The sequence below is a fragment of the Hafnia alvei genome, from assembly GCF_964063325.1.
GTDB lineage: Bacteria > Pseudomonadota > Gammaproteobacteria > Enterobacterales > Enterobacteriaceae > Hafnia > Hafnia alvei_B.
Genome location: NZ_OZ061315.1, coordinates 631,917 through 686,351, shown reverse-complemented (window position 1 = coordinate 686,351; position 54,435 = coordinate 631,917). Strand labels below are relative to the sequence as shown.

The following is a 54,435-nucleotide window of genomic DNA, read 5'->3' as shown; positions in this document are numbered from 1 at the left end:
TTCTTCAGCCACGCGCTCAACCAGCGCAAACTGGTTGGGTTCAACATGCTTGATGATCGCCTCACTCACGTCAGCATAGCTAAGGCAGTCTGCCACGTCATCGCTCAACGCTGCTTTGCGGTTATCCCACGCCAGCTCAACGTCGAATACAAGCTTCTGACGAATGGTTTGTTCCCAGTCATAAACACCGATTGTGGTGATGACGGTTAATTCTTCAATAAATACGATGTCCATCACGTGATTCTCTGTTTTTGCCTTTGGTTGGATACCACTTCTGTTTGAATGTGCGTATTATCCACAGATATGGTTGTTAAAACGACCCTTGCCCTTTATACCCTTTTATATCTTTTGATATATACCCTAAATCATTCGAGTTCAGAAAACGGCAAGCGAAGAGTATAGACATCGCAACGGTAACTTGAAGGGTGATGGGGACAAAACAACATAAGACGGAGCTGAGTTATGAGTGCGACTGCGTTAGGCATGATTATTCTCGCGTATCTGTGCGGCTCCATTTCCAGCGCAATTGTGGTCTGCCGTATTGCAGGCTTGCCCGATCCTCGTGAGAACGGCTCTGGAAATCCGGGAGCCACCAATGTGTTACGCATTGGCGGTAAAGCCGCAGCCGCAGCGGTACTGATTTTTGATGTGCTTAAAGGCATGTTGCCGGTTTGGCTCGCCTATAAGTTTGATGTTGCCCCGCTTTATCTCGGATTAACCGCTATTGCGGCCTGTTTAGGTCACATCTATCCGGTGTTCTTCCATTTTCGTGGCGGAAAAGGCGTGGCGACGGCATTCGGTGCCATCGCGCCAATTGGCTGGGATCTCACCGGCCTAATGACGGTGACATGGCTACTTACCGTTCTGCTGAGTGGATACTCCTCATTAGGCGCTATCGTCAGCGCACTGGTTGCTCCGTTTTACGTATGGTGGTTCAAGCCACAGTTTACGTTCCCAGTGGCGATGCTTTCCTGCTTAATTTTGATGCGCCATCACGACAATATCCAGCGTCTGTGGCGCGGGCAAGAAACCAAGATCTGGAAGAAGCTCAAGAACCGCAAAAAAACCGCTAACGCAGCAACTGAAGACATTCAGGAAGAAAAATCGAGCGACAAATAGCAAAATGGCGACCCAGAGGTCGCCATTTTTATGTTTATTTTTGGGATTACACCGCAGGCAATTCAGCCAAAGGCCAGCGCGGGCGAACCGAGACACTTAAATCCGCATTCACGCCGCTTTTCAAACGTACCAAGCCTGCATAAGCGATCATCGCACCGTTGTCGGTGCAAAACTCAGGGCGTGCATAAAAGACTTCGCCACCGCGTTTTTTCATCATCTCAGCCAAGCGAGCACGCAAAGTACGGTTAGCGCTCACGCCACCTGCCATAACCAAACGCTTGAAACCGGTTTGCTCTAAGGCGCGTTTGCACTTAATCGCCAACGTATCCACCACGGCGTCTTCGAATGCACGGGCAATATCGGCACGGGTTTGATCATCAGATTCGTTGTTACGAATCGTATTTGCCGCAAATGTTTTCAGTCCAGAGAAGCTGAAATCAAGTCCAGGACGATCGGTCATTGGGCGCGGGAAAACAAAGCGTCCTGCTTCACCCTGCTGTGCCATTTTCGACAACATCGGGCCGCCAGGATAGTCTAACCCTAGAAGTTTGGCTGTTTTATCAAACGCTTCACCCGCTGCATCGTCAATGGATTCGCCCAGTAATTCATACTGCCCCATACCGGTAACGCTAATCAGCTGGGTATGACCACCTGAAACTAACAGCGCAACGAAAGGAAACTCAGGCGGATTATCTTCCAGCATCGGTGCCAGCAAATGGCCTTCCATATGATGAACAGGAACCGCAGGCAAATCCCACGCAAAAGCAAGCGCACGCCCAACGGTTGCACCCACCAATAAAGCCCCAACAAGACCTGGACCTGCGGTATAGGCTACGCCATCGAGATCTTTTGCCATTAAATTAGCTTCTTTTAAGGCGGCCTGAATCAGGGGAATTGTTTTGCGCACATGGTCGCGAGATGCCAGTTCAGGGACAACGCCACCGTAATCAGCATGTAGTTTTATCTGGCTATACAACTGGTTAGCCAAAATACCTTGTTCATCGTCATAAATGGCGATACCGGTTTCATCACAGGATGTTTCGATGCCCAGAATGCGCATGGCGGCTCCAACAACTTTTCTCCAACAACTAAGGTGGCGCATAATAGCACAATTCAGCTATACTGTTCCGCTTTCGTGCTGTGGCAAATTAACCGACTAAAAACCACCTGCTATCCTTGGTGTAACAACTTGATAGTCAGAATCCTGTGGACATTAGCGCATCATTGCTTTACAAAGCGGTGCTGTTCGGATTAAAATTCCGCACCATTTTTGAACAGCTGACACTAGGTCAGCGAAAAGACCGATTTATATCGAGGTGAGAGGCACATGCCGGTAATTAAAGTACGTGAAAACGAGCCGTTCGACGTAGCTCTGCGTCGCTTCAAACGTTCATGCGAAAAAGCGGGCGTTTTAGCTGAAGTTCGTCGTCGTGAATTCTATGAAAAACCGACTACCGAACGTAAACGCGCAAAAGCGTCTGCAGTAAAACGTCACGCCAAGAAACTGGCTCGCGAAAACGCACGTCGCACCCGTCTGTACTAGTTTGTTCGGGGTGAAAGCCCCAACAAATGGTCCACAGACCATGTTGTTGTCTGTCGGAGTAGTGTTTTAAGTAGCTCTATTTTGATGTGCAGTAACATACGAAGGCCGTGCCTTCCGAAAGGAATGCGCGGCTTGTTCTCGTTTATAGGCTGAAAAATTGTCAACGCTGCTGGCGGTTTTTGCAGTCGCGCAAACAGACTAAATGTAAGGGCTTATGGCAGGACGAATCCCACGTGTATTCATAAATGACTTGCTAGCTCGGACCGATATTGTCGATCTGGTCGATGCGCGTGTGAAGTTAAAAAAGCAGGGCAAGAACTATCATGCCTGCTGTCCATTCCATAACGAAAAAACCCCTTCATTCACCGTGAACGCGGACAAACAGTTTTACCACTGCTTTGGCTGTGGTGCCCATGGTAACGCCATCGACTTCTTGATGAACTACGACAGACTTGAGTTTGTTGAAAGCGTTGAAGAGTTGGCAACTATGGCAGGTTTGGAAATTCCTTACGAAGCAGGAACCGGTCCAAGCCAGATTGAGCGTCACCAGCGTCAAAATTTATATCAGCTGATGAATAGCCTGAGCACTTTTTATCAGCAGGCTTTACGTCAACCAAGCAGCCAATCGGCGCAGCAATATTTAATGCAGCGCGGACTGAGCCAAGAAATCATCGACCACTTTGCTATCGGCTATGCACCGCCGGGCTGGGATAACGCGCTCAAACGCTTTGGACGCGATCTCGCAAGCCGCACAGCGCTTAATGATGCCGGAATGCTGGTTAATAATGACAATGGTCGAACGTACGACCGCTTCCGCGACCGCGTGATGTTCCCTATCCGCGATAGGCGTGGACGCGTTATTGCTTTCGGTGGCCGTATCTTGGGTGATGGTACGCCAAAATACTTAAACTCCCCCGAAACAGATATTTTCCATAAAGGCCGCCAGCTTTTCGGCCTGTATGAAGCACAGCAACGCCATCCAGAGTTGGCTAAATTGCTGGTGGTTGAAGGCTATATGGATGTGGTGGCACTCGCGCAGTTCGGCATTGATTATGCCGTTGCTTCGCTGGGAACCTCAACGACATCTGAGCACATTCAACTGATGTTCCGCACCACAGATACCGTGGTGTGCTGCTACGACGGCGATAACGCCGGACGTGAAGCCGCATGGCGAGCGCTGGAAACCGCGCTGCCGTTTTTATCCGATGGTCGGCAGTTGAAGTTTATGTTCCTGCCCGATGGTGAAGACCCGGATACGCTGGTGCGCAAAGAAGGCACCGCAGCATTTGAACAACGTATTGAGCAGGCCCAGCCGCTGTCAGCATTCTTATTTGATACGCTGATGCCGCAGGTCGATTTGAGTACTCCCGATGGGCGTACTAAGCTGAGTGCTCTGGCCTTGCCGCTGATTGGACAGATCCCAGGTGAAACCCTAAGGTTGTACCTACGGCAGTTTTTAGGTCAGAAGTTAGGCATTCTCGATGACAGTCAGCTTGATAAGCTGCTACCACGGCAGGCCGAGTCAGCAAATAGTTACCAGCAGCCTCAGCTAAAACGCACGACTATGCGTATACTTATAGGATTACTGGTACAAAATCCATCATTGGCGGCTGAAGTCCCTACGCTTGAAGGTTTAAGGGAACATCAACTGCCTGGATTGCCATTATTTATAGAATTGGTTGAAACCTGCCTAGCGCAGCCCGGGTTAACAACGGGTCAGTTGATTGAGCTATACCGTGATAATAAATATGCTCAACAGCTTGAAACCTTAGCAACTTGGAACCACATGGTTATTGAGGACATGGTTCACCAAACGTTCGTCGATACATTAGGCAGTCTGTATGACTCCATGCTCGAACAACGTCAGGAAGAACTCATCGCGTTGGATCGAACCCAAGGCTTAAACGCCGATCAACGACGAGAACTATGGGCACTCAACCAAGCATTGGCAAAAAAGAGTTAATCACCACAATTATCTATTTATTTTAATCGTACTACCCAGTGTGAATGAGGAATGGCAAACACTTCCCAAACCGACAGCGCATTGAGTTAGCGATTAAAAACTGAATTACGGCTTAAGTGCCGATGAAAAGCGGGGACAAGCCCCCGTATAATGCCGCAATACCGGGGAGCGGCGCGCAATGAAAAAAACCCGTGTCAGTTATTGTTGGCGGTTCTGCTGCCCAACACCGATTTAAACTCTGAAGTGTGGATACCGTCTTATGGAGCAAAACCCGCAGTCACAGCTAAAACTTCTTGTTACCAAGGGCAAGGAGCAAGGCTACCTGACCTATGCTGAGGTCAATGACCATCTGCCGGAAGATATCGTCGACTCCGACCAGATCGAAGACATCATCCAGATGATTAATGACATGGGTATTCAGGTGATGGAAGAAGCACCTGACGCCGATGATTTGATGCTGGCAGAAAACATTGCTGACGAAGATGCTGCCGAAGCCGCTGTGCAGGTATTATCAAGCGTAGAATCCGAGATCGGCCGCACGACTGACCCCGTCCGCATGTATATGCGTGAAATGGGTACCGTTGAACTTCTGACCCGTGAAGGCGAAATCGACATCGCTAAACGTATCGAAGACGGTATCAATCAGGTTCAGTGTTCTGTTGCCGAGTACCCGGAAGCAATTACCTACCTGCTTGAACAGTATGACCGTGTAGAGGCAGAAGAAGCTCGTCTGTCCGATATCATTACCGGTTTTGTCGACCCTAACGCAGAAGAAGATTTGGCGCCAACCGCGACCAACGTCGGTTCTGAACTCTCTTCAGAAGATCTGAATGACGACGATGAAGAAGAAGACGAAGACGACGACAGCGAAGATGACAACAGCATCGACCCTGAACTGGCGCGTCAGAAATTCTCTGAACTGCGTGAACAGTATGAAAAAACACGCGTAGCGATCAAAACTCATGGCCGCAGCCACGCGAAAGCAGCAGAAGAGATCCTGAATCTTTCTGAAGTTTTCAAACAGTTCCGTTTAGTGCCGAAGCAGTTTGACTATCTGGTCAACAACATGCGTCAGATGATGGATCGCGTTCGTACGCAAGAACGCCTGATCATGAAGCTGTGTGTTGAACAGAGCAAAATGCCGAAGAAAAACTTCATCACCCTATTCACCGGCAACGAAACCAACACTACTTGGTTCGAAGCAGCGCTGGCTATGGCTAAGCCATGGGGCGAGAAGCTGAAAGACGTACGTGAAGACGTTGAACGTAGCCTGCAAAAACTGCATCAGATCGAAGAAGAAACCGGTCTGACCATCGAGCAGGTTAAAGACATCAACCGTCGTATGTCTATCGGCGAAGCTAAAGCGCGCCGTGCGAAGAAAGAGATGGTTGAGGCGAACTTACGTCTGGTTATTTCTATCGCGAAGAAATACACCAACCGTGGCCTTCAGTTCCTGGATCTGATTCAGGAAGGTAACATCGGTTTGATGAAAGCGGTTGATAAGTTTGAATATCGCCGTGGTTACAAGTTCTCCACCTATGCAACATGGTGGATCCGTCAGGCGATTACCCGTTCTATCGCGGACCAGGCGCGTACCATCCGTATCCCGGTACATATGATTGAGACCATTAACAAACTCAACCGTATTTCCCGCCAGATGCTACAAGAGATGGGCCGTGAGCCGACGCCGGAAGAGCTGGCTGAACGCATGATGATGCCAGAAGACAAGATCCGCAAAGTGCTGAAAATTGCAAAAGAGCCGATCTCAATGGAAACCCCAATCGGTGATGATGAAGATTCACATCTGGGCGACTTCATTGAAGATACCACGCTTGAATTGCCGCTGGACTCTGCAACTTCCGAGAGCCTGCGTTCTGCAACGCGTGACGTCCTGTCTGGTCTGACCGCGCGTGAAGCTAAAGTCCTGCGTATGCGTTTCGGTATCGATATGAATACTGACCATACTCTGGAAGAAGTGGGTAAACAGTTCGACGTTACCCGTGAGCGTATTCGTCAGATCGAAGCGAAGGCACTGCGCAAACTGCGCCACCCAAGCCGTTCTGAAGTATTACGCAGCTTCTTGGACGATTAATTTCTTCCACATCGCGTTAAAAACAAAAACCCGCCTCGTGCGGGTTTTTTATTGCATCAACATCATCGTTTATCGACCAAGTGCATCATTGAGAACCCGATAGCTCGCCACCAGTTCATCAACGGTGATACGGCTCAGGCCACTCGGGTTTGGCAGCACCCAAATTTGGGTTTTCCCAATCATCTTCTCTTGGCGCCCCCACTCCACCTTTCGAATGCCAAATGCCTGCGTGTACGCCTGCTTACCAAGGATAGCGATAGATTGGGGCTGATAGCGCAAGATCTTTTGCTCAAGCGCGTCACCGCCTGCTCGCAGCTCTTCACGCGTAACTTCCGCAGCCGTGACGGTGGGACGAGAAACTAACGCAGTAATACCACAGCCGGTATCCAGCAGATGCCGCTCATCCTGTGGAGCCAGCTGGCGCTGGGTGAATCCAGCTAAATGAATGACTTTCCAGAAGCGATTTGTCGGATTAGCAAAATGGAATCCCTGATGCGCCGAACTTAATCCCGGGTTGATCCCACAAAAAATAACACGAAGGTCGGGAGCTATTATGTCCTGAAGCATCTGTCTTACATCCTATTCAATTTACGAATGGCTAAGATCTTACAGAAATTACAACGATCTAGCTATGCTCAAAAAAGCTGCAACCGCCACAAAGCTACTGGATCTCATGCCCGCTTTTACTCTATAATCCCCGCCACTCGGCCCCTTAGCTCAGTGGTTAGAGCAGGCGACTCATAATCGCTTGGTCGCTGGTTCAAGTCCAGCAGGGGCCACCAAATTTTAGCTTTAGATTCTGTCATTTAGGCCACTTCTTACGAGGTGGCTTTTTTGTTTCCAATACCTAATTGGCAGCAAAATGGCAGCACATTTTTTTCTATCTGCTCCATTTCTACTTACGTGCAAAAAAAAACCCACTCAACAGTGGGCAAAAAGAAGAATCAAATAGGGTTAAAAGGCTAAAACTGACTGACCATTTTTAGCTGGATGCGGCTCAACCATATTTATTAGTTGCGGTTTAGATATGAGCCTAACCACCGTTTCATGAGAAACAAATGTCAGGCTACAATTGATATTTGTGCACTGGTGATAGCGTTCTTTAGTTTCGCTAGTGACGGTAAAACTGCTTCGCGTATGTGCTGGACACCCGCATAGTGGACAATTCATCATGATAGCTCCCCCAAACAAACCCCAATTGTGAATAATTTTAAACCATAATCACAAAATGGGATATATCTATTCCATATCTAGATCATCAATCTTCACTTCCAGCTCTAGCGCCGTTGTGTACCCGCCACCGCTTAAAGAATGGGTGACCGTCGTTAGCAGCCAGTCCGCTGAGTCTATTTCCGCTTTGAATCCCTGAACCTTAACCGGCATTTCTGGGTATAACTCGGCACGGCCACGGGCCAACTGGATGGAAAATGTTGCCACCCCGCGCTGCAACTTTTGCCATGCTGCCTTTGCCGCTCTCTCAGCGTTCCCCTTATTGGCATAGGTGTGGCCCAACACCAACACATTGCCTTCGGTTCCCATCAAGTAATCCCCTTGCTTAGCCTCCGGCTCTTTAGGTTTAGCCTTACTTTTGGTTTTACGTTTACGCTTGACCGCTACCTGCTCTTTTTTCTTTGGCTCTCGCGTATTTAACCAGCTCGCAGTAACGCCGGTATAAGCCCCACGATCAGCCAATCCAAAGCGGTGCTGGTCACCATCACCGCGCACGATAGTGACTGCAGGGATAGGTTTGCCGCTGGCCGTTCTGCCCTGCCCTTGGCGAATAAACAGCAACTTGCCCCCTTTCACCGAGGCCACAGCACCTTCTTGCTTTGCCAACCGCGTTAAAAAGCTGCCGTCTGACTCGTTGGTTTGATCGACGTGGGGGATTTTTACCTTCTCCAGCGTGCTATCCAATGCCACGTCCAGCTTGTTGCGCTTGGCAATGGTCGTCACGATGTCGCCCAGCGTTTTGTCGTGGTACGAGGCCTCACGTTGGATGTTTAGGGTGTCCCGAAAATCAGCACTACGCGCACGCAAGGTAAGTTTGTCCGGCGCACCAGAATGCTCTATTTCATCGACCACAAACTGCCCTTTCGGGGTCAGTGCTTGACCTTTCCAACCTAGCGAGAGCGTCAGTACGACGCCACGACGCGGTAACGCTAACGCGCCGTCAGCGTCGTCTAATTCAATATCCAGTTGGTCCACTTCAAAGCCACGGTTATCCGTCAATGTGAGCGACATCAGGCGCTTTTCGATGTTGGCCGTAATGTCTTTGCCTTCCATCATCAGGCTGAACGCGGGGGCACTTTCCTGCCCCCTCACCCAATCCATCGCGATCATGGCAGCATCCCACTTAATGCACCGGTTGCACTGTCTTTCATCTGCTTAAGCTGGTCAGATAGATCGCCAAACATTTCAGCCAGTGATTCATCCACGCGCTTTAACGTAATGGTGAACTCAATCTGGCGCGCCGAACCATCGCTAAAAAAGACTTTTTTGGTTTGGTTGATACTCTCAATCACAAACATGCCGTAAATCGTCCCCGCCCCATCCAACAAAGACCATGCTTTGCCGGTTTCCGCCATCATCTCCAGCGTCAACATAGAGAGCCGACCACCAGTTAAGGCGGGGAATAGCTGCCCTGTCAGCGTCACGGTGTCAGTATCCGGCCCCAAAAACTGCGACGAGGGACGCAGACCCACTCGGCTATTCGTCGCGTGACGCCATGCCTTTTGCAGCTGTAGCTCCTGATAAGGCACCGTTTGCAACATAAACACAAATAATCCCAGCGTTAGCATCATCAGAAAATCCCCCTGTCACTAAATCCACTGTTCGCCCGCGCCTGCTGTTTACGATCCCGCTCATCCATTGCCTGCATCACCATGCGCGCAATATCCTGCGGCGATTGATTTGGCGCGGCGTGAATATGGATCTCGGTGTGGTTACCTGCCGCCGGTGATGTACTGGCCGCCTTGACCGCTACCACCGGCGCAGACCGATACTCTGCCGCCGGTAGACTGAACGGATGAAGAGGCGCAGCTGCCGCAGGAACAACCGGACTCATCCCTAGCGCAGCCACTGCCGCCATAACCGCCGTTTGTTTTCGCCCGGTAACACGCGCTGGGCCGTTAACCAATTCAGGCCCACGCTCGCCAACGATGCCAAACTGACCAGATGGAATGGTGCCACCACTGTCATACATTCCCGCAAAGCCCAGCCCCGACGGACTCGGGATTGGCTCACCATGCGCCCCGCTCACCGGTCCCACTGCTTTATCTGATTTCATCCAATCAGGCAGATAGTTGGATAACGATGTCAGTTTGGCTTTCAGGGTTTCCCACTTCTCATTAATTCCCGCCATCAGGCTGTCGATCATATTGCGGCCAGCCTCGACAAACTGCACAGGTAGCGCTTGAACACCGGACACAATCTCCGTCCATTTATTCGAGATAAACAGGGTGATAGCGTCCCATGTCTCACGGGTCCACTGGCTAATACTGGCCCACAGCGCCTTAATTTTGGGTCCCAACGTGTCCCAGTTCTGCCAGATATAAATTGCGGCCATCGCAATGCCCGCCAGAATTGCCAGCAGAGGATTGGCTAACATCGCACGCCCTAACCACAACACCGCCGTACCAACAACACGAAAGACTTTCGCTAACCCCCCGAGTAAACCGATTAGGTTCGGGATTTTTACTCCCATATAGCTCAGGAAAAATCGTAACGCCGCATAGGGCCCTATCAACCCTGCCATTGAGATAAGTAGCCCACCAATACCGGCCAATAGCAAAGCGACTCCTGCCGCTGCTTTAATAAATCCACCGGCCAGCCTTGGGTTTTCTTCAACAAAACGGCGAAAGGCACCGGTGGCATGCTTTGCTAGGTCGATCACTTCTAGAAGTGGATCACGCAACGTTTCACCCAGTGAAGCAAAGGTGTTTTTGACGCCGGTTTGCAACAGTAAGAACTGGGAAGAGAGAGAATTTTTATCAATGTCAGACTCACGCTGCATTGAACCTTTGGCCCCTGCTTTCTGCGTTAGGCCGAGCTGGCGAATAAATTCATCAATGTTAAGCCCTAGCTTCTGCGCATCATCGCCAAACTCTTTGCCAAACAGCTGAGTCATCACGCTGAGCTGTTTTTCTTTAGACAATCCCTTGATGCGCCCCAATACGTCCTGAATTGTCGCCACCGCATTATGGGAAATCCCTTTTTCCAGCTTATTCGCATTCAGCCCCAGCGTGTTCATCCCCTCAATAAAGCGTTTGCTCTGCATGGACGCGATCCCCAATTCACGCACCATCGCCTTACTCGCTGACGCTGCTACCTCTGGCGCGGCACCAAGTGAAAGAAATGTAGATCCCAACGCTGCCGCCTGTTTGTAGTCCATCTTGTCGGCAATATCGCCCATGCGCTGCATCACGTTGATGATGTCCGCCCCTTTGGATTGCGCGTTATCGTCCAGATAGTTGAGCGTGTCGCCCAGCTCTTCCAAATTGCCAATAGGGATTTTGTACAGAAACGCAATCTTGCCGAGATCTTCCGCTAACTGATCTGCGGGCATTTCAAAGGCTTTGGATGCCTTTGCGGATACAGCGGCAAAGTTTAATAGGTCTTTTTTCTGCTTCGCCCACGGGTCGCTGTCGTTAGTGACTCCCATACGCGCGCCACCTTCCACCAACGCGGCAATATCAGCCGCGCCGTTCTCCATCGGCAGCGTTTCACTTAGGCGCTGGATGTCTTTTTGCAGCTCGTAATACTGCGCCGTGCGTCCGCCCTTATCATCCAGTAGAGCATTGACCTGCTTGGCCACGCCTTTCATGGCGTCCTCAATCTGGCTGTAACTTTTTACCGCACCAAGAACCGGCGCACCGATGGCTAATCCTGCCGCCGTCGATGTTGCCCCCGCACCGGCAATGCGGTTACGCATGTCCAGTGTTTTGCCGTATTGGGCCTTAGCTGCGGAGAGTTTGCGCTGTTGCTCACCGGCGCGTTTTAGTAACCGTTCCTGCTCTTTTAACTTCGCGTTGTAGCGCTCGGTTTCAGACGTGATCCGCGCCGTGGCTTGTTCACCACTTTTGGCCGAAATACCCATGCGGTAAAGTTCAGCGCGTGCTTTCCCCATTTGAGCCACGCTTTCACGCTGCTTAGTCTCCAGCTTATTCACGGCGCGCCATTGTACCTCTAGCGCCTGTGTCTGTTTCTTGGTGGGGGTTTCCAGTTGGGACAGCTCACGCGTCATCATCTGCGCTTTTAGCTTGGCCTGCTCTAATTCGTTGCCCGTCTGACGGACGGCATTGGATAGCGCATTAAATGACGTGAGTTTTTGACCGGCTTCATCAAGCCGCTTGAGCGCATCACGGGAGTTTTTAACATCTTGGGCCAGCGCTCGCGTGCTAGCCTGTGCCATTTTGAAAGGTCGGGTTAGTTTATCAACGGCGTTGAGGACCACCTGCAGCCGCAAATTTTTATCACTCATCACTAGCACCACTGCGTAAAATAGCTCGGTGCCGCCACTCCAGCAATTCAGGCAGTGACATGTCGTCAGTGACGGCAGGTGACCAGTGGAAAATAGTGGCAACGTCCGCCACCAAATCTTCCACCATTAAGCTGTCGGGATATCGGACTTCACCCGATTCGGCAGCAAAAAAAGCACCACCTCCGTACTCAAGGTGATCAAGTCCGCCGGATCTAGCATCAGGACTTCGGCGCGGGTGAGCGCTGGCGTTGTCACACGCGGCAAAACCAGCGTCATGTTGTCCACATCCATTTCCATCAGCGCTTGTAGACGGCAACCGCGTAATGCCCCCGACTGCGGTTTGCGCACCACAATCTGCTTGATAGTGGTATTTCCACGTTGAATGGGTGTATCTAAATCCACGGTTTTTTCGGTCACTTCGCCGGTGGCAATATCTACGGTTACAGGCGGTGCCACGTCGTTTTTCTTCGTCGTTGTCATATTGATACCTACTTAATGAAATAAGCGCGGCGCTAACCGCGCATTAAATGAGAACTACAGGCCAATGGCCGTGCGGTGCGCTTCAAGCAAATCAACGCCGTTTGCGCGCTCAATCATGTTGATGGTGTCAACTTCGATCAGCTCTTCGCCGTTAATCGTTAATTTGTAATACGTCGGTGAGAAACTGACTTTGGTCGTTGAGCTGTCGCCCTGCTTGGTATCACCACCATCAATTTCTTTATGGCGTCCACGCACCACCACTTCGACGGCCTGCACTTCGCCGGAATCATCGCGCTGAATGGAGCCGGTAAAACGCAGCATCACCGCGTCCGCCTTCGCCGCCCCCCACTGCTTAAACAACAGCGATTCCGTGCCGCCCAGCGTAAATTCACACTCCAGCGCACCGTCATCCAGACCCAAATCAATATCCGCCGAGCCGTTCATGCCGCCGCCACGGTATTTTTCAAACTTACGGGTCAGCTTTGGCAGGGTGAAAGATTCCACAATCCCCATCCAGTTGATGCCATCGCTAAACATATTCAGATACTTAAACTTACGAGGTAATGCCATTGGTCGTTCCCCTTAGCCTTAAGCCTTCACCTTTGATGTGAAATCCATCAAGTACGAGTCAGTGATACGCTGGCGTAACATCAGGTTTTCCAGCGGAGGGACGGGGGTGTAGTCGTAATCCAGCAACAGCTTGCCCGCCTTTAGGGTTTCTTTGGTATTGCTATCAGGATCGAGATAGCAACGCCCACCCAGCAGATACCCCCCAGAGACCATTTCACGTAGCTTGGCGTTAATGCCCTCGATAATGTCGCGCACCAGCGATGGCGTCAGCGGCTTATCAATCGCCCACATATGGGCTTCGGCCATCGTGTCAGCCAACACCTGTGCGGTACGGGTGTAACATTCAAAGGCAAACAGCGGTTCGTCCGAGCAGCAGCGGGAACCCCAAAAACGAAAGCCATCTTTGCGGATAAGCGTGGTGATGTCGTTCTGGTTGAGTAATCCAGCTTCGGTGGCAGGATCTTGCAAATCCCAAAACACATCTGCGGATAGACCGGTGACGCCGTTCACGCCGACGTTAGACAGGGATTTATGCCAGCCTGTCTCCTCGTCAATTTTGGCTCGCAGTCCCAACGCGCGCGCCGTCGCAAAAGCGGTGGTATCGGCATTGGTCACCGTGTCCCAACTGATAAAGTCCGGCCAGATCAGCATCAGCTCACGCTGGCTAAAATTCTCACGATAGGTGATCACTTCTTCGATGGTTTTGCAGCCATAGGCGCTCACATAAGCAAAGCCACGCAGTTGCTGCGCAATTGAAGCCAGCTCGGTGGCAACGGCCTGTGTATCATGTGCGGGAGCACCTAGAATGCGCGGTTTAACGCCCAACTGAGCCTGCGCGGCCAATAACGCTTTTAGTCCGGTTTTCTTACCCTCTGCGGTGACCGAGCCAATAATATTGGTCGTGGTTTCCGCTTCGGTTTCTCCCTGCTCTACACGAACCACCACCACAACGGGCTTACACTGGTCCGCAATCGCATCCAAGGATTGCGCCAATGTGCCGGTGGTGCCTGCTTTACCGATTGCGGTTAATACATCCGTGATAAGCACGGGCTTATTGAGGGGGAACGCGGTTTGGTCCGCATCGTCGCCAGTGCAAACCATCCCAATGATGGCCGTACTGACAGTAGTGATGGTGCGCGTGCCTTCGTTAATTTCTTGGACACGTACACCGTGGTGATAATCTTGAGCCATAAAGCGGATCTCCTGTTCAGGTGTTCCGCTATGGTGAAAGAGAGGGGAAAAAGAATCATGCAGTGGGCATTGTGACAACGTTGGCACAATACCCAAAGGGATCACACTGCGGGGAGTTCCGGCCAAGCCACAATAGGTGCCGCTGACGTATCGACCCGACTCAGTAACACTCGATATGTACGCCATGCCGTCAGACTGGCTTCTTCCGCTTCTGTTGCCATTCCTAAATCAACCGCATCCTGTAACGGCGTGATTTTTTGATTGGCTTCGGCCATAAGCTGCGCGCGGGTTTCTTCGGCCTGAGCGAGCAATTCAGATTCAGGCACCACGCGAGGCGCTATCTTCTTACCGTCAAAAATCCAATTACCGTCGAGCCGATCGGGAAAATCTTTTGGAATCGCTTTTTTGCTCACTTCCGCAATAGAAAGATTTTCAGGGAATAACTCGACCGCGTTGTAGCTTTGCTGACGGATAACCCCATCCGCTTGATAGGCAATTTTTAGCTTTTCCGCACTTAATTTTTCACGCACATCATACCAATCTTGACCGTCCTCAGACTGGAGATGTAGTGCGCCATCCTCCGCGCGTTCTGTTTCGCACAGTGTGAAATTTTTATAAATCATGCTGTCTTTCCCCCTTACGCAATGTTTTTCCAAGCCCCACCGATATATTTTTGAATGCGACGGAAATAAACCCGAGAAATATAGAAGCCAACGCCACCGCCTGTGGGTTTAGTGGTTCCCACGATGGCGGTAATACACGCGCCTAAAGGAATACTGGCCTGCCCTGGGTAAGGAATATCTTTATATTCTTCAGCACCCATCTGTAAATTATTGATATACCGATTATCAGCCGCTGATGTCGTTATATAGGGGCTTAAATCGGGGACTGGAGGTGGATTATTTTTACTGTAACTATAATCCCAGCCAGACCATCTGTTTGAGGCTAAATCGTAAGTTCGACGGAAAATAACAGTGCTGTTATAAGGACGATATTCTTGTATACATCCATCATTACCGTTTGCGCCGTTTTTAATGACACACAAACTACCAGCCGCCTGAGTTGGATAATTAAGTGCTGCCGTAGCAGACGCGCTCACAGGCTGATAATAAAAACCCTCCTTTGTTCCAGTAAGGGTATTTAGATTCACCCCAGAAGCTATCATCCCACGAACTGGAAATGCTGAAATATCCGTAGCAGTGGGCTTATTCAATGGCCCATAAAGTTTTTGTAGCCTTTTCGCCTTAACCGCCCCGTCATTTCGGTTAACCTCCAACCATTCAACAGACAGATTGCCAGAGGCATCGACAAATAAATTCGCAGTAAGCCGCAGGGTATTACCGCCTCCCGTGCCATAAGAAATGTGAACACCAGCGCCGTAGCTGCCAAAATGATTATCAGCGCCACCACCTTGAACGAAAAACGCATTTCCAATGCTTGTCGGCGATAGGATGTCACTATCTTTCATGACGAGACCACTAGTACCAATCCCCCAAGCCCCATTCGCCATCAATGCATTGGCAGTGCCATCTGTAGCCGATTTTTGAACGTTGGAAGTTGCAGCGGTGCCGAGTTCTAAATTCTTACGCGCCTGCGGTTTATCGTTTAGGTCAGACAGATTCTTGTTTTTTTCTAGGCGCGTATTGGCGTTGTCGTTGGCCTTGCCCGCATTTTCGTCGGCGGTTTTGGCTTTTTTGTCAGCCTCGGCCGCTTTGTCGTAAGCGGCTTTAACCGCTTTCGGCGTAGCGGCTAATGTCTCGCTAGTGCTATTGGTGGCACTATTGAGTTGGACAATCCCCTTTTGGTTCGTGGTCGCATCCTGCGCGGTGTATTTGCCGTTTGCCAAGTCATAAGCCGCTTTGACGGCTTTCGGCGTGGCGGCCAATGCCTCACTGTCGCTATTGGTTGCGTTGCTAAGCTGGGTAAAACCTTTCTCTTTGAGCGTGGCGGCAGGATGGCGGCGCGATTGTTCATGCTCCAGCAATTTATCGTCAACATATTCCTGAGTCGCGAGCACGGTCGAGCTGTCGATCAGCAAATTCACCGTGTCCATATCGCTAACAATCACCACCATGCGCAGGGTCTGCGCACGGCCTGAGCCCTCGGATAACAGAGGCTTGTAACTCTCGGCCATGTTACTGACCGCAATCAACGCACCGACCTCATCATAGAGACCGAGCTCACGCATCCAAAAGCCGCCAATCTCAGGCGGAATAACCAGCTCGGCCACCAGATAGTTTTTATGCTTCGGGTCGACGATCACTTTATTGAGCGCGGCGCGGTGCTTTTCTGCAATCAGCTTGGTTTGTGCTGGATCAGGCGCGGGCAATGAACCACCGCCATCCCCCACGGCCATGTGGGTGAGATTGATTTTTGTCCCGCCAGCGGTGGCGGCGGCAATCTTGGCCGCGCCGATTTTGGTCAGTACCGCTTTATATTTTTGTCCCATCGGGTTAGCTCTCTTCGTCAGGATAAACGGTGATAATGTCGCCGTCGTATACGGCGGCACCGGTATAGGCATAGCCCGCCACGTCTTGAATAATCGTCAACCCTATCAGGTGACGACTGACCGGCTTAGCGTCGGCAATCAGGCGTTCCATTTCCTGATACATCGCCTCGTCAATGCCACTTTCCAACACCCCGATATCCAGCCGGAATGTGCCTGCAGGATCATTGTTTTCCCACCACTCGCTGACGTTAATCAGATAGCCCAAAGGTTCAACCACGCGTCGAATGGCGCTGATGGTGCCTTTTCGGCTATGGATATAAAACGCATCGGCCACCACTTGCCGTTTGGTCTCCTCCGGCCAGTGCTCATCCCAACGGTCAACCGATCGGGACCATGCGAGATAAGGTAAAAATTCAATGGGGCAGGTTCTGGGGTTCCACAAGTCACGCAGTGGCACCTGCAGATCACTAATCCCTTTGCAGGTCTGCGCCAACCGACGTTCTAGCGTTGAAGCTCCCGACGGCAGCAGACTAAGTACTAGGTTCATTCATCAGATCCCCCAATCGTCACACTCCAATCGTTACAATATGCCGCCTGTGTCTTATCTAGGATCACATCCTTCTTGGGCTCAGTAAGTTCAACGCGCTGTACACCCTCAACATGTAGCGCGGCGTGCAAGGCTGAGATGCGGATGTCACGTCCCAGCCGCCGCTGGGTACTGATGTAGTTTTTCAGGCTGGCTTTGGCCGCGGCAAGAATAGGTTCAGACTCAGGGCCCTGATAGACATACAACACCGCGCTGACGGAGTAGGAAACAATCTGTGCAGACTGAACGGTCAAGCGATCCGCCACGGGGCGCACGTTCTCATCATTCAAGGCATTTTTGACCACAGCCAATAATTCGGCATCTGCCTGACCGTCCCCCGCTCGCGCCAACACGGTGACCACCACCTGCGCGGGTTCGGGACTAATGGCGCTCACATCGGCCACCCGCCCGTCAGCACTCAAGGCGTGATACTGATAAGACGCCGCTGGCCCCGCAACGGATAGCCCTTCAAAGGCAGCAGGAATGCGGGCGCGTAAATCGGTATCGGATTCCATCACCGCATCCACTGGCGGAATAGTGTCCGTGTCAGCAGGAGTCACCACCAAGCGAGTCACATCGTTGTTGGCGGCAAGCTGATCCAAGTCACCGCCAAGCGCATACGACACCATAACCGCCTGTGCAGCCTCATTAACACGTTGACGCAGCAGTAATTCACGATAGGCATTTTCCTGCAGCAGCTTAATGATAGGCTCGGATTCCAGCTGCAATGTGCGCCGCACAGCGTCCTGCTCATCAGGTGGGTACAATGACACCAGATAGTTTTTACGCTCAGTCAGTAAGGTTTCAAAATCCAGCGCCTCAACCACATTAGGGGCAGGCAGCTGCGACAAATCAACGGACGCCATCAGGTATTTTCTCCCAGTGAAATAGACAGACTGGCGGGACTGCCATCGGTTCGCGCACCCGACAATTCAACGGTCATTACGCCATTCATTTCCGTATTAATTTGGATACGTTGCAGCTGAATGCGCGGCTCCCAGCGGCTAATGGCGGTATAGCTCGCGGCCATTACCTGCAGCTTGACCGCGTCGTTTTGCGGCCAGTCGATAAGCTCCGGCAATAACGATCCATATTCACGACGCGCAAGACGAGAACCCACGGGGGTCACCAAAATATCCCGCATGGATTGCCGTATATGCTCCAGCTCAGTAATACGTTTACCGGTTAGCTGATTCATACCCAGATATTTCATTTCACTGGTCCCCCAGATGTATCCCCGCCCGACTTCACGCCGTCGTGTTTATGCGCATCGACTACAACACCGTTAGATGAAAGTTTGCCGCCGCTGTGAGTAATATTCCCGCTCATGGTCCCGCCTTTAGTGACAGACATTTGCGGAGTTTCCAGCAAGGTGGCACAGCGTACTTTTGGCGTGTCAAAAAAGACTTCCACCGATGCAGCTAGCACCAGTTGCTTGATACCCTTTATCAATAATTTGCTGCTTTCAGGGTCATATTCGAAATGAGCACCATCAGGGAACGTCACCACCAACGCATTTTCAGATTGGGACGGCGGCGGGTTTTCGTCGGAATAGATAGCAGGCAGCGCAAAGGCCGTGGTTAGTTCGCCCCCAATGGCAAGCAATAGCACCTGCTCCCCTATCGATGGTTTCCACCATGTGCGCGCAGCTCCCGCACGCATCGTAAGCCACGGTATCCAGCTAGTTTGGTTTTCTCCGGTAGCCACACGGCACAGCCATTTATCTGCATCGACATCAATAATGCAGCCGGTGCGGATCATGTTGCGTAGTAGGCGTAGGAGTTCGGTGAGTTCTGTAGTCATATAGACATTATCTATAGACTCAGAATATAAAGTTACTCATACTCAATGTATAATCCTTCACACAATGAATAAATATCTCTAAGGTTAAAAATGCTGACCAATGAAGAAGTAAAACAAATATTAAAGAGAGTACTTTTCCCCAACTTCACCAATAAACTAACATGGTTTATAACCCTTAGTGGCATATCTATAATATCGGCACCAACGCCATGGGGATACGCCTGCATAGTTTGGGCAATTAAGACCTTCAACATTAATTATGGCGATAAATTTACCATTTCTGATTTTTATGATGCAGCCCCAGATACAAGCACTGGATTTTACTTAATTCTAATTGCGGTCACTCACAATATTATATATAGATTAATATGTGCGTATGAAAAATTCTCAACAGATAGAACTCACCAAGAAAAAAAGAAAAATGAAATTGCCTGTGATATAAAAACACTTTCTGAGTTAAAAAAAGATCTAACATCTAAGCCAGCATTCATTAGCTTTTTAAAAGAGCATAACTTTGGTACAACATTTAATTACTCCGAGGTAGAAAACTTAGAGGTATTTTTAAAAAAATGGGAAGGGAATAATTATATGTTTATTGATAAATCTCTCGAAAATGAAAGAAAAAGACTAATATCAGCCTTGCATAAGCTATATCTTATTATCATAAATAACATTGACTCAATTAACACTCAAGGAACAAGATCAACAATTCTTCCTCATCATGAAAGAGCAAGTGGGTATTACAGCAAGACTACTCACGACTTAATAGAGTCGGCTAACGCTGCTAGTTCAGAATGTTATGAAAGTTACCAAAATATAATTAAACTAGGGAAGTTAGAGCTAGCCAACTGATACTATAAAATTATATATGAATAACTATTGGTTATTTTAGCCACCGATACCTCATAATCGACCTGCACACTCAACACGCTTCATGCAGGTCGTATTGGTTGGTAAGCCAGTTTTAATACCCTAGTACATATGGGGCAAACTCCTGTATACATCAATAATATATAGTAAGATTTACATTCCATTTAATTACATAGATACTAAGTTAGAAATATAAACTAAAACTAAAACTAAAACTCAAATAAAAATTCTAAAAATATTTTTTGAATATTTTTATTGCTAGCCACATTTATCCCCAGCAACCTCCTCTGCGGATACTTCACCACCGGCCCGCGTTTCCCTAGCTTTTCACGCAGGCCGTACTGGTGAGTTGCACCTATCCGTTCAATGCGACTATTGCTAAAACTCACCTCTGCCATATAGGGTGTGGCTTTAGTTTTCAAATAGCGCGCCGTGCGTATTTTGCGAAACATCTTGCGCTTAACTCGCCCTTTTTTGTCACGCTTTTGCGGCTTACGAGCCTCATAGGGCGATCCGTCAGGGTTTAGCTGCTGCTGGATGCGCTTTTGTTGAGACTGGCGCAGCGTTCGCGCCCATTGTTGGGTCAGCTTGCGGCGCTGTGCGGGAGTGAATTTTTCCAGCAGCCCCATCATCCAGTCTTCCAACTGAATAAAATCACTCATTGCCAGCCCCACTCGTCAGGATCTGCTGGGTTTGGTTCACCAACGGCCTCGACAACCAGTTGGCCGTTTTCCTCTTTGATGATCACCCGCTCGGTCAGTTTGAGATCAATACTGATATCACTGGTCGTGTTATTAAGAATATCAGCCTCAAAGGTAAAACCGTCTTCACGGCGTTCTGGATTAGCCAAAATGTCCGGCTGATGTTGGGTTAACCATCCAAGTATCGGGGCCATCAGCAGATTTTGGTCACCCGCAAAATTCATCACAATCACGTTCAGCGTATAGCGATATTCAAACGACAACGATGTAGCCAACGTTGAAACGACGCTGCCGCTATCAATAAAAATACTCAAGCATTCTGGGTTATTCGCAATAAACGGCACTGACTTATTCAGCGCCTGCCGTAAAGACTCAGGCTTTTTCATGATGGTTTTCCTGACAGTCCACAATCATATCGACCTTAGCGGCACAGACAGCCCAAGCAGCCTCTGCAGCATCGCCATCATCACGGAGTTCGCCGTTAGTCTTTGGTGCTCTGGCGGGCAGCAGGCAGCGCGTCACTGTCGGACACGTAAGCGTGATAACCTGCGGCCCCGACAATGGCGGGCCGCTGTTGCAACCGGCTAATGTCAGCAGGCAAAGGAGTGTCAGCCCAGCTTTTAAGCTCCACATTTTCATTGATGAGTTCCTTAATCCGCTTGTCTTTGGTTTTCACTGCAGCGCTCAACGCCTCGGCCTGTTGCTGCAACCTCACCTGATAGCGATCATTTGCTTGCGCTATCACGTTGATGGCCATCAGTTGATTGTTTTTATCTGCTACGCTTTGCAGTGCCTGTTTGAGATCTTTTCCCTGCTGGCTGACCGTATTGTGCGCCCTATCCAGCCGCCACGATTGGAACAGCAACGCGCCCAGCAATACCGACGCAATTACCATCAGTACGCGCATCACCTGACTCCTTTCATACAGTGCGCCTGCTCCCGCGCGCGGCGGTTCTCTAGCCCTTTATTTTTAACGCCGTTAACGTAGACCCAGCGCGGTAACTGCGCACAGGCTCGCCGCCAATCTCGTCCGTTAATGAAATACGCCAGCGTTGAACGACACGCGGCTGCGGTGCCAACGTTAAAGCCAAAACTCACCACTGCGTCATAGACCGGTTGGGGCATGTTGACCGCCATACAGCGATCAATTGCCCGTTCAGTTTTGGCAACGTCGGCCACCAGATTTTCCGCCGCCTGCCGTTCGGTGATAGCACTCTTTGAGGTCACGCCCGCCGTGTGTCCAATGCCATTGGTCCAGACACCTGCGCTGCACTGGTAAGGCGTCAGGCGGCACCCTTCAAAATCGGCAATCAGTCGCAAACCATCGTCTGACACCTTCAAATGCTGGGAGCCAGATACCAAAGCAACCAGCGCCAGAATGACTCCCACCGCACAGCGTTTAACGGTTGAGCTGTTCATAAATATCCTTACTCAGTGCGTCGGTCTTATCTTTGAAAAGCTGAAAGGTTTTGCGCCGGTAGTACCAATTGACAAAGAAGGTGCCAACCCCCAACACCGTACCGGACAGAAAAGCCACCTCTTGCACATTCAGCCCGCCGAGCCATGCCAAAAACACCGCGAGGCAATAGGAAATAAACGTGGTGATTTTTTCCATCTGTTAGTCCCATAGCTGCACGGTTTGCGTCGTCGGCACGGACACCACATCCGGCAGTTCGATCTCCATCCCGTGGGGTAAAAAAGGCCCGACCTCGGCAAGTAGCGGATTTGCAGCCAGCACAATTTCGGTCATGCCCTGCGTGCGCCCGTAGTACCGCCAACACACCGCATCCACCGTGTCGTATTGCATGGCTCGCACGCGCATTAGATAAGCTCCACCGTTATGTGGGCCTTACCCTGCAGGCGTTGGACCGCCCACTGGGCATCTCGCCAAAGCTCATCAATGCTAGACACCATGTCTTCGGCGCGTTTGCTGCCTGATTTAGTGGTGTCAATATCGGGATAACGCTCGGTTAAATTGGCCTTGGTGCGGCAATACACCGCGCGCCGATACCAGTATGTAAGTTCACTAAATCCGCCAATGGTCGCCGCAGGTACATCCACCAGATTGGCAAAGCCCAATAACTGCTGGCGTTCTTTGTATAAAGCCAGCTCGGCGTTGGTTTCACAGATGGCAGACAGTGCGGCTTCTTTCAGGCGCTCATTCGTCACGACACCATCGGTGCGCATGGCTAATCGGTAATGCTCCAGATCGACATCCGGCCAAAACGGGGTATTGGTGATAATCCCCGCCTTACTGTCTGGCTTTTCCGGTGAAACAAAATCCATGCTGTTGTCCTCTGAATGGGTAGGCGGTGGACGGGATTTTGATGAGGCTATCGCCTGTCGCCATCCCGTGCCGCCTCGCGCGTGGGCACGTTCGGTTATCCGTTGTTGGCTTGGCGGGCAATCCGCTCTAGTTGTTCCATATCCTTTTTCACGCCACAGTTCTTATCGAACAGGAACGCCTTACTGATATGGTGATAAGCCAACACCGGCTGATTGTTATCGCGTAGACCATAGGCCAGAATTTTGTGAAGTTTGGCGCGGACTTGGTCGGGCATGTCATGCGCGTCTGTGATTTCCAGCGTGCGCTGGATAAGCCCCACGTCCACCGGCTGCTTGGCGGCGTAGTTTTTTGTCATGGCGTCAGCGATTTCCTCGGCCACGGCGCACGCCGTTTGTCGGTTATAGAGCGATGGCATCACCAGACCGTGTTTAAGGGCATACTCGGCAATGTCTAATGCGCCACTAAAATCACCGGCATCCACCCGCCAGATCATGACGTTCATTAGCACATCATCCTGCGCCCCTTTTCCGCTCTTCAGCGCGCCCGCCACCCAAGGTTGGTAATAGGGTAAAAGTTCGCGTTTGATTTCGGCCTTGCGCATAGTGGACTGCACCCGTTTTAACCGGCGCTTGTCCTCTTCAAGTTTGAGCAACATTTGGTTGTAGGCTGATAAATTACGGAGAGTGGAGCCGCCCAACTGGGCGGACTCCTCAGCCTGAACACGCATCACATGTCGCCGTGCAGGACTCAACATGATTTACGCCTTCTTGCCGTCAGACTTTGTGGTTTTGTCGGTTGCGGTTGGTTCTTCCGGTTGGCTTCCCGCTGGCTGTGATGCAGCTTCCTGAACAGCGTCACCGGTCACCGAGTCGGCTTTATCACCACCTAGTTTTTGCGTCAGCAGCATGATGGCATCAGCCAATTTTGCGGAATCAACGCCCTCTACGCTTTGAACATCGGCAGACATCATTGCGGCGCTGGGTGCTGGCGCTTCCACCGGCCCCATCACGATATTTTCAATCAGCGCCACGCAGCGGTAATCCTCTACCACATAGGCTTCATTGACCGATTCAAGGTTTTCGATACGGTCACGTTTTGGGTTATCGATCACCGAGCGGCGGCGGGTGTCTTCTTGCCAATAGATAGAGAGGTTATCCAGTCGGGTGATCATCAACGCATTCGGCGGGAAGTACGGCGCACGTACCGCTTGCAGTCCGCCCATGCGTTTCTGGCTAATGATCATATCGGCGGCAAGCGCTTCACTGTTTTCCTGCTCTTTGTTGACCAGCGGGAAATACTTGTCAGCAAGCAGAGCGCGGCCACAAATCACCACCAGACCATCATCATCCTGATAAACCGGATCGATAATCTCATCAACCGCGTTCATCACCAGCGCGTCAAGGTTGGCATAGGTGCCACCTTTACCCACATGAATAACATTCTTCACGCTGCCATCTTCGTCCGTCACGCCTGCCATGACGTGTGTCGGTGCGTCTTTGCGGATCTTTTCCAGCCAGCCCACGTTCACATCCTGCAGCATGGTATTGACTGCGCGGTTAGAGGTCTTTTCGCGCTTCAAGCCGTTAAACCCGATCATGATGCGGTCCAGTGCCTGACGCTTGATAATGGCGTTACGGATACGCAGTTGGAAGTCTTGGAACTTGGCCCACATGTCCAATTTGGCGTAAGTCAGCGCGGTGTCGAAATTGGTCTGCTCGCACTTGTACTCAATATCACTGAACGCCGTCGGGTCGGTGGGTTCACGCTCTTTGTCTGCGGTATTGGTGGTGCCTGCAATGGTGGTCCCGACGCCCAGACCGAGCAGCTGGCCCGATTGTTCCGGCACAGGGACGACATTGACCAACGTCAGGAAGGCGGCAGACTGCTGGATCTCATCCTCCAGCGTCTGGTTTACCGTCGGCTCTACGGTGAACTTGGCGGACAGATCGTCCATTGCCACACCGTTGAGTTCCGCCAATCGGCTTAGAAAGGCGTTAAAAGCAAAGCGGGTATTCTTTTTCATGCAGATGTTGCTCCGTTAGCAGTTAGTTTGTTCTGACGCGGAATGACTGCCACCGGCAGAGAATGGACGTCGGCTTTGATTGCCGTCTTCGGCACTTAGGCGCGTGGTCAAGTCGTCCAGTTTCTGGCCGTATTCCGCCAGCCGTTGTTCCAGTTCGCCCACTTTGGCAACCTCTGCGGATAGCGTGGTGACCTGCTCCGCCGTTCCCTGCGCTTCCTTCGCGCACAGCTCTACCGCCTTATGCACATTGTTAAAGCGGGCTTCGTCGCTCACCTGCTTTTTGCTAAAGATGTCCATAACGCGGTTGAAGATGTTGGGCTTAGATTCCCCCACCTCTTCGAACTCGATCACGGTTTCTTCTGCCACGGTGAACAGGTTATGCGGGTTGGCTTTGCGCTGGGCCAACGTGCTTTCACCGCTGGCGCTAAAGCTCAGGCGCTGGGTGCCAAGGCTGGCGGGATCGTCGGTGACGGCAAGGCCGACCAAGTAAGCAAAGCCCAAGTCTGAAAACTCGGGATCAACCTCCATCGAGGTGTAAACCTTTTGGCTTTTCTTATTGAGTGCGACCAGCTCCGGCGTGGGTTCGATTTCGGCATACAGCGCCATACGCCCAGCCAGTGCACCGTCTTTAATTTCTTCGGCAAAAAGTCCGGTGACATCGCCATAACGGCCAAATGAACCATCAGGGGAATAGGACTTGATGTGCTCAACGTTAACCCGTGCGCCGTAGACGTCTGGGTCATAGTTTTCCGCCATCTGGGTCAGCCATTCGCGCTGGATTTTGCGGCCGTCAGTGGTCGCCCCTTCCACCCCGACGCGAAAACGCTTTGATTTAGTTGCCATCTATCAAGCTCCATTCTTGTGAACGTATCAGAGCCACTATGTTTGCGGTGATGGGGGTATGGAGACAACGCGGGAGAATTGTGGGGACGCTGGCACAATCAGCGGCAGCGGTGCAGGCGTGATTGGGTCGGTAATCTGGCCGCATGAATACGACAACGGTAAAAACTGACCTCGATCCCCGCCGTCAGGCTATGTTCCTGTACTTTCAGGGGTTACGCATCGCCCGCATTGCTGAAATGCTGGGAGAGAAGCCTGCAACCGTACACAGCTGGAAAAAGCGTGACAAGTGGGGCGACATTGGACCACTGGATCAGATGCAGTTGACTACCGCTGCACGCTATTGCCAGCTCGTTATGAAGGAGCACAAAGAAGGAAAGGACTTTAAAGAAATTGACCTGCTGGCGCGCCAGTCCGAGCGCCACGCCCGCATCGGTAAATTCAATAACGGCGGCAATGAAGCCGACCTAAACCCCAAAATCCGCAGCCGAAACAGCGGAGAACGCAAACAACCTGAAAAAAACGCGTTCACTGATGAGCAATTGGAAAAGCTGCAGCAAATCTTCCATGAAACGCTGTTTGATTATCAAAAACACTGGTATCGGGCGGGCATCGATCCCGATATTCGTATTCGTAACCTGCTCAAATCGCGCCAAATTGGAGCCACCTACTACTTTGCCCGTGAAGCGTTACTGGATGCGCTGACCACGGGCCGCAATCAGATTTTCTTATCAGCCAGTAAAGCGCAGGCGCACGTTTTTAAGCAGTACATTATCGAATTTGCCCAAGAAGTGGACGTGGAATTGAAAGGCGATCCCATGACGCTGGGCAATGGGGCCTGCCTGTATTTTCTTGGCACCAATGCCCGCACCGCGCAGAGTTACCACGGCAATCTGTATCTGGATGAGTATTTTTGGATACCGAAATTCCAAGAGCTACGTAAAGTGGCATCGGGCATGGCGTTGCATAAGAAATGGCGTCAGACCTATTTCTCTACCCCTTCCAGCCTCACCCACAGCGCTTACCCGTTTTGGTCAGGTGCCTTGTATAACCGTGGACGCGCAAAAGCGGACCGCGTAGACATTGATCTGACCCACAACCATCTGGCGCGCGGCGTTCTCTGCCCTGATGGGCAATATCGTCAGATTGTTACCGTAGAAGATGCGGTAAATGGCGGATGTAACCTGTTCGACCTCGACCAGTTGCGCCTTGAATACAGCCCGCCAGAATATCAAAACCTGTTGATGTGCGACTTTATCGACGATCTGGCCTCGGTGTTTCCGTTGGCCGATCTGCAGGCGTGCATGGTGGACAGTTGGGAAGTGTGGGACGACGTGCAGCCGCTGGCGATCCGCCCCTTCGGCTATAACCCTGTTTGGATTGGCTATGACCCCGCCAAGGGAACGGCCAACGGTGATAGCGCCGGTTGCGTTGTCGTGGCTCCGCCACCTGTTGCCGGTGGCAAGTTCCGCATTCTGGAGCGTTTCCAATGGCGCGGCATGGACTTCCGCGCACAGGCTGAATCTATCCGCCAACTGACAGAAATCTACAACGTGACCTATATCGGCATTGACTCCACCGGCATCGGTCACGGGGTCTATGAAAACGTGAAAGCCTTCTTCCCTGCCGCTCGGGAGTTTGTCTACAACCCGAATGTAAAAAATGAACTGGTCCTGAAAGCCTACGACGTGATCAGCCACCGCCGTCTGGAATTCGACGCCGGACACACAGACATAGCCCAATCGTTTATGGCGATCCGTAAATCCGTCACCGCCAGCGGTAACCGTCCCACCTATGAAGCCAGCCGCAGTGAAGAAGCCAGCCACGCCGATCTGGCGTGGGCCACCATGCACGCCTTACACCATGAACCGCTGGAAGGCATGACCGCCACTAACACCAATATCGTGGAGATTTTCTAACTCATGAGCCGTAAGCATAAAACCAAAACCCAGTCAGTGGTCACCGCCACTCAGCAAGCACCGGCAGCAGAAGCCTTCACCTTTGGCGACCCAATCCCCGTACTGGACCGCCGCGAATTATTGGATTATCTGGAATGCTCCCGCGTCGAACAATGGTATGAACCGCCGATTAGTCTAGATGGGCTGGCACGCACGTTCCGCGCCGCCACACATCACAGCTCGGCCATTTACGTAAAACGCAATATTCTGACCAGCACCTTCATTCCGCATAAACTGCTTAGCCAGCAGGCATTCAGCCGCTTTGCGCTGGATTATCTCGTGTTCGGCAACGCCTATCTGGAAAAACGGAAAAATCGACTTGGCGGCACGCTTTCGCTAGAACCTACGCTGGCAAAATATATGCGCCGAGGTGTCGATCTCGATACTTACTGGTTTGCCCAATATGGCTTTAACACCCAGCCGTACCCCTTTGAAACCGGCTCAGTGTTTCATCTGTTCGAACCCGACCTAAACCAAGAACTTTACGGCCTCCCCGAATATCTGGCGGCTATCCCATCGGCGCTGCTCAATGAATCCGCTACTCTATTCCGCCGCAAGTATTATCTGAACGGAAGCCATGCAGGCTTCATCATGTATATGAGCGACCCCGCGCAAAACCAGTCTGATGTGGACAATATCCGTGCGGCTTTAAAGCAGTCGAAAGGACCCGGCAATTTTCGTAATTTGTTTATGTATTCGCCCAGCGGGAAAAAAGACGGCATTCAGATCATCCCACTCAGCGAAGTGGCCGCAAAAGATGAATTCCTAAACATCAAGAACGTCAGCCGTGACGACATGCTGGCTGCACACCGCGTTCCACCGCAAATGATGGGAATTATCCCCAACAACACCGGCGGCTTTGGCGACGTTGAAAAGGCCAGCCGCGTGTTTGTACGAAATGAATTAATACCCCTTCAAGAAAGGATTAAAGAACTCAATGAATGGTTAGGAGATGAAGTCATTAGATTTGCGAAATATACACTCGACGACATAAGCTAATTTTTTATAACAGATGGTGTCATCATATAATGATGACACCATCACACCTAAAACTTATCAATTTCCATACATGAAATGGCATCATTGAAAATCGAAAAATGCTCATCAGGAACCACTGCAGAAGCCCCACTGGTTAATTCAAAACTAATCTTTGAATCAAGGTAAAACCCTCCAGCTTTTATTTTATCGAGCTTGAATTCGCCATCCCCAACAAAACCCTTCAAATCATGCAAAGCATCGCCACTAGAATTCAATTCCAAACATGCTCTTGTTTTTTCAGTGACAGGAAGATTTGATACTTTCACTTTTGAAATACCAAATACCTTCACACCGAAATTTTCTCGAATGACTCTCATGAAAGCTTTAAGATCTACGGCTAAATTTCCATAAGCAACATTTAACCCTTCGGCCTGAGACAAAAAATCGATAAAAGGTTTAACTGTTTTTGGAGGATTGTAAAAAGTTAACAAACATATTTTATTGCTGAGAGTTTGGATTGAAAAACTAATCTGATCAAATACAACCCTTTCAAATTCCAACACATCACCAAATGGATCGGAAACCGGCTCTAAAACAACAGATTTTTTATTGAAAGTTGCCGTTATACCATTATAAATGGTTTCATACTTAGTAAAACCAGCACCAATAGCATCAGAATAAGGCGTGTTTTTGATAAAATCAAAAACAGCCTCAGGGCTGGTCCTGATTTTCAATCTCATCCACTTCAATCTTAATTGTGACATAGCCACTCCTTATGATGTATTAGCTAATTTCCATTATAATAGAATAAGCTCTACTTTCAATTAATTTATTGAATCGCTCAAGTTCTCTACCAGAAAGTTTTTGCGGCTTACTGAAATATTGTCCGTTTGCCTTATATTTCCTAACTCCCTTAACCAAATATGAGAAATTAGTACAATTAAGAGGATCGCCAAATTGGGCCTCAAGCTCAAATATATCTGGATCTGCCAAGTTCTCCTTGACCTTCCATTTTATTTTCCAGATATAGAATCCTCTATCATAAAGATCACTTAACTCATCAGATTTAAGTACTCCCTCCCCCTTAAGTGATGCCCTAGACACGTGCACTCCAGTTTCGGTGTTTCCATCCTCAGCCTCTATAGTTTCAGGCTTAGGGTGATATACATAAGCATCAGTAACATCCAGTAACTCATAACCATCAAGTGTACGGATTAATTTATCGAAGAATAAAGTTCTAACATCAGCAGATGTATTATGAGAGAGAGAAATTTCGTTTAATTTTAAGTCAAGGTTACTATCATCCGCTTGCTCGTTCTGAATAGCGCTGATATGCCCCAGTAAGAGTGCCTCGTAATCTTCAAGGTTTTCATTATCTGGACGCCGGATGCTGTAACCATCATCAAGAGGCTCAATTTCAATTAACGCCTCTTTATTAATAGCCTGTTTGAAATCACTTTTGCTATAATTAGTTGAAAGATACCTAATATTAATAAGAACTCGCGACCCATCCACGATTATTTTACAATAATCATCCTGCTCGGTAATTTCTTTCTTAAGTTTTTCTGCCGCATCTATAATACCTTTCTTATCTATACCAGTCTCAATTCGTACACATGTAATTTTTTCTGTCCTTGTCTGACCACCTAGCAGGGTTGCAATTTTTTGATGCTCGTAATAATCATGAGTCATTCGAGAATAGTTTCTTGCCAATTCTTTTCGAGGAGTTTTTTTACATATTATCGTTCCCCTCTCTAAGAAAAGGTCTTGAATTTCATTTAGGGTAATTTGCTTTTGGTTTAAAGCATCATACAAAGCTTTATCAGTTACGCTGTGAATATTTTTCATTTCGGCTCCCAAGAGATAACTTCCGCAGAAAAGAATTCTTTTACTGTAGACACAACTTTCACGTCTAAATCTTCAAGCCTCTTTTTAGCTTCTTCATCTAACCCATACTCATGTGCAAATTTTTCAACCCCACGTTGAAAGTGTGAGAGAATCCTCTCATCTTTTTCACGATAAGCCAGCCTTATCCTAATTTTATTTATACCATCAAGGATTTGATAATTTGACAAAACATCTAATAAATAAAAGAATTCATTGTCGCTATTTCCTTTTTTGTTGTAATACACAACAAATCCTTCTGGATATACTTCCTCTTCAATACTTTTAGCTCTATTATATTTATAAACAGCACCATGCTTGATAATTATGAACGGTGATGACAAAACTTCTATAGTAGCTGGGAGATATTTTTCAGTCACAGCAACCTTATGAAAAGTCAGTTGAGGGTAATAGAATCCATATTCTTCATCAGGAAACTCTTTCTTAGAAATCAAATCATTCATATCATTAGTTATTGCCAGCATATAATTAATCAGAAACGGATCGATTATATGAATTTGCTGACCTGCGGATAAAGGAATCTTTTCTAAGTTGACAGCCTTATCTCTTCTTCCTTTAGCGGGTTTAGGTGGATTGAAAAAATCATAAAAATCATGTTGTAACTGATTATCATGATTAAAAACAAACAATAAACCTCGAACTTCACAGTCGATTTGAGAAAAATTATATTTTTCTGACCACTCAGGACTATAGCGAGCACATTCAATAGTTTTTGCTAATGACTCCAATGCAGATTCTATTTTTGATGCATTTATTGAACCTGCTTTATAACTTTTTAAATCAGTATTTAAATAAATGACTTTGTTTAAATATGGGTCTTTATAACTAAATACAACATCTACAGGATGCGTGTGCTTCTGTTTCTTACCTTCAGGCTTATGTTTAGCCTCATCATCACAAAGGAAATCTTGGTCGCAGGGACCATGCTGCTGCCACTTAAATCGACTCAATAGATCCTGTGATATGCGCTTTGCCAAATCTTCAATAGGGCCGTTCTCTGCCATTTGATTTCCTTACTTTTTTTGCAGACAAATCTAATTGAAAGATAAAGGTAAGCTTTTTTACTTGCAAGGACTTTAGACCTAACGTGAGACGCAGAGCGCGCGCTCGTATCCCCGCCACGCCTGCCCGCTTGTTCTATGGTTTTTCATGCAGTTGCATGACATAAGAAAAAGCCCGCCAATCTTGACCGGCTGCAGCAAAAACTCACCTCAAAAGATCATGCGGATTCATGCAGCATAAGCATGCAATGGATGGCGTTTAGAAAAAAATACACGGCATATCATACGTTCTTACATCTCCCTCTTTTTAAACCACCTGTTATGACATATTTTAATTCCATCAAAAATCAAATATGTAGATTACAGAACCTACTCGTTATAAAAATCAGGAGCACGAAAGATGGCTGTTCATAAATTCTCTGGAGCATTTTTCAAAAATATGCAGGTGGAGTGGCCCTGCCCAGAATGCGGTCAGAAAACCCTGCAGATCATCACAGAAAGTTTCGTTATTCATGACACGCATGATACCAACAAACACAGCAGTGAAGATTGGTTCGAACCAGAAATGGATCGATCAATTTTTAGCTGTATGGCTCGCTGTTCAAGAAGACAATGTGGTGAAGTTGTGGCCTGTTCTGGAGATAGTGGATGGGAGCAACAAGGTTGGGATGATGGTACATCTGATGATGGTTATTACAAGTGGTATCACCCTAAGACCTTCTTTCCATCATTACACCCTTTCGAACTGCCAACCAAGTGTCCTGAGGAAATTGCCGAACCTCTCCAGGCTTCGTTTTCGATTTTTCTCATGCAACCAAGTGCAGCCGCAAACCTCATTAGAATTTCAGTAGAAAGGATGCTAACAGCCATGGGGGTAGCAGAACTCAAACAAAATGGATGGCGCATTGGCCTAAAAGAGCGACTTGGAAAAATCCCGCCATTGTATGAATCATTTTCTGAGCACCTTATGGCAATAAAATTTTTAGGCGATGCTGGAAGCCATAATTACGATAAAGTGAATATCAGGGATATTGAAGATGCTTTTGAGATTATGGACTACGTTGTAAATGACTTATTTTCTGGGCGGAAGGAGTCAATTGAAATTCTGACAAAAAGATTAAATGATAAATTTAAAGAAGAATAATAATACAACATATGGCGATCAACACTTCGCCTCGATAGATAATCCGGTGATTATTGTTTTTTTTAACCATTGCTAACACCTCGCAACGCTGGTTGCTCAACCTTACCGACGGCAGAATCAAGTAGTGCCGTCGATAAGGTTCCTCAATGAAGCCAGCTATCATCCTCCCAGACCTGCTGCATAATCCCCATTACTCGTATATTGCCCTCATCCTGATTTAACCCACTCAGTTCAACGCCGTGAGCGCTGCCCTTAGGATACGAATTGTTGTTTTTGAGTACAGAAGGCGTTAATTACTGTAAATCTCGGTTCAATGGCGTCCAATGTGGACTGGTTAATCCTCTTCTCTTTATCGATACAGAGCCAGCTTAAATTATGACGTCTATGGACTGGCTATATTCATGGCTGCGGATTTTCGCCATGAGCTCGTCAGCCAGCTCTGATATCCACTGGATAACCAGCCCCTTTTACATCGTTACACTCACTAGCGATAAACTGTGAGCACCACGAAAACGCGCATTAGGAAATTGTGGACCAATTTTCTCTTCCTTCTCATCAGCTAGTTCGGCCATTACAGGCTGTGACACTTTAGCCTGTTTATCAAAAGCATCTCTAGTCCCATACTCCCCCTCGATTTATTGCATAGCATATTTGAATTTACTGGTACGACACTGACGCTCTTCGGCGTTCTTCATCGTCATAATTATCCAGCTTGTCGATCAGCTGCGTGGTCAGTTCATTAATCCAGACCAGTGCCAGTTCTTTATCATCCCCACTACATACGTCCATCGACACAACCCGTGCGATGAGTTGGATACGCTGCAATGCAAGAGACTCCGTGAGAAGATCAGACACAATTCCTCCCCCCCTTCACTACTTACTGTGTATTTATACAGTATATCAATAGATTTTAAACGGGAAGAAGTTTTTGACCAAAATATGATACCGATTAAGAGTTACCGTAAATAATCCCCATCTGTTCACGGGGATTTAACGAATAGACAACGTAATAGGCTGTTAGATAACCGCTTTATCTTCGGCTAAATGCTATTAGCTTCTGAATTTTACTCAGATTAATGCGTGCTTTTTCTAACCTTTCTTTATCAGCAACACTTTGACTCTGTTCTGCTTGCTCCCTGACATAATCAGCCAGATAGCGCTTAAGACATTTTTGTTGATGGCGCATATTAGCGACATTGCCGCGCTGGTCGATCATCTCAGCAATCTTTAGAGTTTGCCGTTTATCTTTCGCCTTGCGCTGGAAAATTGCCCCCGTACTATCCCCTCGATAGATTGCATCCTCTACCTGTACGGAGTGGCCTGTTGCCATGCGCCATGCTTCTGTTTGTGTCAGCTCTATACCGTAAATCGCCATATCCTCTGTAATTCTTCCCATGGCATCACCTGCAGCGGCCAATGCACCCGCTCTTTTTTCCATACGGCGTTGAATAGTTGTGGCGGATTTACGGTGTTCCTCTTCCAAATCAGGGCTACCCGTAAAGCCTTCACGCTGATTTTTCGGTTTAATTCGACCTTCGGCCCTAATTCTGAGCAACATCTGCCGCCGTTCTTTCGGGGTAATGTTGTCAAAATCCAGAGTTATCGGTTCTGTTGTGTTCGGTGTCGGGTCTAGCGATCCAGATCCCCCCGTACAGTTATTGACAGAACTCCGAGAGGGCGCAGGAGCGCCCAAAAGGTCAACGGCCAAATCAAGGGCACGTTTCGGCACAATCTTCCACTGCACCGTGCGGGTAATAATTGGGATGTCCATGCCAACAGAAGGAGAGAAAACACCTTTAATCCGTGTCGTTTCTTCGCCGTACTCGTTCAAGTCCTCAGCCGGTTCGTAATAAGTACGCACCACCAGATCGTCACGGCGAACAAATGGACCACCCTGCGCGTTGATATATCCCGCCCAGTCGCCCACATCGGCCGCATCATGCACAGCCGCAAACTCAACGCTTAGACCAAGCGCAGTTTCAGGATCAGCCATGCGGCGCAGTTCACGATAAACCGATACCGGCGCACCACCGATAAACTGAAACTGGCGAATACGCCAACGTGCAGCCCACGCCGATACGGCGGGAGCCATTTCTTTTAACGGTTGTTTGGTGTCATCGTCCAGCTCATCATCTAGCGCATAACCATCAATATTTTTACTGATGTATTTCGCCACATAACCTGTGGCACTGCCCTTGTCAGGGTCGATGGCCTCCGCGTGAAAACGCGCTTTTCTGGCCTTATCGCTGTTCAATTCTTTGCTGTCTTCTTTGAAGGCATAATCACGCAAAATCTCACGCACGCGATCCACGTTCTCTGGCTCCATAAACATCAGCATGTGCCAGTGAGGGGTCCCATCATGATGGGGTTCTGCAACGCGAATGCCGAAAATCCGCAAGTCCTCACGATGCAACTTGGCCCGCACACGTTCCCAAACGCTGCGCAAATAACGCTGCGTGTCTGCGGGACTTGAGCCAGTCCATTTGCTATTGCTATAACCTGCTTTCGTGGTTGCGTGATATTTAGACGGTGCGGTCAGGGTATAAAACTCCCCGATATAGCCGAGTTGATTACAGATATTTTCAAAGCCACGGATACGAGTCATTAACTCGCAGCGACGGATCGCCGGATTTGCCACACTGCCATCATATTTGTCGATCAGGCTGATCCGGTTGCCTTCGGTGTCTTCCAGCTCCATGCCTTTCAAGAATTCACGGGTACGGCGTTTTTGTTCCCGCCATTCGCCTATTGTGGTACGGCTGGCGTAGGGGTTGCCTTTTTTGCTGACGTTACGCAGCGCAATCTGCAGATGCTCACGCCATTCGTTTGACTTCCGACGTAAGTGATTACGCCACCATGTTGGTGACGTCATTCGGAAAATCGCGGAACTGGCCTCCGCCTCAATAAATACCTTGTTGTTAATGCGATCCCATAACGGCGGTGTTTGGCCCAACTGCTGCGTGATAGCACCGGCGCGCTGATACATCGCCCAACCCAGACGCAGATCACTGGCTTCTGGCATTTGGTCACTAATAAATCCCAGCTCAAGCCGCATATAAGTAGCCGTGTCTTCCGCCAGCAATTCAACATCTGCGCGGGACATATCAGGGAGTTTATTAAAACGGCCAAACAGGGAGGCATTCCCCTCAGTCATTTTTGGCAGGCGGTAGCGCTTAGTGACTAATTCAAGGCGTGGCAATGTGCGCTTAACAAATGAATTGATTAAGTACGCATTGGCTCGCTGAATCCCGTGCAGATGTTCAAGATTATCAACACGGCGGGAAATATCCCTGCGCACGCAGCTGGCCTGCTTCTCCAGTTTTTTATGCGCATGTGACAACGCCGCGATCAGGCGATCACGGCGGTTAGCTTCTTCAATAGCAAGTTCGTAGGCTTCGCTTTGGCTCAGCGGCTTATTTCTAAGCCGCTGGTAGAATTCGTAATACGGTGACTCTATGGCTGGACGTGGTGCGTTCCATGGGTAAGCCCACTCTGTGACATCTGTCATTCACACACACCTGCATACACACTGCTACACACAGTTTTATCGTTGGTAGCGGCAAGTAAATCGAATTGGGAACCACCTCGTGTTGTCATCGCCCAGTCACGATATGAAGCTATTCCGTACTTTTCGACAGTGATGGCATCAATACGTTTTTCCGAACGCATTGGGTCATGTGTGGAAGGGAAAAAAGTTGAATTTCCACGACGAGAACAAGCAGCAACAAGGCGTTCCCATTCAGCAACGCGAGCAATTTCCTCTGGCCAGCGCGCAAAAATCTCCGCAAGTTCAGATTTTCTAGCATGGATGCAAGGCATGCAGCCAACGCGGCTACAACCTTGCAAATAGAGTGGGTTCGGTTTAACACCGTGACGCTTCGCTAATTCAAATACATCCTCATGGGTCCAGTGAAGAATTGGGCGGTAGATATGTAAGCCCAGAGTATTATCCGCATCTTCTTCCCACATAGATAAAGCAGCTCTGGCAGGAGATTCTTGAGCGCGAACGCCCTGCCAACTTATTACCTCGTCATATTTTTCCAGAGCAGGCAATACAATCTGAGTGCGGATAGGTTCATGCTTGAGGTCAAAAGTGCAAAACCTTGCCTTGGTGGATGGGAACCGACCTTTCCACATACATAGGTCGAGGAAAGGATTTCCGGTTGGGTGAAGAATTTCCAGCGCCCGTTCAATACGTTCTGCCGCCTCATCAGGAGACATTCCGCATTCTTCGACCAAAGACTCGGGCCATTTTTCAGATATAAATTTGCGCTTTCCTTCAATTTGACGTGAAAAATCAGCTTTTACTCGAGTAATTTTCCCTAGCTTAGACTCTAGATATTCTAGGTATTCAATGGTCTGGGGATGCTCATGTCCTGTATCCGCATGAGTAGGTGCATGCGCAGCACCAGACTCGATTGCAAGCAGCCAATCAGCAAGGCTATCTTTCCCTCCAGAAATAGAGACGATATTTATCGTATTATCTGCAAAGCAGCGTGAATCAACCATGAGTCACCCCACTGGCAAAATCCACACCCACCCAAACTTCATCGCCATTCATATCAATATGCAGAGGCTCAAGACCTAGCTTAATAATCAGCTCATCAGCAGACTTTCGGCTGCTTCCAGCTCCGCCACAGCTACGGCGTACTGTCAGTGGCTGCAAATCAAAGTCGGAATAAAGTGACCTTACAGACTGGTTGTCATTGTTGGACGCAACACAAAAGCAGCCTGAGTAAGACAAACGACGTAATTCACCAGCCAGTTGTGAGTGCTGCTCATAACCAAAACCATCTTTGGTGTAAGCAGTAAATTCTTGAGAATGGTTAAAACCAACACTTGAAACAGATGCTGGGAGGTAAGGCGGATCGCAATAAACTACATCCCCACTTTTTGCCATCTGCAATGTTTCTTCAAAGCTGGCGCAGATAAAGGCGGCTTGCTTTGCCTTCTTAGCGAATGCGCGGATCTCATCCTCTGGGAAGTAGGGACTTTTTAATTTTCCGTAAGGGGTATTGAACTCACCTTTTTTGTTATAACGGCACAGACCATTAAAGCAGTGACGATTCAGATATAAGAAATAAACCGCGCTAGTAAATAAACAGCTGCGATCTAAGTTGAATTTATTTCGTACTTGATAGTATGAAACATCATCCTTGTTGTTTTCGAAAACGCCTCTTAGTTCTTCAATAAAGAACTCTGTATTTTCCTGAATGACCTGATACATATTAATGAGATCAGAGTTCACATCAGCAATAAGGTATTGCTCATAATCTGTATTCATCATCACTGAACACGAACCTGCAAACGGCTCTATTAAACGCTTACCAACAGGCAAGTGCTTTTTTAATTCAGCCATCATGCGGCTCTTGCTACCCGCCCAACGTAAAATCGTTGATTGGATACTCATAATGCGGCCCCTTTATAGTGTTTACCTTTCAGTTCGTTAATCTCCTGACAAGTCACACAGCAAGTGACCCCAGCAACCGCCAAACGGCGCTGCTCTGGGATAGGCTCGCCACACACTTCACAGATGAACGCAGACGCGCCAACCGTCCGAGCAGTAGCGCTTTTAATCTGGCGATCTAGGATTTCTTGTTGGCGCTCCTGCGCCATGTCCATTTGGTCAGCCATTAGTGCAACTCCTGCGCCTGATGCTGGATTAATTCACTTTCTTTGCGCAGCAGCTCGGCCACCTCAACGTGGTTTAGCTCCTTGCCCTGAATGTGGTTTGCTAAGTTCTGCAGACGCGCGGCCATAACTTCGCCACGGTTACGACGCTCATCCATACGGGCATTGGTCAGTAAAGCTTCCAAATTGAGGTCCACTTTCGTTTCTCTAACTTCGATATTTTTCATTGGTCAATCCTGTTTTTAGATAAATGGAGGTCCGGCGGGTTTACGCCAGTTTTTTCTTTAAGAGTTAATTAGGCATTGCGAGACGTCTTGGAAATAAACTCACGATTGCCTTTAATTGATTCATTGCACCAATTAACGCTTTAATTTCGGCAGACGTCAGTTCACTAAATTCGACATCATGACGATCAGCCGGAATCTTAGCTAAATAAAATATTGCACCCAATCCGCGCTTATTATCTAAATAGCAGGCGTCAGTGGTATCGCGCATATTTAAAATAAAACGCTGCAAATCTTTACCACCATCATCACCAAATAGTTTTCCGCGAATCGCCGCAACATGATTCAAACCTTTAAAGCGATCACCGGCATTTATTTGCACAGTGCGCGCAGCTTCTGTGTTAGCCATGTAACCCCCTTTTCCTTACTTTTCATTGCATCAAGCAGTGACTGCTGATTTCTTGAAGGATGCCAGTGCGTGCCGTTCTGTAATTCAACCCATCCATGACTTGCATGACATTGACGCGATGGACTCTGACGCTTCAATAATGGCGCTACTGAAATAGTCATAAACACCTCAGTTCATGCCTAACGTCGCACCGATGCCAGTTAAAGCATCAACAGCAGACGATAAGGTGGGATTAGACTGGACACGTGCCTGCATAGTAATTCCGGCCAGCGTTAAGCAGCGAACAGCTGAATTTACAGTGCGCTTAAAGTCAGCAATACGCGCCATATTCATATGACCGCCAGCAACTGTTTCGGCTGCTAATTTGCCTACTTCTGCCGTGGCACTCATCACGTAAACGGGCATTTTTTCGTTTGATATTTCGTTAACTGGCACTGATGGCTGACATTGCATCTGGGCAAGCCATCCATCTAAAAGAGTCGGGTCTTCGGTTTCATCAGTCAGACGCATAAGATCGACGCATGTCAGCTGATGTGGTTGCTCTGGATTTAGTTTGTTGCGCAGCATTTGCTGGCTCATGCTGATACGTTCGGCAATATCTGCAATCTTGCCTTTATGCGTATTGGCAAAAGCCCGACATGCATCATCAAAATGAGATTGTTTGGATTCTCGAAAATCAAACATGGCAGAAGCCTCCTTATCATCCCAAAATGGAACTTGTTAGGCTTGCATTGCGACTTCGCAGCCAGAAGCAGCTTCGATTGTCAGTGCAAACATGTTGATTTCGATAAGGCTGTTTACACCGGCTTTTTTCCTGATTGGCAGGCGGTTTTCCTTAATCATTTGGCGAGCATAGCTAGGTTTATACCCAGTGCGACGACAGAACTCATCCAATGTGACATATGGCTCAGACACTACAAGATTGATACTAGGGCGCATTGATAATTTACGATTCATGATGCACTATTCCTCAGTTTTGGTGATGAACTCACTATTCATCACTATTCGTTAGCATTACACACATAACTTACGATACGTGAATACTAGGATTCAAAATTGGAACAGTCAATAAATAATTTTACTAATCGTAAATCAATACAGCTTCCGGAAGGCGGCAAAGATCCAATTGAACGCATTCTTGCAGCCTATGGATTCACGTCTAGATTGACACTGTGCAAACATCTAAATGTTTCTCAGAGCACCATGGCTAACCGCGTAGCACGAGGCAACTTCCCTGCAGACTGGATAATTATTTGTGCAATGGAAACAAACGCTACTTTAGAGTGGCTGACTTTTGGTCAGGGGCCAATGTTTGCAGATAAGAGTGACGCCCAAAACCTCAGATTGGAACACAAAACAATCACAAATGGGGTAGTCAGTGCGGCAAATTGGGTTAGTGTCGATGCCAGTCTAATGCCATCAAACCTAAAAGCTCCCTTTTTAATCACATTTGAAAAGCAGCTCTATGTGGTAGATCAGTTCGATGAAGAGATAAATGATGGGCTATGGCTGATAGAGTTTGATGGTTTTACCAGTATCCGAGAACTTTATCGCTTCCCTGCGGGACGTATCCGTGTAGAGAATGGCAAAGCATCTTTCGAATGCCACGTTGACGAGATAGCAGTCCAAGGAAAAGTAATCAGTAGAACTGAGTTTATTAGTGAGTAACTCATGAAAGAAATGAACATAGCGGCAGCGGTATTTATATTTTCTAGCTTACTGGTAACTCCCTGTTTTGCCGATCTTTCCTCCACCGTTAAATACACTGTGCCAGATAAACTATACAGCATGCTCGAGAATGATGGTTTTAACGATACTGAGTTAGACGAAATATCGGTGGAAAACGGCTCTCTCGTCGTAATGTTCGACTCCGAAAAGCTAAATATCCCTAGAGCCTACAAAACAATAGCGTCAATTTGTGATTATACGAAAGAAAACCCTAGTGAATGGGATGGCCGCGAATTCACTACGATAGAAGTGATGCCCTTCCTGCAGTCCGTCCGATTGATATTTAATGGCGGCATTAAAAACTGCTTAAAAATCCCATTCAACGCAAAGAAAGAAACCATTGCTAGCTTTACGGAAATAAAGCGGAGTTATTAAATATGAGATCGTTAAATGCCTTAATTGTTATAGTGACTGTCTTGGCTTTCATTCCATTAGCTTCTGCTAAAAACTATCCATGCTCAGGGGCAAAAGGTGGCGTGGCACACTGTACTACCGACGGAAAATTTGTTTGCAAAGACGGTAGCATTAGTAAATCAAAACGTATCTGTACTAAAGATTAGTCATGGCAGTATCAAAACTTTCCAATGGTAAATGGCAAGCTCAAGTTTTCCCTAACGGTCGAGAAGGAAAGCGGATTCGACGGCAATTTGCTACAAAAGGAGAAGCACTCGCGTTCGAGCGCTTTATAAAAGAACAATCTCAGGATAAACCTTGGCTTGGCGAGAAGACGGATAAGCGACGCTTAATTGATTTGGTGTACACGTGGTATAACGCCCACGGGGTTACTTTGTCAGACGGTGAAAAACGCAAGTCCACTATGGAGTTTGCCTGTTCTGCGATGGGTAATCCCTTAGCCACCGAGTTTTCAGCCAAAATATTTTCGGCTTATAGAGAACAACGATTATCCGGAAAAATAACACGTTCAAATAGAGTTAAAACAGTCACCCCCAGAACAGTAAACCTCGAATTAGCTTATTTCCGTGCGGTGTTTAATGAGCTTCGTCGATTAGACGAATGGACCTCCCCTAATCCATTGGACAACGTCAGAGAATTTAAGATTGCAGAATCTGAAATGTCATACCTCACAATGGATGACATTAAAGCTTTGCTGATTGAATGTGAAAATAGCAGATCACTAGACTTAATTTCCGTTGTTAAAATTTGTTTAGCTACTGGCGCACGCTGGGGAGAAGCTGAAAGCCTCAAGGGAAATCAAATCCGTGGTGGTAAGATTATTTTTATCAAAACTAAAGGCAAGAAAAACCGAGCGGTTCCGGTTAGTGATGAAGTACTTGGCGAACTACCAACAATAAGAAGAGCTAAACCACTGTTCTCATCTTGTTACGCAGCTTTCAGAACCGCACTAAAAAGAGCTGGAATAGAAACACCCGCAGGCCAACTAACTCACGTATTACGCCACACATTTGCATCACATTTTATGATGAACGGCGGAAATATTTTGGTTCTCCAGCGTATACTAGGCCACACTGACATAAAAGTAACCATGCGATATTCTCATTTCGCACCAGACCATTTAACAGAAGCTATTAAATTCAATCCGTTAAATAAATTAACCTAAAAGAATAGATAGGCTGCTACATAATATGAAAAGTGAAATTAAAAACACTACAAAAACTCAAATTTTCGACATAAGAATCTTAGATAAAGTAGGGCCATGGTTAAAAAGCATGGGGATAAAATATAATGCTACAAGGTTTGGAGCTTCAACAAAAGTTTTCAAAAAATGGTCGGCCGATCTTAAAACACCGTCGTTTCGCGAACTATGGGGTATAGCAGAACTCATGGAGTTATGCGAGTTTTATAATTCATTCCACTCTGGTGAGGAAGATATAAAGGATTTAATCCATCTCATTCAAAGAGGTAGTACTACACTAGAAAAATCACAAAGTTGCTCCGCAAGAGACTATTCCTTTGAATTAAAAGTTGCCTCACGATTTAAGAGAGCAGGATTTAATATAATCAATGACAAGTCGCATGATGTTATTGTCGAAAAAGATGGCAAAAAACTATTTCTTGAATGCAAAAGGCCTCGAAAAGAATCGACAATAGTTAATAATATAAGCTATGCATACGATGAGCAGTTCAAAGATCTAGCAAATAGACAAGAACAGGCCATTTTATGTATTGATCTCAGTAATATCCTCTATGATAGATTTGTTAAATCCTTTAAAGAAAAAGGCGAGGAAAACATCACCACTAATAAAGAAGCACTTGAAGCGTTTCGAGATAACTACGACAGGTATAACAAAAATTTCTTGGAAGAAAATGCTTCAAAAATTGTACATGGCGTGAGAATGGTCATTCTTTCATATTCTTTCCCAGTATTTATGGAAAAACCAACTGGAAGTGGCATCATAACTTTCCAAAAATTTAATCATTTCACTCGTATAACTAATTTTTCTGATGAGCTTGATAGTACAGTATCGCAAGCCTTAAACCTAAGTACTGGCGTGCAATTTGGTGATGGGGCAGTTAACTAAAAATGTGGCAGCAAATTGGCAGCAGACCTATTCGCTATACTGGTATATTCTTCATTATTCGATTTATTAATCCACTGATATTAAAGTAACTTATTGTTTTTTATTACTTTGATTTCGGACTCATAATCGCTTGGTCGCTGGTTCAAGTCCAGCAGGGGCCACCAAATTTTAGCTTTAGATTCAGTCAGTTAGGCCACTTCTTCCGAAGTGGCTTTTTTGTTTCTGAAGAAAAGTGTCGCAAAAGTGTCCCTTCAGCTATTTCCTTCACGCCATTCTTGCAAAATTTCCTGAGTACTTTTCACTCTGACATCATTGCCAGGAATAATAAGGTTTGCCCATACATCGTTATAATGCTGAATCAACTGCTCTGCTTTTAGCGGACCGCGATTGGCGGTGGTGTGAGCATCAGCGGCAACAGTCACTTTATATCCGTTGCTAGCCGCAACTTTTATTGTCGTATCCACGCAGTAGTCGGTCGCACAGCCGCAAATCGTAATGTGCGTTGCTTTGATTTTGGCGAGTTCATCAGCCAGTGAGGTTTGGTAGAAAGCATCGCAGGCTGTCTTTTCGACATAAAGGCTATTTTCGGGCTGGTTTAATTCAGGCAATAGCATCCATTCAGGGCTGTTTTCCGGCATATCATTTTCTTGATGACGAATGAAAATAACCCGACCTGCCGCTTGCGATAGTTGGTTGATCTTCTCCACTCGGCCTGCGCGATCAAAACGTGGATTTACAAAAACACCATTTTGCATATCAATAACTAATAAAACTCGCAGCATAAAGATTCCTAAGTTAGCAAAGGCAAGTGGAACAGGAAGTTTGCCGCATAGAGCAGCTGAAAACATTGATGATAAATGGGCATATTGCTATTAAGTTCGATGCTTTGATAAACAGTAAACCCAGAAAATATCCCCCTTCATTATCCAAACTAAGTCACGCTTCTCAGCTTTCCGTCAGCACAATGTTGCGGTAAATCACAGTTCATTAACATATTGCTTTCAAAGCCCCACAGAGAGACTAGATTTAAAAAACTCATCCGACCAGAAACTGCTGCTTCAGCCTGTGCTAACAAGGAAAGCCCGAATGAATCACTACTCTCATCTGCTCGCACCATTAGATCTCGGGTTTACTACCTTAAAAAATCGCGTCCTGATGGGATCGATGCACACAGGACTAGAGGAACATCCTGATGGCAGCCGGCGTTTGGCTGAGTTTTACGCTGAGCGAGCTCGGGCCGGTGTTGGGTTGATTGTGACGGGAGGCATTGCGCCAAATCAGCATGGCGTGGTGCACGCTGGTGCTTCCGTATTGGATCACGAAAATCAGATCCCGCATCATAAAATTATCACCAGCGCTGTACATCAGGCCGGCGGGAAAATAGCGCTGCAAATTCTTCATACAGGCCGCTACAGCTATCAACCGCAGCCCCACGCGCCCTCAGCCATACAGGCACCAATCAATCCTTACCCGCCGATAGAAATGAGCGAAGACATGATTCAGCAAACGCTGTCTGACTTCGCCCAGTGCGCGCGTTTGGCGCAGCACGCGGGATATGACGGCGTTGAAATCATGGGCTCTGAAGGCTATTTGATTAACCAGTTTCTTGCCGCCAGAACTAACCAACGCGACGACGATTGGGGTGGCGATTTCATGCGCCGTATGCGTTTTGCCGTGGAATGTGTTCGCCGCGTGCGTGCCGCCGTTGGGCAAGAGTTCATCATCATTTATCGCCTATCGATGCTGGATCTGGTTGAGGAAGGCTCTGATTGGAAAGAGATTGAACAGTTGGCGATCCAAGTGGAGCATGCAGGTGCGACGCTGATCAACACCGGTATTGGCTGGCATGAAGCGCGTATTCCTACCATCGCAACCATGGTGCCACGTGCGGGATTTAGCTGGGTCACACGTCGCTTGATGGGGAAGGTTTCCATCCCTCTTATCACCACCAATAGAATTAACCACCCCGACGTAGCTGAAGCCGTGCTGGCGGACGGATGCGCCGATATGGTGTCTATGGCGCGTCCGTTTTTAGCCGATCCGGAATTTGTGCAAAAAACGGCCAGCGGCCGTGTCGATGAAATCAATGTTTGCATCGGCTGTAATCAGGCCTGTCTTGATCAAATTTTCGAGCACAAACTCACATCATGTCTGGTCAACCCGCGTGCCTGCCATGAAACCGAGCTCGTGCTTACCGCCGCAGAAAAACCTAAGCGCCTTGCCGTGGTGGGAGCGGGTCCTGCCGGTTTAGCATTCGCGACCACGGCGGCACAGCGAGGTCATCACGTCACGCTGTTTGAGGCGGACAATCAGATCGGTGGCCAGTTTAATATCGCCAAGCAGATCCCCGGCAAAGAAGAGTTTCATGAAACGCTACGCTATTTTAAGCGCTTGTTAATTATTCATAATATCCAACAGCGACTAGGTCAACGCGTTGAGGCTCAAGACCTCACTGAGTTCGATGAAATTATTTTGGCTACGGGCATTATTCCGCGCTATTTAGATTTACCCGGCAGCGACATGCCCCACGTACTGAGCTATGCGCAGGTTTTGCGTGACAAACTTCCGGTGGGTAAACGCGTGGCCATTATTGGCGCTGGCGGTATTGGTTTTGATACCGCCGAATACCTCAGTCAATACGGCCAATCCACCAGCTTAAACAGCGTCGCCTTTGCCGAAGAATGGGGCATCGATCTACAGTTAAAACAGCGCGGAGGGTTAGCCGCAGGCGGAATGAATTCCCCGCATAGCCCACGCAAAATCTATTTACTGCAGCGTAAAACCAGCAAAGTGGGCGAAGGACTCGGAAAAACAACCGGATGGATACATCGTGCCAGTTTGCAAAAACGCGGCGTGACGATGATAAACGGAGCCCATTATCATCATATTGATGAACAAGGCCTGCATCTGATGCGCGATGGACACATTGAATGTCTGCCGGTAGACAACATCGTTATTTGTGCTGGGCAAGAATCGCAACAGGCGTTACTGGCACCGTTGCAGAAGATGGGTAAAACCGTACATTTGATTGGCGGTGCTGATGTCGCTCGCGAGCTCGATGCTCGGCGTGCGATAGACCAAGGAACCCGACTCGCGCTAGCAATCTAAACGCATCTATTCGTCATCCTCACTAACGCCTCACTTCCGCGAGGATGACGAATGCCAAGCAACTTGGAATTTGCAGATTATTTCACTTTAGTGATCTGTTTGACGTCCAACTCAACCGAGTTCCAGTCTTTATCGATTTTCCCCTGCAGTTCCACGGTATCTTTCGGGGTGATGGTCTGCCCATTCCAACGCTTATGGTCGATATCTACGTTCATGGTGCCGGTTGCATCACGGAAAGTGTAGTGCTCACCACCGATGCGCTGCTCAATGTTTCCACGCAGAGTAACCCAAGTATCATCGCTCATGGTTTTGGCTTTATCGACCGTCATGGCACCCGCATTCGGGCCACTGAATCCACCGGCAGCTTGCGTCTGCGTTGTTTGAGCTGCGGGAGCATTAGGGTCAGAAAATCCACCGTTTTGCGCCAGAACGGGAGCACTGCAAACGGCAAGAATGGCGAATAGAGCGGCTACTTTTTTCATTATTTTTCTCTCTCTTATATGGGATTAATGTCAGCATCAACAGTTAGCTGTTTTTGCTCTTCGGAATGCATTACACCAAAGAGTTCTTAACAAGATCTTAAGCCCATAGTTTAACCAACTTTATTTTTTAAAACTGCCTACGGCGCTGGATCCACACGGTATTACGCTGTACAAAGCCCTTGCCAAATAGTTAGATAAAACCATACAGCACAGCATAAAGGACGCAGTTATGCGGGTATTACTCATTGAAGATGACAAACTGATCGGCGACGGCATTAAAGCCGGTTTGATTAAAATGGGGTTCAGCGTTGACTGGTTCACCGAAGGGAAGCAAGGGCTCAGCGCGTTGGACTCAGCCCCCTACGACGCCGTGGTGCTCGACCTTAGCCTGCCCGGCATGGACGGGCTCGATATTTTGCGCTCGTGGCGTCAAAACGGCCACGATGAACCAGTACTAATTCTCACCGCCCGCGATGCGCTAGAACAGCGCGTGGCCGGTTTACAGCAAGGCGCCGACGACTATCTGTGTAAGCCGTTTGCGCTTATTGAAGTCACCGCGCGTTTGCAGGCACTCATTCGCCGCCGTCATGGGCAGGTGCAAACAACGTTAACTCACAGCTCAGTTTCACTCGATCCCATCAATCTTACCGTGACCTATAACGGTGAACCGATTTACCTGAAACCGAAAGAGTTTGCGCTGCTAGAGCTGTTATTGCGCAATGAAGGCCGTGTTTTGCCTCGCCCGCTGATCGAAGAGAAAATCTATAACTGGGACGACGATGTATCCAGCAATGCCATCGAGGTGCATATCCATCATTTGCGGAAAAAATTCGGCAGTAGCTTTATCCGCACCGTCCACGGAATCGGCTATACGCTAGGGGAAGCATCATGAAATCGCTAACGCTTAGCCTTAGGCTGCGGCTTATTTTAGGTTTCATCGTGCTTATCGTCATCACGTGGGTTTGCGCCAGCGCATTAGCGTGGAATCAAACCCGCGACACGGTCAATGAGCTGTTTGATACCCAGCAAATGCTGTTCGCTAAGCGTCTAACCGCGCTTAATATTGGCGATCTAGCGGTTAAAAGCCCTCAACTGCCGCGTAGCAAAAAAATGGTTCGCCACAGCCACGGCGACTTAGATGACGACGCGCTGGCCTTCGCTATTTTTACCGTAGAGGGGAAAATGGTGTTGAACGATGGCGATAACGGCCCCGATTTACAGTATCACTATCGACGCGACGGCTTTACCGAAGGAAAATTACAAGGTGATAAAGATCTCTGGCGCTTAGTATGGCTAACCACGCCTGATGGGAAGTATCGCGTGGTGGTTGGTCAAGAATGGGATTATCGTCAAGAGATGGCCATCGACATTGTGAAGGCTCAGCTTTTGCCGTGGTTAATCGCATTACCGATCATGGTGTTACTGCTGATTTGGCTGGTCAGCCGCGAATTAGCTCCGATGAAAAGATTAGCCAAACGGCTTTATCAACGCCGCCCGGATGATGAAACACCGCTCCCGCTGGACGCGATTCCTAGTGAAGTAAAACCGCTGGTTGAGGCGCTTAATAGCCTCTTCACCCGTACCGGAGATATGCTGGTGCGCGAACGCCGCTTTACCTCCGATGCTGCGCATGAGCTGCGCAGCCCGCTCGCAGCGCTCAAGGTACAAACCGAAGTCGCACAGCTCGCGCAAGACGATGCCGAAATGCGCGAACACGCATTAACCAACCTCACGGAAGGCATAGAGCGCGCAACTCGCCTTGTGGATCAGTTGCTGACGCTTTCGCGGCTGGATTCGCTGTCAGGCTTAGACGACGTGCAAGACATTGCTCTGCAAGACGTCCTACAAACTGGCGTAATGGACCATTACCACAAAGCGAGAAGCAATGGCGTAGAACTGATGTTGGACATTCACCAAACGCCACCACTTCGACGAGCACAGCCACTACTATTAGCATTGCTGGTACGCAATCTGTTGGATAACGCCATTCGGTACAGCCCACGCGGCAGCACCGTCAAAATTACCTTAGATGCCCACAGTTTTAGCGTGGAAGACAATGGTCCCGGCGTTAGCCCTGAATATTTAAAACGCATTGGCGAGCGCTTCTTCCGCCCCCCTGGGCAAGAAAAAACCGGCAGCGGTTTAGGCCTTTCTATCGTGCAACGCATCGCCACACTGCATGGCATGACCACGCATTTTAGTGATGGGGAAAATGGGGGATTTAGGGTAGAAGTCAGATGGTAACGAGATGGATGTAAGACCCTCACCCAGCCTCCCCCTTCATAAGGGGGAGGAGCATTCGACATTCCACGTTATCGCCACACTGCATCTACCAAAGCAAAGGTTGATGTCAATTTATCTGGCAACACCGTTGGGGCAGTTCTCCTAGGTGGCATTAAGCGATGCTTAAACCCACCCTTTCGCCCTAAACGATTTCAGCACGCTGACAAATACCTGCATTTCCTGCGGAGTACCTAAAGTTAAACGATTCCAGCCCACCGCTGGAGGAAACTCACGGCCAACGTAGATATTTTGCTGCTTCATGCGTTCTTGATAGGTTTTCACATCGCCGTTCACTTTATGGAAGATAAAGTTTGCCTGCGACGGTACGTATTCCAAATTCAGCTCATCGAGCATTGATGTCACGATCTGGCGCGACAGATCGATTGATTTACGGCTCATGGCCACAAAGGTTTTGTCTTTTAATGAAGCCAACGCAGCTACCGCTCCGGCGGTATTGGTGTTATCCAATGAGACAAAGTTTTCCACCTGAGCAATGACTTCAGATGCTGCGATGCCATAGCCAATACGTAGCCCAGCCAAAGCGAAGATTTTTGAAAAGGTACGGGTCACGATCAGGTTTTTTTGCCCGCTTTGTACCAGACCGATAGCGCTTTTAAATGCCGGATCGTTAACAAACTCGGCATAGGCCTCATCAACAATAAAGAATGTGTCTGCCGGAGCACTTTTTATCCAGCTATCCATGGTGGCGGCTGGCGTAATCGTGGCGGTTGGGTTATTTGGGTTGCACAGATAGACAATCGATTTACCCGCGAAGCCCGCAGCCTTTGCCTGCATAGCCGCCAGATCAAACTCAAGTTTGGCGTTCAGCGGTACTTTGACAATTTCAGCACCCAGCGGTTTAGCGTAAAGCTCCGCATAGTTAAAAGTAGGATCGGGCACGATCACCTGCACTTTTTTCTGCTGCTGTTGTGCTTGTACAATAATCGCCTGAACCGCGGCTTGGATCGTCTCCGATGAGCCATTGCCCAAAGTAATATTTTCACTCTTCAAGCCGAAATGTGCCGCTATCTGTTCAATCAGCTCGGCGCGTGCCGCATCAGGGTAACGAAACGCGGTCGGCAAACAATCGACAACCGCTTGTTTGGCCTGCGCAGACATGCCCAATGAATTTTCATTGAAATTTAATAGCAGCGGATTTTTTTCAGTCGGAAAAGAAATTACGGCAGCTTTAGCCGGCGTCGTCGCCTGCGCGCGATTAATCAAACCGCTTAGCGTTAATCCACCGAGAATTGCACCTGAAGATTTGAGAAGAGTACGACGATCCATGGCAAAGTCCCTGTCAGCAACATTATTTATTTTAAGAAGCGTTATTTTGACCAGCCGCGAAACGGCTGTAGGACTGAGCATAACCGAGAAAAAGTGCACAACACAATATGTTATGCACTTTTTATGATTATAAATTCAAATATGGCGAATTTAACTAACGACGCGGTGGGAGTTTAGTCGCTTTTAAAACCACAAATTTTTTGTTGGTTTCAATGGTGGTGCAGTTGCCAAACAAACGTTTCAGTTTGTGGAAGTAATCCAGATGACGGTTGCCTACGATATACAGCGTACCGTGAATTTTCAGGCAACGTTTTGCCCCGACGAACATATCCCACGCCACCTGATCGGTAATGGAATGCTGCTGATGGAACGGAGGATTACATAGCACTGCGTTTAGGCTGCCGCCGTCTACGCCAGAGAAACCATTGCCGACGCGGAACGCACAGCGATCCATATCCTGCGGACGGTTAACTTCGACGTTCATCTGTGCTGAGGCAACGGCCATGTATGACTCATCACAAAACAGCATATCTGCATTTGGATTCAGCTCGAGCGCCTTCAGGCCAATAACACCGTTACCGCAGCCTAAATCAGCAATCGAACCTTCGATATCTTTCGGCAGATGCTCAAGGAAGAAACGAGCGCCGATATCTAAGTTGCTACGTGAGAAGACCGATGCATGGTTATGCATCTGGTAAGGTTCGTCAGTACCACAGAGATCCAGAGGCCAAACGGTTGTTGGCTGTGCGGGTGCAGGGTTGCGCTCGGCCACTTTACAGTGGATCAGACGAGCTTTTTTCCATGCCAGCGAAGTATGGGTATCACCCAGAATAGTTTCGAACAGCTGTAGCGTTGAGGTGTGAATATCACGCGCTTTTGCCGCCGCGATAATTACGGTATCTGGCGCAACGACTTCACGCAATGCACGCAGCTGGTGTTCCAACAATGCCAATGCCTTAGGCACTTTGATCAATACTAAAGCAGGCGCTTGCGGCAGGGGTGCAAGGCTATCAAGCAACGTGACCGTGTCGTCGTCCATGCCGTTCAGACCAAGGTTATGGCGCGCTGCCAACTGGCTCACATAAGAGTCACTCACGCTGTATAACTGCTGACCATGCAGTGCACAAGCCAACGCGCCAAAGGCGTCGTTGAACACAATCACCGGACGACCTTCCGCCTGCGACAGATCGAAACTCTGCAACAGATATTCATCGGCGGCTTCCCACGCCTGTAGCGTTGGATCATCAGACTGCTGTGGGTAGCGTTCTAGCTCAAGGCCATTTTCTTCAAAAAAACCGGAGATCGGTTCGAGTTGGCTCATCGCCCCTCCAAAATCTATCCGCTTGATTAAGCGGCAGAATAAAATAAATTATTGTGCAGATGTGACGGTATTAACCGCCCGAGCACCGTGCTCAAGAATTGTTATGTCACGCGCATGACGTACAATAGTCCGCTATTGTACCTGAAGGAATTGAATATGACGTCTTTGACTTATCTGGCCGGCTATCCTGAACATCTGCAAACGCAGGTTCGCCAGCTGCTCGACCAGCAACGTCTGGGGACTGTTTTATTGCAGCGTTACCCGCAGCCACACCAGCTCACCACCGATCGCGCACTCTATCAATACACTACCGATCTCAAAAATCAGTATCTGCGCAATGCGCCGCAAATTAATAAAGTGGGCTACGACAGCAAAATTCAGGTTCTCAAACATGCATTAGGGCTACATACCGCCATTTCGCGCGTGCAGGGTAGCAAGTTAAAGGCAAAAGCTGAAATCCGTGTTGCGACCGTCTTCAAAAATGCGCCTGAGGCTTTCCTACGCATGATTGTCGTTCACGAGCTGGCTCACCTACGTGAGAAAGAACACAACAAAGCGTTTTACAACCTGTGCTGTCATATGGAACCCACTTACCACCAGCTTGAGTTCGATACCCGCATGTATCTCACGCATTTAGAACTGGTTGGCGCGCTGTATTAATTTGCCCAGCGTCGCCGAATTAATCCAAGAAATGCTACTCTGTGAAAAATCTTATTTTCCCAATCGGAGACGCCCATGATTCGCTTTGCCGTTATTGGAACCAACTGGATTACCCAGAGCTTTATCGACGCCGCTCATGCCACGGGGAAAATGCAGCTGACCGCCGTGTATTCACGTCATTTAGCGCAGGCACACGCCTTTGGCGAGCCGAATAAAGCCCAGTATTTTTTCGATTCGCTGGACGATCTCGGCAGTTGCGCTCAGGTTGACGCGGTTTATATTGCCAGCCCAAACTCTTTCCACTATCCACACACGTTGGCGATGCTGCAGCATAAAAAGCATGTCATCTGTGAGAAGCCGTTAGCATCTAACGTGCATGAAGTCGAAAGTATGATTACATGCGCACATGAGAATCAGGTCGTGCTGTTTGAGGCCTTTAAAACCGCATACCTACCAAACTTCTCAGCGATCCAACAGGCGCTGCCGCGCTTGGGTAGACTGCGCAAGGTTTTCCTGAACTACTGCCAATACTCCTCGCGCTACCAGCGTTATTTAGACGGCGAAAACCCAAACACCTTTAATCCCGCGTTTTCAAACGGTTCGATTATGGACATTGGCTACTATTGCTTGGCAAGCGCAGTGTCTCTGTTTGGCGAACCCGACAGCCTTAACGCCAGCGCCACGCTGTTAGATTCCGGTGTAGATGCCCATGGGCACGTTAGCATGAACTACGCAGGGCACAGCGCAGGCGACGGATTCGACGTGGTTCTTTTTCACTCCAAGGTCAGCAATTCAGATATCCCAAGCGAGATTCAGGGGGAAGACGGCACGTTAGTTATCGAAAAAATATCTGAATGCCAGAAAGTAACATTTACACCACGCAGTGGGCAGCCTGAAGTCATCAGCCAAGCTCAGCAAGAAAATACTATGTATTACGAAGCAGAAGTATTTGCCAAACTGGTGCAATATCAAAGTATTGAGCATGCTGGGATCAACGTATCGCGCAGCACGGCGAAGATCCTAACGCAGGTTCGCGCGCTGACAGGGGTTGAATTCCCCGCCGATGCCGCTATTCCACCAGAAACCGTGGTTGTGCCAAATACTCGCGGGTAAAATGAAAAAGGCCTCTGTCATCAGAGGCCTTTTTGACTAACGAACAGGCTTAACCTGCTGAATTTGGGCTTTTGCTGCGCGTTTGCCGCCGAAGCTCAACACCGCCAGCGCCAGCACGATAAGCACAATGCCCGCCCCTTCAATCGCCCCCGGATTTTCACCCAGTAGCCACCAAGAGAACAGAACGCCGCATACGGGTACCGCTAGCGTACTCAGGCCCGCAATGCCCGCCGGTAAGTTCTTCAACACGAATAGCCATAGCGTCCACGCCAGCGCGGTGGCCAAAATCGCGCTGTACGACAATGCGAAATAAACATAGGGATCCCACACAATCGGGCGCTCTGGCACTAGCCACGCAATCACGCTCATAATGATCGCGCCGTACACCATTTGCCATGTGGTCAGCGACAGCAAATCTACCTTAGGATGACGTTGATACAGGCGTTTAGCGACAATGGCGCTAGCCCCCCAACTTATGCCGGAAAGAATGGCCAGCACCGCGCTTTTCAGTGACTCTCCCGTCAGCTTCCACGGTTGCAATACCAAACAGAGCCCCACCGCCGCCGCCACAATCGCCAGATACTGCACGCGACGCATTCTCTCGCCCAAGAATAGCGCGGCCATGATCACCACCCAAAACGGCATGGTGTAAGTCAGTATGGCGACCTTTCCGGCTCCGCCGCTAATCAGCGCCCACTGAGCTAAT

At 48.5% G+C, this 54,435-nt stretch carries 63 protein-coding genes, 1 tRNA gene and 3 pseudogenes (2 of these 67 running past the window's edge); 19 read left to right on the top strand and 48 right to left on the bottom strand.

The window, feature by feature from the left end; all coding sequences use genetic code 11:
- Positions 1–234, bottom strand: partial view of a bifunctional dihydroneopterin aldolase/7,8-dihydroneopterin epimerase gene (gene folB / locus AB3Y96_RS03345; protein WP_040046250.1) — the 5' portion only. 123 nt of this gene lie to the left of the window's left edge; the window shows 234 of its 357 coding nt (coding positions 1–234); its start codon is at positions 232–234; its stop codon lies off the left edge, out of view.
- A 228-nt stretch (positions 235–462) separates the two neighbouring features.
- Between folB and plsY the strand changes: the two genes are divergently transcribed.
- Positions 463–1,119 (top strand): glycerol-3-phosphate 1-O-acyltransferase PlsY, encoded by a 657-nt coding sequence (gene plsY / locus AB3Y96_RS03340; protein ID WP_130933327.1) that lies wholly within the window; start codon positions 463–465, stop codon positions 1,117–1,119.
- 46 nt (positions 1,120–1,165) lie between these two features.
- On the opposite strand, the gene tsaD is transcribed toward plsY, so the two are convergent.
- A complete protein-coding gene (gene tsaD, locus AB3Y96_RS03335; RefSeq protein WP_367298495.1) occupies positions 1,166–2,179 on the bottom strand; it encodes a tRNA (adenosine(37)-N6)-threonylcarbamoyltransferase complex transferase subunit TsaD in 1,014 nt (337 codons plus the stop codon).
- A gap of 267 nt (positions 2,180–2,446) precedes the next feature.
- Between tsaD and rpsU the strand changes: the two genes are divergently transcribed.
- The 3 genes from rpsU to rpoD all read left to right on the top strand — a co-directional run bounded on the left by rpsU (position 2,447) and on the right by rpoD (position 6,717).
- Positions 2,447–2,662 carry a 30S ribosomal protein S21 gene (gene rpsU, locus AB3Y96_RS03330; protein WP_001144069.1) on the top strand — a complete coding sequence of 72 codons (216 nt, stop codon included), beginning with the start codon at positions 2,447–2,449 and terminating at the stop codon, positions 2,660–2,662.
- A gap of 214 nt (positions 2,663–2,876) precedes the next feature.
- Positions 2,877–4,625, top strand: coding sequence for a DNA primase (dnaG, locus tag AB3Y96_RS03325; protein WP_072310260.1), 1,749 nt, complete (start codon positions 2,877–2,879; stop codon positions 4,623–4,625).
- Between the two features lie 259 nt (positions 4,626–4,884).
- A complete protein-coding gene (rpoD, locus tag AB3Y96_RS03320; protein ID WP_025799013.1) occupies positions 4,885–6,717 on the top strand; it encodes an RNA polymerase sigma factor RpoD in 1,833 nt (610 codons plus the stop codon).
- 69 nt (positions 6,718–6,786) lie between these two features.
- On the opposite strand, the gene mug is transcribed toward rpoD, so the two are convergent.
- Positions 6,787–7,284 (bottom strand): G/U mismatch-specific DNA glycosylase, encoded by a 498-nt coding sequence (gene mug / locus AB3Y96_RS03315; RefSeq protein ID WP_367298494.1) that lies wholly within the window; start codon positions 7,282–7,284, stop codon positions 6,787–6,789.
- Between the two features lie 139 nt (positions 7,285–7,423).
- Here mug and AB3Y96_RS03310 point away from each other — a divergent pair.
- A tRNA-Ile gene (locus tag AB3Y96_RS03310) sits at positions 7,424–7,499 on the top strand.
- 172 nt (positions 7,500–7,671) lie between these two features.
- Here the strand turns inward: AB3Y96_RS03310 and AB3Y96_RS03305 are convergent.
- The 14 genes from AB3Y96_RS03305 to AB3Y96_RS03240 all read right to left on the bottom strand — a co-directional run bounded on the left by AB3Y96_RS03305 (position 7,672) and on the right by AB3Y96_RS03240 (position 19,275).
- The gene (locus tag AB3Y96_RS03305) at positions 7,672–7,890 is read right to left on the bottom strand and encodes an ogr/Delta-like zinc finger family protein (protein ID WP_083321377.1); all 219 of its coding nucleotides are present in this window, start codon (positions 7,888–7,890) and stop codon (positions 7,672–7,674) included.
- 66 nt (positions 7,891–7,956) lie between these two features.
- Complete coding sequence (locus tag AB3Y96_RS03300) at positions 7,957–9,057, bottom strand: phage late control D family protein (protein ID WP_367298493.1); 1,101 nt, start codon at positions 9,055–9,057, stop codon at positions 7,957–7,959.
- Positions 9,054–9,518 (bottom strand): phage tail protein, encoded by a 465-nt coding sequence (locus AB3Y96_RS03295; protein WP_367298492.1) that lies wholly within the window; start codon positions 9,516–9,518, stop codon positions 9,054–9,056. The genes AB3Y96_RS03300 and AB3Y96_RS03295 overlap by 4 nt, the downstream gene beginning before the upstream one ends.
- On the bottom strand, positions 9,518–12,196 hold the full coding sequence (locus AB3Y96_RS03290; protein WP_367298491.1) for a phage tail tape measure protein: 2,679 nt from the start codon (positions 12,194–12,196) through the stop codon (positions 9,518–9,520). Before AB3Y96_RS03290 ends, AB3Y96_RS03295 begins: the two co-directional genes overlap by 1 nt.
- On the bottom strand, positions 12,189–12,308 hold the full coding sequence (locus AB3Y96_RS03285) for a GpE family phage tail protein (RefSeq protein WP_070715247.1): 120 nt from the start codon (positions 12,306–12,308) through the stop codon (positions 12,189–12,191). The genes AB3Y96_RS03290 and AB3Y96_RS03285 overlap by 8 nt, the downstream gene beginning before the upstream one ends.
- Before the next feature lie 14 nt (positions 12,309–12,322).
- On the bottom strand, positions 12,323–12,676 hold the full coding sequence (locus AB3Y96_RS03280; RefSeq protein ID WP_367298490.1) for a phage tail assembly protein: 354 nt from the start codon (positions 12,674–12,676) through the stop codon (positions 12,323–12,325).
- A 54-nt stretch (positions 12,677–12,730) separates the two neighbouring features.
- Positions 12,731–13,246, bottom strand: coding sequence for a phage major tail tube protein (locus tag AB3Y96_RS03275; RefSeq protein WP_367298489.1), 516 nt, complete (start codon positions 13,244–13,246; stop codon positions 12,731–12,733).
- 18 nt (positions 13,247–13,264) lie between these two features.
- Positions 13,265–14,437: a phage tail sheath protein gene (locus tag AB3Y96_RS03270; RefSeq protein WP_367298488.1), complete on the bottom strand. Its 1,173-nt coding sequence runs from the start codon at positions 14,435–14,437 to the stop codon at positions 13,265–13,267.
- A gap of 101 nt (positions 14,438–14,538) precedes the next feature.
- The gene (locus AB3Y96_RS03265) at positions 14,539–15,060 is read right to left on the bottom strand and encodes a tail fiber assembly protein (RefSeq protein WP_367298487.1); all 522 of its coding nucleotides are present in this window, start codon (positions 15,058–15,060) and stop codon (positions 14,539–14,541) included.
- Positions 15,061–15,074: 14 nt separating this feature from the next.
- The gene (locus AB3Y96_RS03260; RefSeq protein ID WP_367298486.1) at positions 15,075–16,886 is read right to left on the bottom strand and encodes a phage tail protein; all 1,812 of its coding nucleotides are present in this window, start codon (positions 16,884–16,886) and stop codon (positions 15,075–15,077) included.
- 4 nt (positions 16,887–16,890) lie between these two features.
- Complete coding sequence (locus tag AB3Y96_RS03255; RefSeq protein ID WP_367298485.1) at positions 16,891–17,433, bottom strand: phage tail protein I; 543 nt, start codon at positions 17,431–17,433, stop codon at positions 16,891–16,893.
- A complete protein-coding gene (locus tag AB3Y96_RS03250; protein WP_367298484.1) occupies positions 17,430–18,338 on the bottom strand; it encodes a baseplate assembly protein in 909 nt (302 codons plus the stop codon). The genes AB3Y96_RS03255 and AB3Y96_RS03250 overlap by 4 nt, the downstream gene beginning before the upstream one ends.
- A complete protein-coding gene (locus tag AB3Y96_RS03245) occupies positions 18,338–18,685 on the bottom strand; it encodes a GPW/gp25 family protein (protein WP_367298483.1) in 348 nt (115 codons plus the stop codon). Before AB3Y96_RS03245 ends, AB3Y96_RS03250 begins: the two co-directional genes overlap by 1 nt.
- A complete protein-coding gene (locus tag AB3Y96_RS03240) occupies positions 18,682–19,275 on the bottom strand; it encodes a phage baseplate assembly protein V (protein WP_367298482.1) in 594 nt (197 codons plus the stop codon). The genes AB3Y96_RS03245 and AB3Y96_RS03240 overlap by 4 nt, the downstream gene beginning before the upstream one ends.
- A gap of 90 nt (positions 19,276–19,365) precedes the next feature.
- On the opposite strand from AB3Y96_RS03240, the gene AB3Y96_RS03235 reads away from it, so the two are divergent.
- On the top strand, positions 19,366–20,127 hold the full coding sequence (locus AB3Y96_RS03235; protein WP_367298481.1) for a hypothetical protein: 762 nt from the start codon (positions 19,366–19,368) through the stop codon (positions 20,125–20,127).
- A 227-nt stretch (positions 20,128–20,354) separates the two neighbouring features.
- On the opposite strand, the gene AB3Y96_RS03230 is transcribed toward AB3Y96_RS03235, so the two are convergent.
- From AB3Y96_RS03230 to AB3Y96_RS03180, 11 genes and pseudogenes are all read right to left on the bottom strand, one after another.
- Positions 20,355–20,807 carry a phage virion morphogenesis protein gene (locus tag AB3Y96_RS03230; RefSeq protein ID WP_367298480.1) on the bottom strand — a complete coding sequence of 151 codons (453 nt, stop codon included), beginning with the start codon at positions 20,805–20,807 and terminating at the stop codon, positions 20,355–20,357.
- Positions 20,804–21,232: a phage tail protein gene (locus AB3Y96_RS03225; protein WP_367298479.1), complete on the bottom strand. Its 429-nt coding sequence runs from the start codon at positions 21,230–21,232 to the stop codon at positions 20,804–20,806. The genes AB3Y96_RS03230 and AB3Y96_RS03225 overlap by 4 nt, the downstream gene beginning before the upstream one ends.
- Positions 21,219–21,485 (bottom strand): Rz1-like lysis system protein LysC, encoded by a 267-nt coding sequence (gene lysC, locus AB3Y96_RS03220; RefSeq protein WP_367298478.1) that lies wholly within the window; start codon positions 21,483–21,485, stop codon positions 21,219–21,221. The genes AB3Y96_RS03225 and lysC overlap by 14 nt, the downstream gene beginning before the upstream one ends.
- A pseudogene (lysB, locus tag AB3Y96_RS03215) lies at positions 21,409–21,741 on the bottom strand (Rz-like lysis system protein LysB); the annotation flags it as partial. The pseudogene lysB and the gene lysC, both read right to left, overlap by 77 nt.
- A gap of 11 nt (positions 21,742–21,752) precedes the next feature.
- Positions 21,753–22,265, bottom strand: a complete 513-nt coding sequence (locus tag AB3Y96_RS03210) for a lysozyme (RefSeq protein WP_367298477.1) — start codon at positions 22,263–22,265, stop codon at positions 21,753–21,755.
- Entirely contained in the window at positions 22,246–22,461 is a 216-nt protein-coding gene (locus AB3Y96_RS03205) for an HP1 family phage holin (protein WP_367298476.1), read from the bottom strand. Before AB3Y96_RS03205 ends, AB3Y96_RS03210 begins: the two co-directional genes overlap by 20 nt.
- A gap of 3 nt (positions 22,462–22,464) precedes the next feature.
- Positions 22,465–22,668, bottom strand: coding sequence for a tail protein X (locus AB3Y96_RS03200; protein WP_367298475.1), 204 nt, complete (start codon positions 22,666–22,668; stop codon positions 22,465–22,467).
- Positions 22,668–23,132 (bottom strand): head completion/stabilization protein, encoded by a 465-nt coding sequence (locus AB3Y96_RS03195; protein WP_070714847.1) that lies wholly within the window; start codon positions 23,130–23,132, stop codon positions 22,668–22,670. The genes AB3Y96_RS03200 and AB3Y96_RS03195 overlap by 1 nt, the downstream gene beginning before the upstream one ends.
- 95 nt (positions 23,133–23,227) lie before the next feature.
- Positions 23,228–23,887 (bottom strand): terminase endonuclease subunit, encoded by a 660-nt coding sequence (locus AB3Y96_RS03190; protein WP_367298474.1) that lies wholly within the window; start codon positions 23,885–23,887, stop codon positions 23,228–23,230.
- A 3-nt stretch (positions 23,888–23,890) separates the two neighbouring features.
- On the bottom strand, positions 23,891–25,156 hold the full coding sequence (locus tag AB3Y96_RS03185; protein WP_367298473.1) for a phage major capsid protein, P2 family: 1,266 nt from the start codon (positions 25,154–25,156) through the stop codon (positions 23,891–23,893).
- A 15-nt stretch (positions 25,157–25,171) separates the two neighbouring features.
- Complete coding sequence (locus AB3Y96_RS03180) at positions 25,172–25,999, bottom strand: GPO family capsid scaffolding protein (RefSeq protein WP_367298472.1); 828 nt, start codon at positions 25,997–25,999, stop codon at positions 25,172–25,174.
- Between the two features lie 143 nt (positions 26,000–26,142).
- Between AB3Y96_RS03180 and AB3Y96_RS03175 the strand changes: the two genes are divergently transcribed.
- Both AB3Y96_RS03175 and AB3Y96_RS03170 read left to right on the top strand, forming a co-directional pair.
- Positions 26,143–27,915, top strand: coding sequence for a terminase ATPase subunit family protein (locus AB3Y96_RS03175; RefSeq protein ID WP_046358760.1), 1,773 nt, complete (start codon positions 26,143–26,145; stop codon positions 27,913–27,915).
- 3 nt (positions 27,916–27,918) lie between these two features.
- The gene (locus AB3Y96_RS03170) at positions 27,919–28,953 is read left to right on the top strand and encodes a phage portal protein (protein ID WP_367298471.1); all 1,035 of its coding nucleotides are present in this window, start codon (positions 27,919–27,921) and stop codon (positions 28,951–28,953) included.
- 47 nt (positions 28,954–29,000) lie between these two features.
- On the opposite strand, the gene AB3Y96_RS03165 is transcribed toward AB3Y96_RS03170, so the two are convergent.
- The 3 genes from AB3Y96_RS03165 to AB3Y96_RS03155 are packed head-to-tail and all read right to left on the bottom strand — an operon-like array spanning position 29,001 to position 31,841.
- Positions 29,001–29,696 (bottom strand): hypothetical protein, encoded by a 696-nt coding sequence (locus tag AB3Y96_RS03165; protein ID WP_367298470.1) that lies wholly within the window; start codon positions 29,694–29,696, stop codon positions 29,001–29,003.
- 19 nt (positions 29,697–29,715) lie between these two features.
- On the bottom strand, positions 29,716–30,780 hold the full coding sequence (locus tag AB3Y96_RS03160; RefSeq protein ID WP_367298469.1) for a hypothetical protein: 1,065 nt from the start codon (positions 30,778–30,780) through the stop codon (positions 29,716–29,718).
- Positions 30,777–31,841, bottom strand: coding sequence for a hypothetical protein (locus tag AB3Y96_RS03155; protein WP_367298468.1), 1,065 nt, complete (start codon positions 31,839–31,841; stop codon positions 30,777–30,779). The genes AB3Y96_RS03160 and AB3Y96_RS03155 overlap by 4 nt, the downstream gene beginning before the upstream one ends.
- A gap of 397 nt (positions 31,842–32,238) precedes the next feature.
- On the opposite strand from AB3Y96_RS03155, the gene AB3Y96_RS03150 reads away from it, so the two are divergent.
- Positions 32,239–32,982: a DUF4145 domain-containing protein gene (locus AB3Y96_RS03150; RefSeq protein ID WP_367298467.1), complete on the top strand. Its 744-nt coding sequence runs from the start codon at positions 32,239–32,241 to the stop codon at positions 32,980–32,982.
- A 143-nt stretch (positions 32,983–33,125) separates the two neighbouring features.
- Here AB3Y96_RS03150 and AB3Y96_RS03145 read toward each other — a convergent pair.
- The 12 genes and pseudogenes from AB3Y96_RS03145 to AB3Y96_RS03090 form a co-directional block, all read right to left on the bottom strand.
- Positions 33,126–33,339: pseudogene (locus AB3Y96_RS03145) on the bottom strand (DinI-like family protein).
- Positions 33,340–33,350: 11 nt separating this feature from the next.
- Positions 33,351–33,449 (bottom strand): annotated as a pseudogene (locus tag AB3Y96_RS03140) (levan regulatory domain protein); the annotation flags it as partial.
- Between the two features lie 190 nt (positions 33,450–33,639).
- Positions 33,640–33,837 (bottom strand): hypothetical protein, encoded by a 198-nt coding sequence (locus AB3Y96_RS03135; protein WP_118938591.1) that lies wholly within the window; start codon positions 33,835–33,837, stop codon positions 33,640–33,642.
- A gap of 175 nt (positions 33,838–34,012) precedes the next feature.
- Positions 34,013–36,490, bottom strand: a complete 2,478-nt coding sequence (locus AB3Y96_RS03130; protein WP_367298466.1) for a replication endonuclease — start codon at positions 36,488–36,490, stop codon at positions 34,013–34,015.
- On the bottom strand, positions 36,487–37,491 hold the full coding sequence (locus AB3Y96_RS03125; RefSeq protein ID WP_367298465.1) for a phosphoadenosine phosphosulfate reductase family protein: 1,005 nt from the start codon (positions 37,489–37,491) through the stop codon (positions 36,487–36,489). The genes AB3Y96_RS03130 and AB3Y96_RS03125 overlap by 4 nt, the downstream gene beginning before the upstream one ends.
- Positions 37,484–38,392 (bottom strand): DNA adenine methylase, encoded by a 909-nt coding sequence (locus AB3Y96_RS03120; protein WP_367298464.1) that lies wholly within the window; start codon positions 38,390–38,392, stop codon positions 37,484–37,486. The genes AB3Y96_RS03125 and AB3Y96_RS03120 overlap by 8 nt, the downstream gene beginning before the upstream one ends.
- Entirely contained in the window at positions 38,389–38,616 is a 228-nt protein-coding gene (locus tag AB3Y96_RS03115) for a TraR/DksA family transcriptional regulator (protein ID WP_118938589.1), read from the bottom strand. Before AB3Y96_RS03115 ends, AB3Y96_RS03120 begins: the two co-directional genes overlap by 4 nt.
- Complete coding sequence (locus AB3Y96_RS03110; RefSeq protein WP_367298463.1) at positions 38,616–38,840, bottom strand: DUF2732 family protein; 225 nt, start codon at positions 38,838–38,840, stop codon at positions 38,616–38,618. Before AB3Y96_RS03110 ends, AB3Y96_RS03115 begins: the two co-directional genes overlap by 1 nt.
- Positions 38,841–38,904: 64 nt before the next feature.
- Entirely contained in the window at positions 38,905–39,246 is a 342-nt protein-coding gene (locus AB3Y96_RS03105) for a DUF5347 family protein (RefSeq protein WP_367298462.1), read from the bottom strand.
- On the bottom strand, positions 39,210–39,407 hold the full coding sequence (locus AB3Y96_RS03100) for a phage filamentation protein Fil family protein (RefSeq protein ID WP_367298461.1): 198 nt from the start codon (positions 39,405–39,407) through the stop codon (positions 39,210–39,212). The genes AB3Y96_RS03105 and AB3Y96_RS03100 overlap by 37 nt, the downstream gene beginning before the upstream one ends.
- A 7-nt stretch (positions 39,408–39,414) precedes the next feature.
- Entirely contained in the window at positions 39,415–39,930 is a 516-nt protein-coding gene (locus tag AB3Y96_RS03095; protein WP_070714875.1) for a phage regulatory CII family protein, read from the bottom strand.
- 36 nt (positions 39,931–39,966) lie between these two features.
- The gene (locus AB3Y96_RS03090; protein ID WP_234609737.1) at positions 39,967–40,203 is read right to left on the bottom strand and encodes a regulator; all 237 of its coding nucleotides are present in this window, start codon (positions 40,201–40,203) and stop codon (positions 39,967–39,969) included.
- Between the two features lie 99 nt (positions 40,204–40,302).
- Between AB3Y96_RS03090 and AB3Y96_RS03085 the strand changes: the two genes are divergently transcribed.
- Genes AB3Y96_RS03085 through AB3Y96_RS03065 form a run of 5 tightly spaced genes read left to right on the top strand, consistent with a single transcriptional unit; the run spans position 40,303 to position 43,475 of the window.
- Entirely contained in the window at positions 40,303–40,914 is a 612-nt protein-coding gene (locus AB3Y96_RS03085; protein WP_367298460.1) for a phage repressor protein CI, read from the top strand.
- A gap of 3 nt (positions 40,915–40,917) precedes the next feature.
- Positions 40,918–41,349 (top strand): hypothetical protein, encoded by a 432-nt coding sequence (locus AB3Y96_RS03080; protein ID WP_367298459.1) that lies wholly within the window; start codon positions 40,918–40,920, stop codon positions 41,347–41,349.
- 2 nt (positions 41,350–41,351) lie between these two features.
- Positions 41,352–41,534 carry a hypothetical protein gene (locus tag AB3Y96_RS03075; RefSeq protein WP_367298458.1) on the top strand — a complete coding sequence of 61 codons (183 nt, stop codon included), beginning with the start codon at positions 41,352–41,354 and terminating at the stop codon, positions 41,532–41,534.
- A 2-nt stretch (positions 41,535–41,536) separates the two neighbouring features.
- A complete protein-coding gene (locus AB3Y96_RS03070; RefSeq protein WP_367298457.1) occupies positions 41,537–42,553 on the top strand; it encodes a tyrosine-type recombinase/integrase in 1,017 nt (338 codons plus the stop codon).
- Between the two features lie 25 nt (positions 42,554–42,578).
- Positions 42,579–43,475 carry a hypothetical protein gene (locus AB3Y96_RS03065; RefSeq protein ID WP_367298456.1) on the top strand — a complete coding sequence of 299 codons (897 nt, stop codon included), beginning with the start codon at positions 42,579–42,581 and terminating at the stop codon, positions 43,473–43,475.
- Between the two features lie 251 nt (positions 43,476–43,726).
- Here the strand turns inward: AB3Y96_RS03065 and AB3Y96_RS03060 are convergent, their stop codons facing one another.
- Entirely contained in the window at positions 43,727–44,257 is a 531-nt protein-coding gene (locus tag AB3Y96_RS03060) for an isochorismatase family protein (protein WP_367300269.1), read from the bottom strand.
- A 304-nt stretch (positions 44,258–44,561) separates the two neighbouring features.
- Here AB3Y96_RS03060 and AB3Y96_RS03055 point away from each other — a divergent pair, with 304 nt between their 5' ends.
- Positions 44,562–46,583, top strand: a complete 2,022-nt coding sequence (locus AB3Y96_RS03055; RefSeq protein WP_367298455.1) for an FAD-dependent oxidoreductase — start codon at positions 44,562–44,564, stop codon at positions 46,581–46,583.
- A gap of 77 nt (positions 46,584–46,660) precedes the next feature.
- Here the strand turns inward: AB3Y96_RS03055 and AB3Y96_RS03050 are convergent, their stop codons facing one another.
- Positions 46,661–47,065, bottom strand: coding sequence for a YgiW/YdeI family stress tolerance OB fold protein (locus AB3Y96_RS03050; RefSeq protein ID WP_072310264.1), 405 nt, complete (start codon positions 47,063–47,065; stop codon positions 46,661–46,663).
- Positions 47,066–47,294: 229 nt separating this feature from the next.
- Here AB3Y96_RS03050 and qseB point away from each other — a divergent pair, with 229 nt between their 5' ends.
- The gene (gene qseB, locus AB3Y96_RS03045) at positions 47,295–47,957 is read left to right on the top strand and encodes a quorum sensing response regulator transcription factor QseB (RefSeq protein WP_367298454.1); all 663 of its coding nucleotides are present in this window, start codon (positions 47,295–47,297) and stop codon (positions 47,955–47,957) included.
- The gene (qseC, locus tag AB3Y96_RS03040; protein ID WP_072310266.1) at positions 47,954–49,309 is read left to right on the top strand and encodes a quorum sensing histidine kinase QseC; all 1,356 of its coding nucleotides are present in this window, start codon (positions 47,954–47,956) and stop codon (positions 49,307–49,309) included. The genes qseB and qseC overlap by 4 nt, the downstream gene beginning before the upstream one ends.
- 162 nt (positions 49,310–49,471) lie before the next feature.
- On the opposite strand, the gene AB3Y96_RS03035 is transcribed toward qseC, so the two are convergent.
- The gene (locus AB3Y96_RS03035) at positions 49,472–50,635 is read right to left on the bottom strand and encodes a histidinol-phosphate transaminase (protein ID WP_367298453.1); all 1,164 of its coding nucleotides are present in this window, start codon (positions 50,633–50,635) and stop codon (positions 49,472–49,474) included.
- 154 nt (positions 50,636–50,789) lie between these two features.
- A complete protein-coding gene (gene rlmG / locus AB3Y96_RS03030; protein WP_367298452.1) occupies positions 50,790–51,956 on the bottom strand; it encodes a 23S rRNA (guanine(1835)-N(2))-methyltransferase RlmG in 1,167 nt (388 codons plus the stop codon).
- A gap of 156 nt (positions 51,957–52,112) precedes the next feature.
- On the opposite strand from rlmG, the gene AB3Y96_RS03025 reads away from it, so the two are divergent.
- Positions 52,113–52,616, top strand: a complete 504-nt coding sequence (locus AB3Y96_RS03025) for a M48 family metallopeptidase (RefSeq protein ID WP_040046261.1) — start codon at positions 52,113–52,115, stop codon at positions 52,614–52,616.
- 75 nt (positions 52,617–52,691) lie between these two features.
- Entirely contained in the window at positions 52,692–53,729 is a 1,038-nt protein-coding gene (locus AB3Y96_RS03020) for a Gfo/Idh/MocA family protein (RefSeq protein ID WP_367298451.1), read from the top strand.
- Between the two features lie 36 nt (positions 53,730–53,765).
- Here the strand turns inward: AB3Y96_RS03020 and AB3Y96_RS03015 are convergent, their stop codons facing one another.
- Positions 53,766–54,435, bottom strand: partial view of a DMT family transporter gene (locus AB3Y96_RS03015; RefSeq protein ID WP_072310270.1) — the 3' portion only. It continues 254 nt past the right edge of the window; 670 of the gene's 924 nt are visible here — the last part of the coding sequence; the start codon falls outside the window, past its right edge — the gene reads right to left on this strand; it ends in the stop codon at positions 53,766–53,768.

What these genes read in the sequence shown, in the direction of transcription:
- AB3Y96_RS03185 (WP_367298473.1), bottom strand. Translation starts at nt 25,156, where the DNA reads ATGAAAAAGAATACCCGCTTTGCTTTTAACGCCTTTCTAAGCCGATTG.
- AB3Y96_RS03070 (WP_367298457.1), top strand. Translation starts at nt 41,537, where the DNA reads ATGGCAGTATCAAAACTTTCCAATGGTAAATGGCAAGCTCAAGTTTTC.
- AB3Y96_RS03110 (WP_367298463.1), bottom strand. Translation starts at nt 38,840, where the DNA reads ATGAAAAATATCGAAGTTAGAGAAACGAAAGTGGACCTCAATTTGGAA.
- AB3Y96_RS03260 (WP_367298486.1), bottom strand. Translation starts at nt 16,886, where the DNA reads ATGGGACAAAAATATAAAGCGGTACTGACCAAAATCGGCGCGGCCAAG.
- AB3Y96_RS03125 (WP_367298465.1), bottom strand. Translation starts at nt 37,491, where the DNA reads ATGGTTGATTCACGCTGCTTTGCAGATAATACGATAAATATCGTCTCT.
- AB3Y96_RS03020 (WP_367298451.1), top strand. Translation starts at nt 52,692, where the DNA reads ATGATTCGCTTTGCCGTTATTGGAACCAACTGGATTACCCAGAGCTTT.
- AB3Y96_RS03255 (WP_367298485.1), bottom strand. Translation starts at nt 17,433, where the DNA reads ATGAACCTAGTACTTAGTCTGCTGCCGTCGGGAGCTTCAACGCTAGAA.
- AB3Y96_RS03225 (WP_367298479.1), bottom strand. Translation starts at nt 21,232, where the DNA reads ATGAAAAAGCCTGAGTCTTTACGGCAGGCGCTGAATAAGTCAGTGCCG.
- AB3Y96_RS03275 (WP_367298489.1), bottom strand. Translation starts at nt 13,246, where the DNA reads ATGGCATTACCTCGTAAGTTTAAGTATCTGAATATGTTTAGCGATGGC.
- AB3Y96_RS03265 (WP_367298487.1), bottom strand. Translation starts at nt 15,060, where the DNA reads ATGATTTATAAAAATTTCACACTGTGCGAAACAGAACGCGCGGAGGAT.
- qseB (WP_367298454.1), top strand. Translation starts at nt 47,295, where the DNA reads ATGCGGGTATTACTCATTGAAGATGACAAACTGATCGGCGACGGCATT.
- plsY (WP_130933327.1), top strand. Translation starts at nt 463, where the DNA reads ATGAGTGCGACTGCGTTAGGCATGATTATTCTCGCGTATCTGTGCGGC.
- AB3Y96_RS03105 (WP_367298462.1), bottom strand. Translation starts at nt 39,246, where the DNA reads ATGGCTAACACAGAAGCTGCGCGCACTGTGCAAATAAATGCCGGTGAT.
- AB3Y96_RS03205 (WP_367298476.1), bottom strand. Translation starts at nt 22,461, where the DNA reads ATGGAAAAAATCACCACGTTTATTTCCTATTGCCTCGCGGTGTTTTTG.
- AB3Y96_RS03080 (WP_367298459.1), top strand. Translation starts at nt 40,918, where the DNA reads ATGAAAGAAATGAACATAGCGGCAGCGGTATTTATATTTTCTAGCTTA.
- AB3Y96_RS03065 (WP_367298456.1), top strand. Translation starts at nt 42,579, where the DNA reads ATGAAAAGTGAAATTAAAAACACTACAAAAACTCAAATTTTCGACATA.
- mug (WP_367298494.1), bottom strand. Translation starts at nt 7,284, where the DNA reads ATGCTTCAGGACATAATAGCTCCCGACCTTCGTGTTATTTTTTGTGGG.
- rpsU (WP_001144069.1), top strand. Translation starts at nt 2,447, where the DNA reads ATGCCGGTAATTAAAGTACGTGAAAACGAGCCGTTCGACGTAGCTCTG.
- AB3Y96_RS03115 (WP_118938589.1), bottom strand. Translation starts at nt 38,616, where the DNA reads ATGGCTGACCAAATGGACATGGCGCAGGAGCGCCAACAAGAAATCCTA.
- qseC (WP_072310266.1), top strand. Translation starts at nt 47,954, where the DNA reads ATGAAATCGCTAACGCTTAGCCTTAGGCTGCGGCTTATTTTAGGTTTC.
- AB3Y96_RS03245 (WP_367298483.1), bottom strand. Translation starts at nt 18,685, where the DNA reads ATGAAATATCTGGGTATGAATCAGCTAACCGGTAAACGTATTACTGAG.
- AB3Y96_RS03055 (WP_367298455.1), top strand. Translation starts at nt 44,562, where the DNA reads ATGAATCACTACTCTCATCTGCTCGCACCATTAGATCTCGGGTTTACT.
- AB3Y96_RS03060 (WP_367300269.1), bottom strand. Translation starts at nt 44,257, where the DNA reads ATGCTGCGAGTTTTATTAGTTATTGATATGCAAAATGGTGTTTTTGTA.
- AB3Y96_RS03075 (WP_367298458.1), top strand. Translation starts at nt 41,352, where the DNA reads ATGAGATCGTTAAATGCCTTAATTGTTATAGTGACTGTCTTGGCTTTC.
- AB3Y96_RS03095 (WP_070714875.1), bottom strand. Translation starts at nt 39,930, where the DNA reads ATGTTTGATTTTCGAGAATCCAAACAATCTCATTTTGATGATGCATGT.
- AB3Y96_RS03235 (WP_367298481.1), top strand. Translation starts at nt 19,366, where the DNA reads ATGCTGACCAATGAAGAAGTAAAACAAATATTAAAGAGAGTACTTTTC.
- AB3Y96_RS03230 (WP_367298480.1), bottom strand. Translation starts at nt 20,807, where the DNA reads ATGAGTGATTTTATTCAGTTGGAAGACTGGATGATGGGGCTGCTGGAA.
- rpoD (WP_025799013.1), top strand. Translation starts at nt 4,885, where the DNA reads ATGGAGCAAAACCCGCAGTCACAGCTAAAACTTCTTGTTACCAAGGGC.
- AB3Y96_RS03175 (WP_046358760.1), top strand. Translation starts at nt 26,143, where the DNA reads ATGAATACGACAACGGTAAAAACTGACCTCGATCCCCGCCGTCAGGCT.
- AB3Y96_RS03155 (WP_367298468.1), bottom strand. Translation starts at nt 31,841, where the DNA reads ATGGCAGAGAACGGCCCTATTGAAGATTTGGCAAAGCGCATATCACAG.
- AB3Y96_RS03210 (WP_367298477.1), bottom strand. Translation starts at nt 22,265, where the DNA reads ATGAACAGCTCAACCGTTAAACGCTGTGCGGTGGGAGTCATTCTGGCG.
- AB3Y96_RS03305 (WP_083321377.1), bottom strand. Translation starts at nt 7,890, where the DNA reads ATGATGAATTGTCCACTATGCGGGTGTCCAGCACATACGCGAAGCAGT.
- AB3Y96_RS03280 (WP_367298490.1), bottom strand. Translation starts at nt 12,676, where the DNA reads ATGACAACGACGAAGAAAAACGACGTGGCACCGCCTGTAACCGTAGAT.
- AB3Y96_RS03300 (WP_367298493.1), bottom strand. Translation starts at nt 9,057, where the DNA reads ATGATCGCGATGGATTGGGTGAGGGGGCAGGAAAGTGCCCCCGCGTTC.
- AB3Y96_RS03250 (WP_367298484.1), bottom strand. Translation starts at nt 18,338, where the DNA reads ATGGCGTCCGTTGATTTGTCGCAGCTGCCTGCCCCTAATGTGGTTGAG.
- AB3Y96_RS03195 (WP_070714847.1), bottom strand. Translation starts at nt 23,132, where the DNA reads ATGGATTTTGTTTCACCGGAAAAGCCAGACAGTAAGGCGGGGATTATC.
- AB3Y96_RS03180 (WP_367298472.1), bottom strand. Translation starts at nt 25,999, where the DNA reads ATGGCAACTAAATCAAAGCGTTTTCGCGTCGGGGTGGAAGGGGCGACC.
- AB3Y96_RS03120 (WP_367298464.1), bottom strand. Translation starts at nt 38,392, where the DNA reads ATGAGTATCCAATCAACGATTTTACGTTGGGCGGGTAGCAAGAGCCGC.
- AB3Y96_RS03290 (WP_367298491.1), bottom strand. Translation starts at nt 12,196, where the DNA reads ATGAGTGATAAAAATTTGCGGCTGCAGGTGGTCCTCAACGCCGTTGAT.
- AB3Y96_RS03200 (WP_367298475.1), bottom strand. Translation starts at nt 22,668, where the DNA reads ATGCGCGTGCGAGCCATGCAATACGACACGGTGGATGCGGTGTGTTGG.
- tsaD (WP_367298495.1), bottom strand. Translation starts at nt 2,179, where the DNA reads ATGCGCATTCTGGGCATCGAAACATCCTGTGATGAAACCGGTATCGCC.
- AB3Y96_RS03150 (WP_367298467.1), top strand. Translation starts at nt 32,239, where the DNA reads ATGGCTGTTCATAAATTCTCTGGAGCATTTTTCAAAAATATGCAGGTG.
- AB3Y96_RS03050 (WP_072310264.1), bottom strand. Translation starts at nt 47,065, where the DNA reads ATGAAAAAAGTAGCCGCTCTATTCGCCATTCTTGCCGTTTGCAGTGCT.
- rlmG (WP_367298452.1), bottom strand. Translation starts at nt 51,956, where the DNA reads ATGAGCCAACTCGAACCGATCTCCGGTTTTTTTGAAGAAAATGGCCTT.
- lysC (WP_367298478.1), bottom strand. Translation starts at nt 21,485, where the DNA reads ATGAAAATGTGGAGCTTAAAAGCTGGGCTGACACTCCTTTGCCTGCTG.
- AB3Y96_RS03165 (WP_367298470.1), bottom strand. Translation starts at nt 29,696, where the DNA reads ATGTCACAATTAAGATTGAAGTGGATGAGATTGAAAATCAGGACCAGC.
- dnaG (WP_072310260.1), top strand. Translation starts at nt 2,877, where the DNA reads ATGGCAGGACGAATCCCACGTGTATTCATAAATGACTTGCTAGCTCGG.
- AB3Y96_RS03295 (WP_367298492.1), bottom strand. Translation starts at nt 9,518, where the DNA reads ATGATGCTAACGCTGGGATTATTTGTGTTTATGTTGCAAACGGTGCCT.
- AB3Y96_RS03035 (WP_367298453.1), bottom strand. Translation starts at nt 50,635, where the DNA reads ATGGATCGTCGTACTCTTCTCAAATCTTCAGGTGCAATTCTCGGTGGA.
- AB3Y96_RS03190 (WP_367298474.1), bottom strand. Translation starts at nt 23,887, where the DNA reads ATGTTGAGTCCTGCACGGCGACATGTGATGCGTGTTCAGGCTGAGGAG.
- AB3Y96_RS03090 (WP_234609737.1), bottom strand. Translation starts at nt 40,203, where the DNA reads ATGAATCGTAAATTATCAATGCGCCCTAGTATCAATCTTGTAGTGTCT.
- AB3Y96_RS03270 (WP_367298488.1), bottom strand. Translation starts at nt 14,437, where the DNA reads ATGGCTCAAGATTATCACCACGGTGTACGTGTCCAAGAAATTAACGAA.
- AB3Y96_RS03240 (WP_367298482.1), bottom strand. Translation starts at nt 19,275, where the DNA reads ATGACTACAGAACTCACCGAACTCCTACGCCTACTACGCAACATGATC.
- AB3Y96_RS03130 (WP_367298466.1), bottom strand. Translation starts at nt 36,490, where the DNA reads ATGACAGATGTCACAGAGTGGGCTTACCCATGGAACGCACCACGTCCA.
- AB3Y96_RS03160 (WP_367298469.1), bottom strand. Translation starts at nt 30,780, where the DNA reads ATGAAAAATATTCACAGCGTAACTGATAAAGCTTTGTATGATGCTTTA.
- AB3Y96_RS03100 (WP_367298461.1), bottom strand. Translation starts at nt 39,407, where the DNA reads ATGACTATTTCAGTAGCGCCATTATTGAAGCGTCAGAGTCCATCGCGT.
- AB3Y96_RS03170 (WP_367298471.1), top strand. Translation starts at nt 27,919, where the DNA reads ATGAGCCGTAAGCATAAAACCAAAACCCAGTCAGTGGTCACCGCCACT.
- AB3Y96_RS03025 (WP_040046261.1), top strand. Translation starts at nt 52,113, where the DNA reads ATGACGTCTTTGACTTATCTGGCCGGCTATCCTGAACATCTGCAAACG.